Annotated in this window: 50 protein-coding genes, 1 tRNA gene and 1 riboswitch (1 of these 52 only partly in view); of the genes, 19 read left to right on the forward strand and 32 right to left on the reverse strand. The window is 70.2% G+C overall.

The genetic code is table 11. The annotated features are described in order from the left end of the window. Window positions 1-148: 148 nt before the first annotated feature. A complete protein-coding gene (locus tag ADK54_RS48325) occupies window positions 149-274 on the forward strand; it encodes a hypothetical protein (RefSeq protein WP_267887037.1) in 126 nt (41 codons plus the stop codon). A 24-nt stretch (window positions 275-298) separates the two neighbouring features. On the opposite strand, the gene ADK54_RS26000 is transcribed toward ADK54_RS48325, so the two are convergent. The 12 genes from ADK54_RS26000 to thrC all read right to left on the reverse strand — a co-directional run bounded on the left by ADK54_RS26000 (window position 299) and on the right by thrC (window position 14,444). Then, window positions 299-1,231, reverse strand: coding sequence for an alpha/beta hydrolase (locus ADK54_RS26000; RefSeq protein WP_053728145.1), 933 nt, complete (start codon window positions 1,229-1,231; stop codon window positions 299-301). 124 nt (window positions 1,232-1,355) lie between these two features. Beyond that, window positions 1,356-2,102 (reverse strand): DUF4097 family beta strand repeat-containing protein, encoded by a 747-nt coding sequence (locus tag ADK54_RS26005; protein WP_063802054.1) that lies wholly within the window; start codon window positions 2,100-2,102, stop codon window positions 1,356-1,358. 308 nt (window positions 2,103-2,410) lie between these two features. Beyond that, window positions 2,411-3,409, reverse strand: a complete 999-nt coding sequence (locus tag ADK54_RS26010) for a hypothetical protein (protein ID WP_159047902.1) — start codon at window positions 3,407-3,409, stop codon at window positions 2,411-2,413. Then, complete coding sequence (locus ADK54_RS26015; RefSeq protein ID WP_234392205.1) at window positions 3,409-5,712, reverse strand: hypothetical protein; 2,304 nt, start codon at window positions 5,710-5,712, stop codon at window positions 3,409-3,411. The genes ADK54_RS26010 and ADK54_RS26015 overlap by 1 nt, the downstream gene beginning before the upstream one ends. A 33-nt stretch (window positions 5,713-5,745) precedes the next feature. Continuing rightward, window positions 5,746-6,174 (reverse strand): hypothetical protein, encoded by a 429-nt coding sequence (locus ADK54_RS26020; protein ID WP_053728149.1) that lies wholly within the window; start codon window positions 6,172-6,174, stop codon window positions 5,746-5,748. Window position 6,175: 1 nt separating this feature from the next. After that, window positions 6,176-7,351, reverse strand: coding sequence for a type VII secretion-associated serine protease mycosin (gene mycP, locus ADK54_RS26025; protein WP_324610196.1), 1,176 nt, complete (start codon window positions 7,349-7,351; stop codon window positions 6,176-6,178). 164 nt (window positions 7,352-7,515) lie between these two features. After that, the gene (locus ADK54_RS46230) at window positions 7,516-9,054 is read right to left on the reverse strand and encodes a translation initiation factor IF-2 (RefSeq protein ID WP_159047903.1); all 1,539 of its coding nucleotides are present in this window, start codon (window positions 9,052-9,054) and stop codon (window positions 7,516-7,518) included. Beyond that, on the reverse strand, window positions 9,054-9,560 hold the full coding sequence (locus ADK54_RS26030; RefSeq protein WP_053728150.1) for a hypothetical protein: 507 nt from the start codon (window positions 9,558-9,560) through the stop codon (window positions 9,054-9,056). The genes ADK54_RS46230 and ADK54_RS26030 overlap by 1 nt, the downstream gene beginning before the upstream one ends. Before the next feature lie 289 nt (window positions 9,561-9,849). Next, the gene (gene groL, locus ADK54_RS26035; protein ID WP_053728151.1) at window positions 9,850-11,475 is read right to left on the reverse strand and encodes a chaperonin GroEL; all 1,626 of its coding nucleotides are present in this window, start codon (window positions 11,473-11,475) and stop codon (window positions 9,850-9,852) included. Between the two features lie 691 nt (window positions 11,476-12,166). Next, window positions 12,167-12,370, reverse strand: coding sequence for a cold-shock protein (locus tag ADK54_RS26040; protein WP_005315736.1), 204 nt, complete (start codon window positions 12,368-12,370; stop codon window positions 12,167-12,169). Between the two features lie 433 nt (window positions 12,371-12,803). Continuing rightward, entirely contained in the window at window positions 12,804-13,079 is a 276-nt protein-coding gene (locus ADK54_RS26045; protein ID WP_053728152.1) for a MoaD/ThiS family protein, read from the reverse strand. A 66-nt stretch (window positions 13,080-13,145) separates the two neighbouring features. Beyond that, window positions 13,146-14,444: a threonine synthase gene (thrC, locus tag ADK54_RS26050; RefSeq protein ID WP_053728153.1), complete on the reverse strand. Its 1,299-nt coding sequence runs from the start codon at window positions 14,442-14,444 to the stop codon at window positions 13,146-13,148. A gap of 17 nt (window positions 14,445-14,461) precedes the next feature. Next, window positions 14,462-14,617, reverse strand: a riboswitch (SAM riboswitch). Window positions 14,618-14,753: 136 nt separating this feature from the next. Here thrC and ADK54_RS26055 point away from each other — a divergent pair. Both ADK54_RS26055 and ADK54_RS26060 read left to right on the forward strand, forming a co-directional pair. Then, window positions 14,754-15,701 (forward strand): glucosyl-3-phosphoglycerate synthase, encoded by a 948-nt coding sequence (locus ADK54_RS26055; protein ID WP_053728154.1) that lies wholly within the window; start codon window positions 14,754-14,756, stop codon window positions 15,699-15,701. Between the two features lie 74 nt (window positions 15,702-15,775). Continuing rightward, window positions 15,776-17,251 carry an alpha,alpha-trehalose-phosphate synthase (UDP-forming) gene (locus tag ADK54_RS26060; protein ID WP_053728155.1) on the forward strand — a complete coding sequence of 492 codons (1,476 nt, stop codon included), beginning with the start codon at window positions 15,776-15,778 and terminating at the stop codon, window positions 17,249-17,251. Window positions 17,252-17,298: 47 nt separating this feature from the next. On the opposite strand, the gene otsB is transcribed toward ADK54_RS26060, so the two are convergent. From otsB to ADK54_RS26075, 3 genes are all read right to left on the reverse strand, one after another. Continuing rightward, window positions 17,299-18,138, reverse strand: coding sequence for a trehalose-phosphatase (otsB, locus tag ADK54_RS26065; RefSeq protein ID WP_053728156.1), 840 nt, complete (start codon window positions 18,136-18,138; stop codon window positions 17,299-17,301). Window positions 18,139-18,205: 67 nt separating this feature from the next. Beyond that, window positions 18,206-18,445: a DUF3263 domain-containing protein gene (locus tag ADK54_RS26070; RefSeq protein WP_053728188.1), complete on the reverse strand. Its 240-nt coding sequence runs from the start codon at window positions 18,443-18,445 to the stop codon at window positions 18,206-18,208. A gap of 304 nt (window positions 18,446-18,749) precedes the next feature. Continuing rightward, window positions 18,750-19,967 (reverse strand): extracellular solute-binding protein, encoded by a 1,218-nt coding sequence (locus ADK54_RS26075; protein WP_053728189.1) that lies wholly within the window; start codon window positions 19,965-19,967, stop codon window positions 18,750-18,752. A gap of 282 nt (window positions 19,968-20,249) precedes the next feature. On the opposite strand from ADK54_RS26075, the gene ADK54_RS26080 reads away from it, so the two are divergent. The 3 genes from ADK54_RS26080 to ADK54_RS26090 all read left to right on the forward strand — a co-directional run bounded on the left by ADK54_RS26080 (window position 20,250) and on the right by ADK54_RS26090 (window position 23,420). Continuing rightward, window positions 20,250-21,275, forward strand: coding sequence for an ROK family protein (locus ADK54_RS26080; RefSeq protein WP_078966629.1), 1,026 nt, complete (start codon window positions 20,250-20,252; stop codon window positions 21,273-21,275). Further along, a complete protein-coding gene (gene nagA / locus ADK54_RS26085; protein WP_053728157.1) occupies window positions 21,275-22,420 on the forward strand; it encodes an N-acetylglucosamine-6-phosphate deacetylase in 1,146 nt (381 codons plus the stop codon). Before ADK54_RS26080 ends, nagA begins: the two co-directional genes overlap by 1 nt. Before the next feature lie 79 nt (window positions 22,421-22,499). After that, on the forward strand, window positions 22,500-23,420 hold the full coding sequence (locus ADK54_RS26090) for a 1-phosphofructokinase family hexose kinase (RefSeq protein ID WP_053728158.1): 921 nt from the start codon (window positions 22,500-22,502) through the stop codon (window positions 23,418-23,420). Between the two features lie 26 nt (window positions 23,421-23,446). Here ADK54_RS26090 and ADK54_RS26095 read toward each other — a convergent pair whose 3' ends face one another. The 3 genes from ADK54_RS26095 to ADK54_RS26105 all read right to left on the reverse strand — a co-directional run bounded on the left by ADK54_RS26095 (window position 23,447) and on the right by ADK54_RS26105 (window position 28,219). Beyond that, window positions 23,447-24,436, reverse strand: a complete 990-nt coding sequence (locus ADK54_RS26095; RefSeq protein ID WP_053728159.1) for a CBM35 domain-containing protein — start codon at window positions 24,434-24,436, stop codon at window positions 23,447-23,449. Window positions 24,437-24,546: 110 nt separating this feature from the next. Further along, window positions 24,547-26,220 carry a diguanylate cyclase CdgB gene (cdgB, locus tag ADK54_RS26100; protein WP_053728160.1) on the reverse strand — a complete coding sequence of 558 codons (1,674 nt, stop codon included), beginning with the start codon at window positions 26,218-26,220 and terminating at the stop codon, window positions 24,547-24,549. 316 nt (window positions 26,221-26,536) lie between these two features. Continuing rightward, window positions 26,537-28,219: an IS200/IS605 family element transposase accessory protein TnpB gene (locus ADK54_RS26105; RefSeq protein WP_053728161.1), complete on the reverse strand. Its 1,683-nt coding sequence runs from the start codon at window positions 28,217-28,219 to the stop codon at window positions 26,537-26,539. 110 nt (window positions 28,220-28,329) lie between these two features. Between ADK54_RS26105 and ADK54_RS26110 the strand changes: the two genes are divergently transcribed. Then, complete coding sequence (locus tag ADK54_RS26110) at window positions 28,330-28,932, forward strand: flavin reductase family protein (RefSeq protein ID WP_078966630.1); 603 nt, start codon at window positions 28,330-28,332, stop codon at window positions 28,930-28,932. Between the two features lie 188 nt (window positions 28,933-29,120). After that, window positions 29,121-30,782: an FG-GAP repeat domain-containing protein gene (locus ADK54_RS26115; protein WP_053728162.1), complete on the forward strand. Its 1,662-nt coding sequence runs from the start codon at window positions 29,121-29,123 to the stop codon at window positions 30,780-30,782. A gap of 73 nt (window positions 30,783-30,855) precedes the next feature. Here ADK54_RS26115 and arfB read toward each other — a convergent pair whose 3' ends face one another. Beyond that, window positions 30,856-31,290, reverse strand: coding sequence for an alternative ribosome rescue aminoacyl-tRNA hydrolase ArfB (gene arfB / locus ADK54_RS26120; protein WP_053728163.1), 435 nt, complete (start codon window positions 31,288-31,290; stop codon window positions 30,856-30,858). Between the two features lie 212 nt (window positions 31,291-31,502). On the opposite strand from arfB, the gene ADK54_RS26125 reads away from it, so the two are divergent. Continuing rightward, the gene (locus tag ADK54_RS26125) at window positions 31,503-32,078 is read left to right on the forward strand and encodes a TerD family protein (protein WP_053728164.1); all 576 of its coding nucleotides are present in this window, start codon (window positions 31,503-31,505) and stop codon (window positions 32,076-32,078) included. A 298-nt stretch (window positions 32,079-32,376) separates the two neighbouring features. Next, entirely contained in the window at window positions 32,377-33,879 is a 1,503-nt protein-coding gene (locus ADK54_RS26130; protein WP_078966636.1) for a M4 family metallopeptidase, read from the forward strand. A gap of 33 nt (window positions 33,880-33,912) precedes the next feature. Here the strand turns inward: ADK54_RS26130 and ADK54_RS26135 are convergent, their stop codons facing one another. Both ADK54_RS26135 and ADK54_RS26140 read right to left on the reverse strand, forming a co-directional pair. Continuing rightward, complete coding sequence (locus ADK54_RS26135; protein ID WP_078966631.1) at window positions 33,913-35,364, reverse strand: M1 family metallopeptidase; 1,452 nt, start codon at window positions 35,362-35,364, stop codon at window positions 33,913-33,915. A 30-nt stretch (window positions 35,365-35,394) separates the two neighbouring features. Next, window positions 35,395-35,949, reverse strand: coding sequence for a GlcG/HbpS family heme-binding protein (locus ADK54_RS26140; protein ID WP_053728165.1), 555 nt, complete (start codon window positions 35,947-35,949; stop codon window positions 35,395-35,397). 165 nt (window positions 35,950-36,114) lie between these two features. Here ADK54_RS26140 and ADK54_RS26145 point away from each other — a divergent pair, with 165 nt between their 5' ends. From ADK54_RS26145 to ADK54_RS26155, 3 genes are all read left to right on the forward strand, one after another. Beyond that, the gene (locus tag ADK54_RS26145) at window positions 36,115-37,422 is read left to right on the forward strand and encodes a sensor histidine kinase (RefSeq protein WP_078966632.1); all 1,308 of its coding nucleotides are present in this window, start codon (window positions 36,115-36,117) and stop codon (window positions 37,420-37,422) included. Continuing rightward, a complete protein-coding gene (locus ADK54_RS26150) occupies window positions 37,419-38,045 on the forward strand; it encodes a response regulator (protein ID WP_053728166.1) in 627 nt (208 codons plus the stop codon). The genes ADK54_RS26145 and ADK54_RS26150 overlap by 4 nt, the downstream gene beginning before the upstream one ends. 588 nt (window positions 38,046-38,633) lie before the next feature. Next, entirely contained in the window at window positions 38,634-39,134 is a 501-nt protein-coding gene (locus tag ADK54_RS26155; RefSeq protein WP_053728167.1) for a hypothetical protein, read from the forward strand. 77 nt (window positions 39,135-39,211) lie between these two features. Here ADK54_RS26155 and ADK54_RS26160 read toward each other — a convergent pair whose 3' ends face one another. Next, complete coding sequence (locus tag ADK54_RS26160) at window positions 39,212-39,895, reverse strand: pentapeptide repeat-containing protein (protein ID WP_234392206.1); 684 nt, start codon at window positions 39,893-39,895, stop codon at window positions 39,212-39,214. A gap of 152 nt (window positions 39,896-40,047) precedes the next feature. Here ADK54_RS26160 and ADK54_RS26165 point away from each other — a divergent pair, with 152 nt between their 5' ends. After that, window positions 40,048-41,259 carry an NAD(P)-binding protein gene (locus ADK54_RS26165; RefSeq protein ID WP_053728169.1) on the forward strand — a complete coding sequence of 404 codons (1,212 nt, stop codon included), beginning with the start codon at window positions 40,048-40,050 and terminating at the stop codon, window positions 41,257-41,259. Between the two features lie 138 nt (window positions 41,260-41,397). Here ADK54_RS26165 and ADK54_RS26170 read toward each other — a convergent pair whose 3' ends face one another. Both ADK54_RS26170 and ADK54_RS26175 read right to left on the reverse strand, forming a co-directional pair. Further along, window positions 41,398-41,868 carry a GNAT family N-acetyltransferase gene (locus ADK54_RS26170; RefSeq protein ID WP_053728194.1) on the reverse strand — a complete coding sequence of 157 codons (471 nt, stop codon included), beginning with the start codon at window positions 41,866-41,868 and terminating at the stop codon, window positions 41,398-41,400. Window positions 41,869-42,001: 133 nt separating this feature from the next. Continuing rightward, window positions 42,002-43,201, reverse strand: coding sequence for a hypothetical protein (locus ADK54_RS26175; protein ID WP_053728170.1), 1,200 nt, complete (start codon window positions 43,199-43,201; stop codon window positions 42,002-42,004). 143 nt (window positions 43,202-43,344) lie between these two features. Between ADK54_RS26175 and ADK54_RS26180 the strand changes: the two genes are divergently transcribed. Next, entirely contained in the window at window positions 43,345-44,055 is a 711-nt protein-coding gene (locus ADK54_RS26180; RefSeq protein WP_053728171.1) for a rhomboid-like protein, read from the forward strand. Here ADK54_RS26180 and ADK54_RS26185 read toward each other — a convergent pair. Beyond that, entirely contained in the window at window positions 44,052-44,777 is a 726-nt protein-coding gene (locus ADK54_RS26185) for a DsbA family protein (RefSeq protein ID WP_053728172.1), read from the reverse strand. The genes ADK54_RS26180 and ADK54_RS26185 overlap by 4 nt on opposite strands. A gap of 233 nt (window positions 44,778-45,010) precedes the next feature. On the opposite strand from ADK54_RS26185, the gene ADK54_RS26190 reads away from it, so the two are divergent. Then, window positions 45,011-46,531, forward strand: a complete 1,521-nt coding sequence (locus tag ADK54_RS26190) for an NAD(P)/FAD-dependent oxidoreductase (RefSeq protein WP_078966634.1) — start codon at window positions 45,011-45,013, stop codon at window positions 46,529-46,531. Between the two features lie 365 nt (window positions 46,532-46,896). On the opposite strand, the gene ADK54_RS26195 is transcribed toward ADK54_RS26190, so the two are convergent. Both ADK54_RS26195 and ADK54_RS26200 read right to left on the reverse strand, forming a co-directional pair. Further along, complete coding sequence (locus ADK54_RS26195; protein WP_053728173.1) at window positions 46,897-48,996, reverse strand: restriction endonuclease; 2,100 nt, start codon at window positions 48,994-48,996, stop codon at window positions 46,897-46,899. A 90-nt stretch (window positions 48,997-49,086) separates the two neighbouring features. Next, window positions 49,087-49,160 (reverse strand) — tRNA-Thr (locus ADK54_RS26200). A gap of 231 nt (window positions 49,161-49,391) precedes the next feature. Here ADK54_RS26200 and ADK54_RS26205 point away from each other — a divergent pair. From ADK54_RS26205 to ADK54_RS26215, 3 genes are all read left to right on the forward strand, one after another. Continuing rightward, entirely contained in the window at window positions 49,392-50,528 is a 1,137-nt protein-coding gene (locus ADK54_RS26205) for an ABC transporter ATP-binding protein (RefSeq protein ID WP_053728174.1), read from the forward strand. 210 nt (window positions 50,529-50,738) lie between these two features. Further along, entirely contained in the window at window positions 50,739-51,146 is a 408-nt protein-coding gene (locus ADK54_RS26210; RefSeq protein ID WP_053728175.1) for a hypothetical protein, read from the forward strand. Between the two features lie 33 nt (window positions 51,147-51,179). Continuing rightward, a complete protein-coding gene (locus tag ADK54_RS26215) occupies window positions 51,180-51,911 on the forward strand; it encodes a nucleotidyltransferase family protein (RefSeq protein ID WP_053728176.1) in 732 nt (243 codons plus the stop codon). Between the two features lie 80 nt (window positions 51,912-51,991). Here the strand turns inward: ADK54_RS26215 and ADK54_RS26220 are convergent, their stop codons facing one another. The 5 genes from ADK54_RS26220 to ispD form a co-directional block, all read right to left on the reverse strand. Continuing rightward, the gene (locus tag ADK54_RS26220) at window positions 51,992-53,473 is read right to left on the reverse strand and encodes a DoxX family protein (RefSeq protein WP_053728177.1); all 1,482 of its coding nucleotides are present in this window, start codon (window positions 53,471-53,473) and stop codon (window positions 51,992-51,994) included. 75 nt (window positions 53,474-53,548) lie between these two features. Further along, window positions 53,549-54,505, reverse strand: a complete 957-nt coding sequence (gene rlmB, locus ADK54_RS26225) for a 23S rRNA (guanosine(2251)-2'-O)-methyltransferase RlmB (protein ID WP_053728178.1) — start codon at window positions 54,503-54,505, stop codon at window positions 53,549-53,551. 110 nt (window positions 54,506-54,615) lie between these two features. Next, window positions 54,616-56,016 carry a cysteine--tRNA ligase gene (gene cysS / locus ADK54_RS26230; RefSeq protein WP_053728179.1) on the reverse strand — a complete coding sequence of 467 codons (1,401 nt, stop codon included), beginning with the start codon at window positions 56,014-56,016 and terminating at the stop codon, window positions 54,616-54,618. A gap of 119 nt (window positions 56,017-56,135) precedes the next feature. Then, window positions 56,136-56,636, reverse strand: coding sequence for a 2-C-methyl-D-erythritol 2,4-cyclodiphosphate synthase (gene ispF, locus ADK54_RS26235; protein ID WP_053728180.1), 501 nt, complete (start codon window positions 56,634-56,636; stop codon window positions 56,136-56,138). Next, window positions 56,626-56,814: the final stretch of a 2-C-methyl-D-erythritol 4-phosphate cytidylyltransferase gene (ispD, locus tag ADK54_RS26240; protein ID WP_053728181.1), read on the reverse strand. It continues 549 nt past the right edge of the window; only the last 189 of its 738 coding nucleotides appear in the window; its start codon lies off the right edge, out of view — the gene reads right to left on this strand; its stop codon occupies window positions 56,626-56,628. Before ispD ends, ispF begins: the two co-directional genes overlap by 11 nt.

Raw genomic sequence — 56,814 nt, forward strand, 5'->3', positions numbered from 1 at the left:
CCGCCTCCCCCCTCCCCTCCGAAAAGGTCCGCGCCCACGCCACCGAAGCCCGCGCGGCAGCGCTCCGCCGCCCCGAGCGGACTCCCGCATGACCATGCAGCCCATTCGCGCACGTGGCGAAGCACGATGTAGGGGAGGAGGCGACGCCATGACCCCCAGCACCGCCGAGCACCCCCAGATGTCCGTCGAAGACTTCGAGGAGCTCGCTCGCCACGCTCGCGAGACGGTGAACATCACCCTGGAAACCGAAAGACTGAAGGACTACGCGCCCTAGAGGCCCAGACCGCCGACGCCACCGTCACGCCGAGGCCAGGAAGTCCCGCTCACGGCGCAGTTCCCGCTCGGTGATGGTCAGAGGGAACAGGGTGAAGCCGTGCATCGCGCCGGCGACAACACCCAGCTGCACCGGCGCGCCCGCCGCCTCCCACCGTGCGGCAAGGAACAGCGAGTCGTCCAGCAGCGGATCCTCGGTGCCGACGACGATCCGGGCGGGCGGCAGCCCTGCCAAGTCCGCGAACAGGGGCGAGACCTCCGCTCTGCGGCGCTGCTCCTCCCCCATCCCTGGCGTGAACAGCTCATAGCTGCCCCGAAGCGAGTCGGTATTGCTCAACAGCCTCCTCGGACCAAATGATCGCTGGCTCGGTGTCATTGACAGGTCGTAGGGGCCGAAGAGCAGATGCGCCGCCCGGAACGCGCCCGCTATGCCGTGCCGGTCGGGCAGGCGCAGCAGCGTCACGACGCTGAGGTGGGCACCGGCCGATTCACCTCCGATCAGCAGCCGCTCGGTACCGAACTCGGCCGCGGCGTGTTTCACCAGCCACCGGGCAGCGGCTTCGCAATCGTCGGGCCCGGCAGGGAACGGGTGCTCCGGTGCGAGGCGGTAGTCCACGCTCACCACGGCCAGCCGCGCCTCCTCGGCGAGCCGCCAGAGCCGCTCGTCCTGCCCGTCCGCAGACCCGAACGCCCACCCCCCTCCGTGGATGTGCAGATACACCCCATCGACCTGGTCCGGCACGAAGACCCGTACCTTCACTCCGCCCTCAATGACACGGTCTTGGCCGTGCGGCAGCCGTACCGGTGGCGCGTCGCCGCCGAGCCGGTTGCGCCGCAGGAGCGCCAGCGCGGCTGCACTCGGCGCCTGCCCACGAGCCGGGCGGCTCGCGGCCGCAGCCTCGAATTGCTCGTTGAACGCCAAGGTCTCGGGGAGGCAGTCCTCATCTGTGATCGTCATGCCGTCGACAGTCGCAGCCGTCCGCGACAGCCCCCTGTCACCGTTTCCGCGTGAACTGCATCACGCTCACTGGCCTGGGGCTCAAGTCCTGTGCTCCGTCGGCCACTTGGTGCCTACTTGGCGCCTACTTGGAGGACTTCACCGATATGTCGCCGTTGCTCGTGGTCAGGTTCAGGTGGTGGGCAGCGGACGCGGTATCGGGTATGCCGAGCTTCTTGTGGCCGTTCTGGGTCTGGGCCGCGACCTGGTACTGAGCGGACGGGGCGGTCAGCGTGATGCTGCCGTTGGTGGTCTGGGCCGAGACGTTCTGCACCGTGGCAGGGGTCAGCGAGATCGAGCCGTTGGACGCTCGGGCCGTAGTGGCCGTGCCCTTCAGGCCGTTGGCGTCGATCGAGCCATTGGTGGTGCGGATGTCGACCGGACCCGTCGCGTCGTGCACCTTCACTCCGCCGTCGGTCGTGGACACCTTCACCTCGCCGACCGACGACAGGCTCAGCGCGCCCGCTTCGGTCGAGCCCGTGACCGGGATGCCGGCGGGCACATCCACCGTGTAGTCCACCGAGCAGTGGCCGGAGCAACCCCCGAGCACCAGCACGCCGTTCTCGACCCGGTAAGTGGAGTCCTCCGGCTTGGACTTGCCCCGGTAGTTGACCTCCCGGTGCACGGCCACCTCGGCGAGACCCTTCTTGCCGCGTATGCGGAAGCCGTCCGAGTTACCGTCGATCCGTACTGCGGTGATCTTGTCCTTGACGGTCGCGTCGTCCTTGAACGTCTTGTCGTCCAGCGGCCCGCACGCGCCCAGCGCGCCGACCGCAAGGGCGGTGAGGCTCACGGCCGCGATGGTGCGGATCCGCAGTCGTGTGGTGCTCATGGAACTCCCCCGATTGTGCGTCATGTGGCGTCATGTGCGTCTGCGTAATGGGCGTCGTGTACTTGCCGGTTGGGCCGATCACCGCCCCCGTCCGATCACAAATTCTGCCCGCCCCGCAGGCCCCGCACCATGGAGCCAGCACTACCTTTGACCTTCGTATTCTCCGTACCTCCAGGGTTCGGGACAGCGCAGAGCGGGCTCGGAACGGGCTCGGAGAAACGCCGAGGGCGGCACCGCCTGCCTTGGCCGCCGAGCCGGACACCGCGCGCGCAGGCCTAGGCAGCAGGTCGTGAATTGCGCCCCTACTTTCAGGTTGAACGCAACTGATTGGGACTGCTGCAGCCGTGTCGCTTCGCTGACCGCGCGGCGAAGGAAGGGAGTGCCTGGCGCTCGGAGGCACCGACTGAGGCATGGGGGACGAGGGGTTCCAGCGTGAACAGCGCTGTGCCGGTGGGACACAAGGCGGTCGTCCAGGACTTGCCTTCGTTGGTGCCTGACGTGCCGACGTAGTCGTCGGGGCTGCGGTAAGGGTTGCGGCGGGGTGCGTTCGTGTACGGACCGTAGTAGGCGGCCAGGCGGAATGTCGGGACGCCCACGGCGTCGGCCAAGAGACATTGCTCGATCGGCGCCGCGGCGTCGGCCGCTGATTCGTACGAGGGCGCGTTGATGCCCTGGCACGTGCCCGACTCTCCGGCCTTCTTCAGGTCCTTGAACGCGTCGGCCGAGGCGCTCTGCACCTTCGAGGCGTCGGGCTGTGCACACCCCTGATCCTTCGCCGCAGCGTTGAGGGCTCGGGTGACCAGGACGGCCATTCCGTCGCGTCCTTCCTGCACACTGCGGGTCGAGGGGGCCCGGGTGGCGGTCAGACTCAGTACCAAGTCGTCGTCCGCCCCTTTCCCGCAAGGGAGGAAGGCGGTGGCGTAAAGACCCGTGTCGCTGCCGACCGAGACCAGGGCCGGCCAGCCGCGGCCCACCGGGACAAGCATTCCGCTGGGGTCCTGGGCGAGGATCTCGTCGGTATCCAGTCTGACCGACTCGGCGTCCTGGCCACGCTGTACGGAGATCGCCAGGGATGCCTTGGTGGCTCCGGGGTCGTAGGCCCGGCATCCCGCTTCTCCGAGGCGCCTGCCCGTGACACGGTCCGCTCCCAGCACCTTCTGCACCTCGGCGGCATCGACCATTCCCCGGCACCCATCGTCGAGCGCCCTCGCGTCACGCCAGCCGTCGTAGGTGCCGGTGGCGTAGACGATGCCGCCACCCGCTATCAGAACGGTCGCCACCGAAGCCGCAATGACGGACTTCCTCATCAGGACAGCCCCCGGTTCAGATCGGCGAGGGCTTGGTCGCGGGCCGAGCCGTAGTGCAAGTTCATGTAGTCCTGCAAGTAATTCGCCGTGGCGTCCGTCTTGTAGTTCATGCCATGGCTCGTCTCCCAGTGTTGGACCAGTTCGAGCGCACCCTGCGACATGGCTCCCATCTTCTTGGCCACGCCATTGTTGGCGACCTGATCTGCTTCCGCCTTCACGTCTTTGGACCATTCATAGGTGGCGCCGTCCACTGCCCGCTGTGCCACGTCTCCGACGACGGGGATGATCGTCAGGGGTGCGCCGATCGCGTGGTAGGAGTACCTGGCTACGTCGTCGATCCACGCCTTGCGTGCGTCGCGGTCGTCGAGGATGACGTCGGCACCGATGGCATTGAAGACGCCGGCTCCCATGCCCACGTCGGCAACGCGGTTCTCCCAGTCCTTGCTGTTGCTGTACGTCGCTTCGGCCCCGGCCAGCGTTTGGGCGGACTGGGCGCGTTCGGCGTCGTAGAGATGGGCGAAATTCTGCGGGTTGTCGGAGACCCCCCGCAGCACGCGGGTCAGGGAGCCCTGGGCGACGTTGAGGTGGCCGCCATCGGCGTCCTGGAAGACGGAGCCTCCTTTTTCGTAGCTGTAACTGGGGTCGTGCGTCAGGGTGTTGTGGGTGTCCGGGGCGTAGTCCACCAGGGCTCGGGCGATCGGGTCGCGCAGGTTGGCGGGGATGCTGTCGCCCGTTGAGTCCTGGTCGAGGACGTTCACTGTCTGCTGCATGATGCGTGCTTCGGCATCGCTGTGTTTTCCGTCGCTCTGCTGGGATGTGTCGCCGGCGGCGTGGCCGGTGGTTCCGGCCTCGATCGCGGCGCCGAGCCCCACGCGGTTATCGCCGTCGGCGGCATCGGGAGCGTTCATTTCCCGCTCACCCTGCCACTCAGTGGTGTTGACGACGTTCCAGTCTCGCTCGTGGAGCAGGTAGTGGAGACGGTCGTTGGTGCCACCGGCGTGCGGGTCGAGATAGCCGGTGGACGCCTCCGCATCACGGCCCATGACGCCCAGCACACCGTCAACCGGGTCGTTGGCGAACCAGCCGTCGTTCTTGCCGCTGAAGCCGCCGCCGTAGAGGTCCCAGACGTCCGGGTGGTCCTTTTCCGTGGCGATCATGTCATCGGTGACGTCGGAGAGGAACTGCGGGGAGTAGCCGTGCCCCTGCTGCATCAGCGTGGCCAGGCTCTGGTAACCGCGTACCTGCTGACCGTGCCCCTTGGCGATCGTGTTGACTCTGTCTCCGGCTGCCTTGAGGTCGTACCCGTCAGCGCCGTGCTCCCGCAGGTCGTTGCGCCACTTGATATAGAACTGGGCATCGTCGGTCTTCAGCCAGCCGTTGAAAGCGTCGTAGTACCCCTGTGACCCGAAGATCAGGTGCTTGCCGTTCATGTCCTTGAAGTCCGGGACATGGGTGGCGGTCGCCAGCGAGTCGGATATGCCTCCGTTGATCTGCAGGTAGGCGTCCTTGTTCTTCGTGTCGTTGAAGTACGCCAGATCGTCGATCTTGTTGGTGAGCTTGAAGGCCTTGTCCGCGCCGAGGGAGTCGAGGAAGGTCTGGCTGAAGGCCTTGTCGCCGGAGTTGTCGCGCATCAGGCGCTGCCACTCCTCCAGGTCGTCGCCTTCGAGTTTGTCACCGGCCAGGACCCGGTCCGCGTACGTTTTGGCCTCGCGGGCCTCGTACACCTCGATGTCGCCGACCGCGCCCCCGTTGAAGGTGTGGCCAAACCCCAGAGCCCCGTCCGCCATCCGCTGGAAGATGTCTTTGATGCCCGCGGCTTCATGAAGGGCCAGGCTGACGCCCTGGTCGGCGTCGTCGACCGCCCTGACCGCATCCTTGATGCTCTGCGTCCAGGTCTCCGCGGCCGCCTTCCCCTTCTTGACGGTCTCGTCGTAATCCGTCCTGTAGGGGCTCAACTTGCCAGGGTCGTAGACCGCCTCGCCCTGGCTGTTGACGTGCATCCCGTTCTTCTGCGCCTGCTCGACGAGATCCCGCACGTGGCTGATCCGCTGGGCGAACTGCCCATGGGCGTCCCGCAGAATAGAGGCGATCGCGCGCGCTTCCACCTGGGCATCGGCGAACTGCTTCCGCGTCGCGGCAAATTGCGCCGCAGCCGCGTCGGCGCTTTCGCCGACCCAGCCCCCGTCCTTCGCGACGCGTTCCACCTGGGCTTCGTACAGGCCCTCCGGGCTGCTGAACTCGTCAGCCATGTCGTCCCAGCCCTGGGCCAGATCCGTCAGCGCACCTATCCGGGCGGTGACCACATCCTGATATGTGAGCATGCTCGTCCCCGTCTCCTAGACCTCGTGCCGAGGGGCATGCTCGGTGCGTATCTGCGCGACCTGGCTCCTCACTCCGTGGTCGATGTCCTTGAAGTCCTGCTTGGTCTGCTCCAGCGCCGCCTGATCAGATGCCAGGCGGCCCTTCAAGTTCTCGACCTGCAGCCCCCATTCGTGCTGCGCGTCTCCGAGCGCCGAACCGAATGACCAGCCCGAGAACGCCCGGGCCACCGACACCGAGCCCTCTTCGGTATGACGGCCGGCCTTGTCCGTCCCGTGCCGTATGTCCCCCCGTAACGCCTTGACCGCGGCCGCTTTCCCCGAGCCGTTCGTCCTCAGATCGTCCGCGCCGCCACTTGCGCCACCGCCCGCACCGTCCAGCCGCATCTGATTCTGACGCCGCGCCACCGCGTCGGTTTTTAACTGCTCCCACTCATCCCATGCCATCTCAGAAACTCCTCGTACGATCGCCGCCTTCATGTCCCGGCCACTCCAACCCCTGACTCTGTGCGGCTACTTGAGTCCTGGCGGCCGCCGCTCGGCGGTTACGGGCGCGAAGGAACCAGAGGCCGAGGAGCGTGCCGGTGAGCGCCAAGGCGCCAATTCCCAGGGGCAGTACGTATGTTGATGCCTTGCTTTCGCTGGCTTCTGCCGCCGGGGGCGCCTCGTGCCCGGCGGGGTTCTCGGTGGAGCTCCCCTTGGGCTTCGATGCGGGGGGAGCAGCTGGCGGGGTGAGGTCGGGCAGCGGGTACACGTCGGCGGGGCCGGGATCACCGGGGTTTTCCAGGGCGACGCGGGGGCGGACGATCCCGTAGCCGATCGAATCGTTGCGCTTGGCGCCGTCTGTGGGGCCGCCGACTGTGTTGAGCATGACTCGCAGGACCTGGTTGTTGGTCCAGTTCGGGTGCTTGGACCAGATCAGGGCGGCGGAGGCGGAGGCTAGGGCGGTGGCGTCGCTTGTGCCGTGTGATGTGCACAGGCCGGTCTCGCTCATGCAGGCGTGCACCATGTCGTCGCCAGGTGCGGCCAGGTCCACCTGGGGACCGTATTCGGACTCAGCGGTCTTGCGAAGGTCCTTGCCCACCGCCGATACGCCGACCACGCCCGGTGTAGCGGCCGGGTACTCGACCTCATTGCCGACATTGCCGCTGTTACCCACGGCGGCGAAGACCAACGCACCCTTGTCCAAGGCGTACTTCACTGCTGCGGTCAGCTGCGGTGAACCTTCGCTTCTCCCCAGGGAGAGATTGATGACTTTCGCGTTCTGGTCGGCTGCGTAGCGGATCGCCTGGGGAGCAATCGTATGGAACCGCTTGTCGCCTTCGGCCTGATTGGCGGCAGTCCCCGCCTTCGGCATGCGAATCGGGAGAATCTTTGTGCCTGGGGCCAGGCCGAAAGCACCCCTTCCGCCGTGGGACGCCCCCGTTCCCGCAATGAGCCCGGCCATGCTGGTGCCGTGTCCGTCATAGTCGGTGTGTTCGTCACCCGGCTGATCTTGTGCGAAGTCCTTGCCCGGCAGGACCTGCCCGCGCAGATCGGCATTGCTCGGGTCAACGCCGGTGTCGATCACAGCGACAGTGATGCCTTTGCCCGTGCTGGTCCGCCACATCTCCTCGGCCTTCATGGCGTCGAGGAACCACTCGTCCTCGCGCGGTGAATTCGCCAAGGCCGGCGCAGCAGCAGCTCCCACTAGCAACACGCCGCACAACGCCGATACCGCCGCGGATCCGCGCCTGCGTCGAACATTGCTCCTTGGCATGGGTTTCCCTCGCGCCTTTCCTGAACGCACTAGTCGATGACCGGCGGCACGGCGCGCCCGGCGCCCTGCTGCCACGTCGCTTCGTCTTCAATGAGGTAGCCGGCGGCCCCGTCACGCCGGGGGCGCGCCTTTTCGGAGTCCCGGGGTGTCTTGCCACCACGGGCAGCGCCCGGAGTCGCACCAACCGGTCTCCCGCCCGAGATGCCTCCTCGCTCCACTCCGGCACCTGCCGATGCAGAAGAGGGGCCGCGCACTCGCCCCGCCTGCTGCGCGCTGCCGCCGCTCACCCCGCCGCTCGCAGACGGGAAACGGCGGCCGGAAGCCGTTCCCGGCCTACCAGACGCCGTTCCGGGTTGGCCAAATGCCGCTCCCGGCCGACCAGCCACCTGCCCGGCGGGACTGGCTCCCGTGACGGGCCCCGCTGCGCCATGGCCCGCCGCTTCGCCAGCCCCCACGACGGTTCCCTTGGGGATGCCGCCACCCGATCGACCCACGGGTGCGGGCATGGGACGACCGCCGGTGATGCCGGGGCTGCTGTCCGGCATGCGAATGGGGCTGCGCCCAGACGCATTCTGTCCAGGTCGCGGCAGAGGATCTTCCCCGGCCGTAGACCGCCCCGGGCCCGTCGGACCTGGAGGCACGCTCAGCCCTCCGCCGAGAGCCGACGGTGGCATGCGTACTGCCGACAAGTCGCCGCTGTTGGTCGGAGCCGGACTCAGCACGCTTCCGGCAGGGCTCGGTGTCGGTGCTGTATGCGGCAACGTCGGCACCGAGTCGATGTCCAGCTTCGTGGGCTGCGGGGCGTCCCCCAATGCGGGATGCCCTGGCGAGGGGTTGCTCGAATGGGGCGTCGGGCCGGAGCTGCCGTAAGCGGAAGCCTGGGTTTTCGCCGGGCGCCCCGGGGCGGCGCGGCCAGTTGAAGAGGCATCCCCAGCCGCATCGCTGGAGTTCGGCCTGCCTCTACCGGTGCTCTTCGAATCGTAGTTTTCCGGCGCAATCGCCTGCGGCGGCGGAGGAAACTTAGGCCGCTCCAACCCATTCATCTGCGTCGCAGACTGCTGGTACGCCTGCCCCAGCTTCCGCATCTGTGCGACGGCCTCCTGTCGCACCTTCTCCTTGTCCGCCGCCAGTGCCGCCAGCTCGCCCGCCGACTTCCTGCTTATTGCCGCCGCGTCCGGGTCGTTGTGCGCCTTCTGGGCCGCGTCCAGGTTTCCTTGTGCGCCCGCCTGGTCGCGGGGGATGGCCACCTGGGCCGAGGCGATCGCGTCGGAGGCGTGGCCCAGCCATGTCGACGAGCCCTCGCTGAAGTCGCCCAGTCTCAGCGTGGCGTTGGCCAGGTCCGCGCTCCAGGTGCGGAACGCGTCCGCGCCCGCGCCCTTCCACTCCACCCACTGCGGGCGGACCTTCAGGTCGTCCGCGATCTTCCGGATCTCCTTGGCCGCCGCCGCCAGCCGGTCGGCGGCCCCCTGCACGGTGCCGCTGTTCGCCTGGTCCAGCCAGGCCAGCATGGCTTCGTGGCTCATGCCCTCGAACGGCGTGCTGCCACCGGCGTTCCCCTTGCCGCCCATCAGATCGTCCCTCCGGCGTCGCCGCCCGAGGGCGACTGGCCCGACTTGTCCGGCTGGCTCGGCTGGTTCGGCTGGTTCGGCTGGTTCGCGCCGCTTTCCGGATGCGTCTCCGGCTTTGCATGTCCGGGGTCGTAATCGCCGCCGTAGTGCTTCTTCGTCTCCACGGCGATCGCCGCCATGCGCTGGCGGATCTCCGCGTCGATGTTCTGGTAGCCCTTGTGTGAAGCCAGTACCGCGATGCCCATGCCTTCAATGGAGTCCGACAGCAACTTGGACAGGCTCTCCAGCTCGGCGATCACCGTCTCGTACGAGGTGAACAGACCCGAGGCTTCGGCGAACGCGCCGCCCCCGCCCCCGAACTGGTCGCGGGCGAGCCGCTCTTGGCCCACCTCGCCCGGTCCGGCCGGAGAGCCCTTGAGGTTCCGGATCAGCTCATCCACGCGCTGCTGGAACTTCGTGAACGACGTCAGCTCGGTGACCACGTCCCCCGCGGCCGCCTGCGCCACGCCGAGCGCGTTGAACGGCCAAGACGGCGACTCCGACGCCGCCCCACCCCCGTTTGGTGGCAAAACACCCTCCCCGTACAGCACTGTTCTCACCTGCAACGCAACTCTAACTATCGGTAGTTGCGGTTCCCAGGCGTCCCCTCGCAAAGAGCGGCGGAAACAGGCCAATGTGGGGTGTGGATCGACATAACCGCTCGCTCGCGGTCTGGTTCGGAAAACGCCCGAGGGCGGCACCCCCGTGATGGGGATGCCGCCCTCGGCGTACAGCCAGGAGCTACCGAGCCGGGGCTCAGAAGTCCATGTCACCGCCCGGCATGCCGCCCGGAGCGCCGCCGGCGGCGGCCTTCTCCGGCTTGTCGGCGATGACGGCCTCGGTGGTCAGGAACAGCGCGGCGATGGAGGCGGCGTTCTGCAGGGCAGAGCGCGTCACCTTCGCCGGGTCGATGATGCCTTCGGCGATCATGTCGACGTACTCGCCCGTGGCGGCGTTCAGACCGTGGCCGACGGCCAGGTTGCGCACCTTCTCCACGACGACGCCGCCTTCGAGACCACCGTTGACGGCGATCTGCTTCAGCGGGGCCTCAAGGGCGAGCTTCACGGCGTTGGCGCCGGTCGCCTCGTCACCTTCGAGCTCAAGCTTCTCGAACACCGCGGAGGCCTGGAGCAGGGCCACGCCACCACCGGCGACGATGCCCTCCTCGACGGCCGCCTTCGCGTTGCGAACGGCGTCCTCGATGCGGTGCTTGCGCTCCTTGAGCTCGACCTCGGTCGCGGCACCGGCCTTGATGACCGCAACACCGCCGGCGAGCTTCGCCAGGCGCTCCTGCAGCTTCTCGCGGTCGTAGTCGCTGTCCGAGTTCTCGATCTCTGCGCGGATCTGGTTGACGCGGCCCTGAACCTGGTCGCTGTCACCGGAGCCGTCGACGATCGTCGTCTCGTCCTTGGTGATGACGACCTTGCGGGCGCGGCCGAGCAGGTCGAGACCGGCGTTCTCCAGCTTGAGGCCGACCTCCTCGGAGATGACCGTGCCGCCCGTGAGGATGGCGATGTCACCGAGCATGGCCTTGCGGCGGTCACCGAAGCCCGGGGCCTTGACGGCGACGGACTTGAAGGTGCCACGGATCTTGTTGACGACCAGGGTCGACAGGGCCTCGCCCTCGACGTCCTCGGCGATGATCAGCAGCGGCTTGCCGGACTGCATGACCTTCTCAAGGAGCGGCAGCAGGTCCTTGACCGAGCTGATCTTCGAGTTGACGATCAGGATGTACGGGTCGTCGAGCGACGCCTCCATACGCTCCATGTCGGTGGCGAAGTACGCCGAGATGTAGCCCTTGTCGAAGCGCATGCCCTCGGTGAGCTCAAGCTCAAGACCGAAGGTCTGCGACTCCTCGACGGTGATGACGCCTTCCTTGCCGACCTTGTCCATGGCCTCGGCGATGAGCTCGCCGATCTGGGTGTCGGCGGCGGAGATGGAGGCCGTAGAAGCGATCTGCTCCTTGGTCTCGACATCCTTGGCCTGCTCAAGGAGGGCGGCGGAGACGGCCTCGACGGCCTTCTCGATGCCGCGCTTCAGGGCCATCGGGTTGGCGCCGGCGGCCACGTTGCGCAGACCCTCGCGCACCAGGGCCTGGGCCAGGACGGTCGCGGTGGTCGTACCGTCACCGGCGACGTCGTCCGTCTTCTTGGCGACTTCCTTGACCAGCTCGGCGCCGATCTTCTCGTACGGGTCCTCGAGCTCGATCTCCTTGGCGATGGAAACACCATCGTTGGTGATCGTGGGGGCGCCCCACTTCTTCTCGAGGACGACGTTGCGGCCCTTGGGGCCGAGGGTGACCTTGACGGCGTCGGCGAGCTGGTTCATCCCGCGCTCGAGACCGCGCCGTGCCTCCTCGTCGAACGCGATGATCTTGGCCATGTGAAGTGGTCCTCCCGGACAGGGGTGGCGTTCTTCGTGGATCGCGCCGGCGCCCGCGACGGACGGCCTGCAGCCCTTGTGGTTCCTTGCCCCACGCGGTCTGCGGGCCTCACTGACCCGATCCAAGTTCTGTCACTCTCACTGGGAGAGTGCTAAGCCCAATGATTAGCACTCGGCACCTGCGAGTGCAAGCGAGTCTCTTGAACCGGACCCCTCCACTTACCGGCGCTGTCCGGTCCCCCGGCGCCGGCGGGGGCTCCGCCCCCACACCCCGGCTCCTGCGGAGGGCCGTCCGTTTCGCCCGCGGGTCGCGCGTGGCTGGTCGCGCCGTTCCCCGCGCCCCTAAACCCGCTTTCGGCCTCGCGTCGCGCGTGGTTGCTCGCGCAGTTCCTCGCGCCCCTTAACCCCTTCGACGTGCGGGTCGTGCGTGGTTGCTCGCGCCGTTCCCCGCGCCCCTGGCAGCGCCGGGTGCAGGCATCCCCAGCCCGTCATGGGGTCCCCCCTGGCCCTTAAGCCCTTGGGGGAGTTTGAGGACGAGCGCCCTTCAGGCGCGAACGGGGTCTGGGGCGGAGCCCCAGGTCACGACCACCGGGCAGCAACCACGAGGGGGACGCAGGAACGCGTGAAGGGAGCCACCCTTTTGGGCAGCCCCCTTCACGCGTGAGTGCGTCGGTGGCCGATCGCGCCGAGATCAGACGGCGAGCTTGACCATGTCCGCCTGCGGACCCTTCTGGCCCTGCGAGATCTCGAACTCGACTCGCTGACCTTCTTCAAGGGTGCGGTAACCGTCCATCTGGATCGCGCTGTAGTGGACGAAAACATCCGCACCACCGTCGACCGCGATGAAGCCGTACCCCTTCTCCGCGTTGAACCACTTGACGGTGCCCTGAGCCATGCCTAACTCCCCTATTACTGGCCCTTGCACGGGACCACACTTCGCGGACCCGGGTCAGACCTCCACCCTCCGACAGGAGAGGGTGTGCGCCGGAACGCGTCGACCGCGGCTGAATGTATCTGCCCAACTGCCCTCTGCAACAGGTCAATCGGACGAGAATTCCGGGCACACTCGGAGAGCGGAATGCCGTGAATTCAACATTCCGGGGCAAGTCGGGCCGGGCAAAGCGCACTTAAGGCACAAAGGACACACACACTTTGACCTCATGTTGTCGCGTTCTCATATGCACTTGGCATTCGAAGCGAAGGGGCTTCCCCAACTGTACCCCGCTCAACCATGTTGAATTGCCCCCTCCGCTTCTCGTGCGGAGAGGGCAACTCTGGGTTCAACTCTGGGTACGGATGAAGTTAAACGCGCGGTTGAAGACGGCGGATCAGCCGCCCGCGACCGCCGGGATGATCGAGACGCCGGCGCCCTCGGGCGTGGCCGTCTGGAGGCCCTGCTCGAAGCGCACGTCGTCGTCGTTGACGTACACGTTGACGAAGCGGCGCAGCTTGCCCTGGTCGTCCAGGACGCGCGCGGCGATGCCGGCGTGGTTCTTCTCCAGGTCGGCGATGACCTCGGCGAGGGTGGCTCCCTCGGCGGCGACCTCGGCCCGGCCACCGGTGTAGGTGCGGAGAATCGTGGGGATGCGGACGTTCACGCTCATGGTTCGGTGCTCCTAGTCGTTCAGCAGTGGCTCAGTGGGCCGGGGCCCGCCTCGTGGCTCAGCGCCTCAGTGGGCGAGGCCGGCCTCGCGGAAGGCGTCCAGGCTCGGGCGGATGGTCGCGGTCGCCTGGGACGTGGCGGCCACCGCGTCCAGGGTCTTGAGCCCGTCACCGGTGTTGAGCACGACCGTGGTGAGCGACGGGTCGATGAGACCGGCCTCGATGAGCTTCTTGGTGACGCCGACCGTCACGCCGCCCGCGGTCTCCGCGAAGATGCCCTCGGTCCGGGCGAGCAGCTTGATCGCGTCGACGATCTGCTCGTCGTTCACGTCCTCCACCGCGCCGCCGGTACGGCGCGCGATGTCCAGGACGTACGGGCCGTCCGCCGGGTTGCCGATCGCGAGGGACTTGGCGATGGTGTCCGGCTTCTGGGGGCGTACGACGTCGTGCCCGGCCTTGAAGGCGGTCGACACCGGGGAGCAGCCCTCGGCCTGCGCGCCGAAGATCTTGTACGGCTTGTCCTCGACGAGGCCGAGCTTGATCAGCTCCTGGAGGCCCTTGTCGATCTTGGTGAGCTGGGAGCCCGAGGCGATCGGGATGACCAGCTGGTCCGGCAGCCGCCAGCCGAGCTGCTCGCAGATCTCGTACGCCAGCGTCTTGGAACCCTCGCCGTAGTACGGCCGCAGGTTGACGTTGACGAAGCCCCAGCCCTCGCCGAGCGGGTCGCCGATGAGCTCGGAGCAGAAGCGGTTCACGTCGTCGTAGTTGCCCTCGATGCCGACGAGCTCGCCGCCGTACACCGCGGCCATGACGACCTTGCCCTGCTCCAGGTCGTGCGGGATGAACACGCAGGAGCGGAAGCCGGCCCGCGCGGCGGCGGCGCCGACCGCGCCCGCGAGGTTTCCGGTGGAGGAGCAGGAGAGCGTGGTGAAGCCGAAGGCGCGGGCGGCCTCCAGGGCCTGGGCGACGACGCGGTCCTTGAAGGAGTGCGTCGGGTTGCCCGAGTCGTCCTTGACGAACAGCTTGCCGGGCTCGACGCCCAGCTCGCGCGCCAGGTTCTCGGCCTTGACGAGCTTGGTGAAGCCCGGGTTCAGGTTGGGCTTGTCGGCGACGTCGGCGGGGACGGGCAGCAGCGGTGCGTAACGCCAGATGTTCTCGGGGCCCGCCTCGATCTGCTTGCGCAGCGCCTCGGGGTCGCCGAGCGGCAGGTCATAAGCCACTTCGAGCGGTCCGAAACACAGTTCGCAGGCGAAGATCGGGCCAAGTTCGAAACGCTGGCCGCACTCGCGGCAGGAAAGCCCGGACGCCGGACCGAGATCAACCGCATTGTCGGCAGAGGTACGGTTTTCGACAGTCTGTGCAGACATGGAGGGGAGGCCCTTTCTCCTCATCTTCCTCACGGCGAACGTCGCCATGAGACGGATTTGGCACCTTCCCTAGCCGGTGGCCTCGTGTCTTGGATCGTAGAGATCGACGAGAACCGACTGGAGGGTTGCCGGGGCTTCAACGGGCCGTTTCCCTCTGCCCCTCTGGATGAGCGGTATTCGATTGTCAGCGTGACGACGACCCCCGACATGCGACGGTCATCCGCGTTGTTCAAGACTGTAACCGAAGCCCGGGACGGTTGAGATAGTCGTCCGAACCGCGAGATGGATCACACGAGGAGGCCAGGAACCGTGCTGGAAGAGGTGGAACGCTGGCTGAGCAGGCGTTCCTGGTCCGCGGCCGAGCGGCCGATCGAGCGGATCCTGGCCGCGAAACAGCGCACGGGCACGACCGTCAGTGTCGTGCTGCCCGCCCTCGACGAAGAGGCCACCGTCGGTGACATCGTGGCCGCGATCCGGCGCGAGCTGATGACCGCTTCCGTGCCCCTGATCGACGAGCTCGTGGTGATCGACTCCGGCTCCACCGACCGTACGGCCGAGGTCGCGGCGAAGGCCGGCGCCCGGGTCGTCCACCGGGACGCGATCCTGCCCCGCATACCCGCGCTGCCCGGCAAGGGCGAGGTGCTGTGGCGCTCGCTGCTCGTGACCAGCAGCGACGTCGTGTGCTTCATCGACGCGGACCTGAAGGACTTCGACGCGGGGTTCGTCTCCGGGATCGTCGGGCCGCTCCTGACCGACCCGGACGTGGACTTCGTCAAGGCGATGTACGACCGCCCCTTCGGGGAGACGGCGGGCCAGGGCGGCCGGGTCACCGAGCTCGTGGCGCGGCCGCTGCTCAACCTCCACTGGCCCCAACTGGCCGGAATCGTCCAGCCGTTGGGCGGCGAGTACGCGGCCCGGCGCTCGCTCCTGGAGCGGCTGCCGTTCCCCGTCGGGTACGGAGTGGAGCTCGCGCTGCTCGTCGACGCGCTGCACACGGTGGGCCTCGACGCGCTGGCGCAGGTCGACGTGGGCGTACGCAGGCACCGCCACCAGGACGGGCTGGCGCTCGGCCGGATGGCCGCCGCGATCTACCGCACCGCGCAGCTGAGGCTGTCCCGGGGCCATCTCGTACGACCCGAGCTGACCCAGTTCGAGCGCGGTGAGCACGGCTTCGTACCGCATACGTACGCCGTCGACACCGAGGAGCGGCCGCCCATGCGGGACATCGAGGAGTACGCGGTGCACCGGGCGGCGTAGGACGGCCGGATCCCGCTCCCGGGGGCGGGCGTACGGGTGTTTGAGGGGTTGCGGGGTGGGCTAGGTTCCGCAACATGGTCACCGCGCACGCCGCCCCCAGGGCCCAGGTACTCGTCGCGTCGAATCGCGGCCCCGTCTCGTACGCCCTGAAGGAGGACGGGTCCCTCGAATCCAAGCGGGGCGGGGGCGGGCTCGTCTCGGGGCTCAGCGCGATCGGCTCCGACGTGGAGTCGGTGTGGGTGTGCGCGGCGCTCGGCGACGGCGACCGCGAGGCGGTGCGACGCGGCGTGGGTGAGACGGGCGTCCGGATGCTGGACATCGACCCGGTCGTCTTCTCCGACGCGTACAACGGCATCGCGAACTCGGTGCTGTGGTTCGTCCAGCACATGCTGTACCAGACGCCGCTCGAACCGGTCTTCGACGCGGAGTTCCGGCGGCAGTGGGCGTCGTACGAGGCGTACAACCGCGCCTTCGCCGAGGCGCTGGCGGCGGAGGCGGGGGTCGGGGCGCGCGTCCTGGTGCAGGACTACCACCTCGCCCTGGTGCCGGGGATGCTCCGCTCGCTCCGCCCCGACCTGCGGATCGCCCACTTCTCGCACACGCCGTGGGCGCCGGTGGACTACTTCCGGATGCTCCCTGACGACATCGCGCGGCAGTTGTTGCGGGGGATGCTGGGCGCGGACCGGCTGGGCTTCCTCACCTGGCGGTGGGCCTCCGCGTTCGCGGCGTCGGTGTCGGGGGTGCTGGGGGCGGACGAGGGCGAGGTGGTCGGCTCGCCCGGCGCGGAGGGGCGGGTCTTCTTCCGGCACGGGGTGGTGGCCGGGGAGCCTGCCGCTCGCGAGACCGACATCGCCGTGTACCCGCTCGGCGCGGACGGCGACTTCCTGCGGCGGCGCTCCCACGAGGCCGACGTCGAGGAGCGCATGGCCGCCCTGCGCGAGCAGATCGGGCCGGACCGTCGGACGATCGTGCGGGTCGACCGCACCGAGCTGTCCAAGAACATCGTGCGGGGTCTGCTCGCCTACCGGCACCTGCTCGACACGCACCCCGAGTGGCGCGAACGGGTCGTGCACGTCGCCTTCGCGTATCCCTCCCGGCAGGATCTGGCGGTCTACCGGGAGTACACGGAGGAGGTCGGGCGGGTGGCAGATGAAATCAACTCCGCTTACGGGACTGCCGGTTGGACCCCTGTCGTGCTTCACGTTCAGGACGACTTCGCCCGTTCGCTCGCCGCCTACCGGCTCGCGGACGTCGCCCTCGTCAACCCCGTCCGCGATGGCATGAACCTCGTCGCCAAGGAGGTTCCGGTGGTGTCCGACGCGGGGTGCGTGCTGGTGCTTTCGCGGGAGGCGGGGGCGTTCGCGGAGCTGGGGGAGGATGCGATCGTCGTGAACCCGTACGACGTCACGGGGACGGCTGCCGCGTTGCACGCGGGGCTGTCCATGGCGGAGGAGGAGCGGGCGGAACGCACCAAACGGCTGGCTGCGGCGGGTACTGCGTTGCCGCCTCGGCGGTGGTTCTTGGCGCAGTTGGAGGCGCTGGGGGGCTGAGGGGGGCGTTTGCCCACCGGCCCGCCCGGACGCGCCCCCGGCCAGCGCTACATGTGCGAGGCGAGGGTCCTCAGGAACTTCGTCACCGACGCCGGGCCGTTCAGCAACAGGTCGGCCCTTTCGGCCAGTTCGGGGATCACCGTGTCCGCGGCCACCAGCAGCCCCGGCATGCCGTCCGAGCGGAGTTTTTCCACGGCGGCGAACGCGGGGAGGTCGCCCAGGTCGTCGCCCGCGTACAGGACCGACTCGGCTCCCACCTCGCGTACGTACGCGGCGAGCGCCACCCCCTTGTCCATGCCCGGGGGCCTCAACTCCAGTACCAGGCGGCCGGGTTCGAGCACCAGGCCGTGGTGGGTGGCCAGGTCGGCGAGGGGGGTGCGCAGGGCCTCGAAGGCGGCCTCGGGGTCCTGCGCCCGGCGGGTGTGGACCGCGACGGCCTGGCCCTTCTCCTCGATCCACGTGCCGCGCCAGGCGCCGTGCGTGTCGAGAACTCCGGGGAGTTCCGCGCGGGCCGCGGCCACGCCGGGGTGGGCGGCGGGGGTATGGACGGTGCCGGTGACCGCGTCCCAGCGCTCGGCGCCGTAGTGGCCCAGGACCACGAGGTGCTCAAGGCCTGCTACCCCCGCGAAGCCCCCGTAGCGGACCGCGACCCCGGCCGGCCGGCCGGTGACGACGGCGACGGATGCGACGTGCGGGGCCAGCGCGACCAGTGCGGGTACGGCGTCGGGGTGGGCCCGGGCCTGCTCGGGGTCGGCGACGATCTCGGCGAGCGTGCCGTCGAAGTCGATCGCGACGACGGCGCGCTCCGGGCGGGCCACGATCGCGGCGAGGCCGTCGCGGCCGAGCTGGGTGGCGGGGGTCGGCAGGGGTTGCGGTTGGCTTCCCATGCGGCCGACCCTATCGGGGTCCGGGCGGGGGGGGGCGGGTGCACGTATGGCGCAACGGCGCGTGCGGTCAGCGGTGGTCGCGCTGTTCGTGCCTGGCCCGGCGGAGGCGGTTGACGGTCACGGGGGCGTGGGCGAGGGCGCGGGTGTCGTCCAGGAGGGCGTTGAGGAGCTGGTAGTAGCGCGTGGGTGAGACCCCGAGCTCCTCCCTGATGGCCCGCTCCTTGGCACCGGGGGTGGGCCAGGCGCGGGCCTCCATCCGGAGCACGGCCAGCGCGCGGTCGTCCAGCTCTTCTGCCTCTTCTGCCATGCGGTCCACGGTAGCCGTGGGCGGGGGTGGGGTGCGGTCCGGCGGGATGCGCTGGGGCTCCGGGAGGCCCCTTCCCGCCCCTTCCCGCAACCCTCCGGGGGTCTGGGGGCGGAGCCCCGAAGGGGGTAGGGGGCGGAGCCCCAGGGCTCCACCTTCTCAACCCCCGTCACGGGCGGGCGGGTGCGCAAACCCGCGGGGAGTCCGGGGCGGAGCCCCGGGAGCTCAGCCCGTCCAACGCTGAGCAACGGGGGGGGCAGGTGGGCGAACCCCCGGGGTCTGGGGCACAGCCCCGAGGAGCCCAGGGTTATTCCGCGTTCTCCGCGTCCATCGCCACCTTCGCGATGTCCTGGAGGACCGCCTTCGGCGAACCGCCCGGCGCCACAGCCGTACCGATCTTCTTCTTGACCGTCTCGCTCACCTTCGGCCACGACGTCTTGCCGACCGGGGGCAGCTCGGACGTCGGCAGGGCGTCCAGGAACGGCTTGAGGTCCTTGTGCTTGGCGTCCACCGCCATCGCCGAGGACGCCGACACCGTGGACGGCAGCAGGTCGTACTGCTCGGCGAACTGGAGCACGTTCTGGTCGGCGAACGTGAAGTCCAGGAACTTGCCGATCTGCGCCCGGTGCCCGCCCTGCTTGAAGCCCATGATCCAGTCGGCGACGCCCATCGCCGCCTTGGCCTTGCCGTTCGGCCCGGGCAGCGGCACCATGCCGAACTTGATGCCCTTCTTCTTGGCCTGCTCCATCAGCGAGGGATGGCCGTTGAGCATGCCCACCTCGCCCTTCGCGAACGCGTCGAACGCGGCCTGCCGGTTGAGCTTGGCGGGCGCGACCGGGCCGGTCAGCTCGGGCTCGACCAGGTTGCTCTTGAGCCACTCGAAGGTCTGGATGTTCTCGGGCGAGTCGATGTCGTAGCCGTCGACGGTGTTGGTGTAGCCGCCGTTGCCGCTGAGCATCCACATCATGGTCTCGGCCTGCGCCTCCTCGCTGCCGAGCGGCAGCGCGAAGGGGGTCTTCACACCCTTGGCCTTGAGCGCCTTGGCGTCGGTGGCGAGCTCGGCCCAGGTGTTCGGCGGCCTGATGTGGGCGTCGTCGAACAGTGTCTGGTTGTAGAAGAGCAGTCGCGTGGAGGCTACGAACGGCATGCCGTACTGGACGCGCTTGACGTTGCCCGCGTCCGCGAGCGGCGCCAGGAAGTTGGCCTCCGTGGGGATGGAGAGCAGCTGGTCGACGCTGTAGAGCTTGCCGCTCGCCGCGTAGTCGGAGTACGCGCCGATCTGTGCGATGTCGGGGGCGTTGCCCGCCTTGACCATCTCGGCGACCTTGGCGTCGACGACGTCCCAGGAGAAGATCTGGACGTCGATCTTGATGCCGGGGTTCTTCTTCTCGAACGCGTCGACAACGTTGTGCCAGTACGTCTTCGTGCTGCCGCCGCCGGATATGTCGTAGTCGGCGGCCACCAGCTTGAGGGTGACGTCGCCGGAACCGCTCTGCCCGCCGCATCCCGAGAGCACTGCCGTCATGCCGAATGCGGCAACCGCCGCGGTCAAGCCCAAGAAGCGCCTGCGCACGCGCTATCCCACCCTCGTTGTGATCCTGGCGGATCCAGTCGGTCCCCCGTGACGTCCTGTATTTGAGCTGCGATTTTCCCTCATACGGGGGCATGAGGTCTACACCAGTCGCATATCGCTTCCGCAACGCCCGGTGCAAGAGTACATTGGGAAACTTTGCGGGCAGAAAGCGCTTTCTACTTCTTCTGGCGAGTGGACTAGACCTTTCATGGGTGTTGGCGCGAGACTGTCCCCGTGAGACACGTCATCGCCCTGGATGTGGGCGGCACCGGGATGAAGGCCGCCCTCGTAGGGGCGCACGGCACGCTGCTCCACGAGGCGCGCAGGCCCACCGGCAGAGAGCGCGGGCCCGACGCCGTCGTCGAGTCGATCCTCGCGTTCGCGGCGGACCTGCGGTCGTACGGGGAGGAGCACCTCGGCGAAAGCGCGGTCGCGGCCGGCGTCGCCGTGCCCGGGATCGTCGACGCCGAGAACGGGATCGCCGCGTACGCCGCCAACCTGGGCTGGCGCGACGTGCCCATGCGGCGGCTGCTCAGCGAGCGCCTGCGCGGGGTGCCGGTCGCGCTCGGCCACGACGTGCGCACCGGCGGCCTCGCCGAGGGCCGGATCGGCGCGGGCAAGGGCGCCGACCGCTTCCTGTTCGTCCCGCTCGGCACCGGCATCGCGGGTGCGATCGGCATCGACGGCCGGGTCGAACCGGGCGCGCACGGCTTCGCCGGGGAGATCGGCCACATCGTCGTACGCCCCGGCGGCATCCCCTGCCCCTGCGGCCAGCGCGGCTGCCTGGAGCGCCTCGCCTCGGCCTCCGCCGTGACGCTCGCCTGGGCCGAGGCGAGCGGTGACCCGGACGCGGACGCCGCCGACTGCGCCAAGGCCGTCGAATCCGGCGACCCCCGCGCGCTCGCCGTCTGGCAGAACGCGGTCGACGCGCTCGCCGACGGTCTCGTCACGGCGCTCACCCTGCTCGACCCCCGCGTGCTGATCATCGGTGGCGGACTCGCCGAAGCCGGGGAAACCTTGTTCGTACCGCTCCGGGCCGCCGTCGAGGAGCGCGTGACGTTCCAGAAGCTGCCCGAGATCGTCCCGGCGGCCCTCGGGGACACCGCCGGCTGCCTGGGCGCGGGCCTGCTCGCCTGGGACCTCGTCGCCGAGACCGCCGACTCCGACACCGGCTTCCGCTCCGATCCCGACCCGGCCCAAGACCCCGACTCCGACTCCGACTCCGACTCCGACTCCGACTCCAGTGAGGTAACCGCCTGATGGCCGCATCGCTTGTTCTCTCCGGCGCCCGCGTCGTCCTCCCGACCGGGGTCGTCGAGAACGGACGCGTGATCGTCGACGGCACCAGGATCGCCGGGGCCGCCCCCGCCGACGCGCCCTCGCTCGACCTCGCGGGCCACTGGGTCGTGCCCGGCTTCGTCGACATGCACAACCACGGCGGCGGCGGCGCCTCCTTCACCAACGGCACGGTCGAGGACGTCCTCAAGGGCGTCCACACCCACCGGCTGCACGGCAGCACCACCGTGGTCGCCTCCACCGTGACCGGCGAGATGGACGTCCTCGCCCAGCGCGCGGGGCTGCTCTCCGAGCTGGTCGAGCAGGGCGACCTGGCCGGCATCCACTTCGAGGGCCCGTTCATCTCGCCCTGCCGCAAGGGCGCGCACAGCGAGAGCCTGCTGCGCCACCCGGACCCGGCCGAGGTCCGCAAGCTGATGGACGCCGCGCGCGGCGCCGCGAAGATGTTCACGCTGGCCACCGAGCTGCCCGGCGGCCTCGACTCGGTACGCCTGCTGGCCGAGCACGGCGTCATCGCGGCGATCGGCCACACCGACGCCTCGTACGAGCAGACCGTCGAGGCGATCGACGCGGGCGCCACCGTCGCGACCCACCTCTTCAACGCGATGCCCCCGCTCGGCCACCGCGAGCCGGGTCCGATCGCGGCCCTCCTGGAGGACGAGCGGATCACCGTCGAGCTCATCAACGACGGTACGCACCTGCACCCCGCGGCCCTCGAACTCGCCTTCCGCCACAAGGGCGCGGGCCGGGTCGCGTTCATCACCGACGCCATGGACGCGGCCGGGTTCGGCGACGGCCTCTACCACCTGGGCCCGCTGGAGGTCGAGGTCAAGGAGGGCGTGGCCCGGCTCGTCGAGGGCGGCTCGATCGCGGGCTCCACGCTCACCCTGGACCGTGCGTTCCAGCGCTCGGTGACGATCGACGGCATCCCGGTCGAGGAGACCGTACGGGCACTTTCGGCCAACCCGGCGCGGCTGCTCGGCCTCGACGACAAGGTGGGCTCGCTGGAGCCCGGCAAGGACGCCGACCTGGTGGTCCTGGACGCCGACTTCGCCGTCAAGGGCGTGCTGCGCAAGGGCAGTTGGGTGGTCGAGCCGCAGCTCGGCTGAGCGCCGCGAGCGCTGATATCCGGCACGGCGGCCGGTCCGGGGTCTGGGCCTGCCGCCGTCCGTTTGACATGATCACCCCGTGATTCTGACCGTCACGCTGAACACCGCACTCGACATCACCTACCGCGTCCCCGCCCTCGTACCGCACGCGAGCCATCGCGTGGAGGAGGTCGCGGAGCGCCCCGGCGGCAAGGGCCTCAACGTCGCCCGGGTGCTCGCCGCGCTCGGGCACGAGGCGGTGGTGACGGGATTCGCGGGCGGCCCGAGCGGCGAGGTGCTGCGCGCGCTGCTCGCCGATCTCGCGCCCGTCGACGAGCTCGTCCCCATCGCGGGCGCCACCCGCCGCACGATCGCCGTGGTGGACGCGGTGACGGGCGACACGACCCAGCTCAACGAGCCGGGCCCGCTCGTCTCGCCCGCCGAGTGGGATGCGTTTGTGGCCACGTACGGACGGCTGTTGGCCGGCGCCGAAGCGGTGGCGCTGTGCGGGAGTCTGCCGCCCGGGCTGCCGGTCGGGGCGTACGCGCAGCTGGTGCGCCAGGCCCGCACCGCGAAGGTGCCCGTGCTCCTGGACACCAGCGGCGAGGCGCTGCGGCGAGGCATCGCGGCCCGGCCCGACCTGGTCAAGCCCAATGCCGACGAGCTGGCCCAGCTCACCGGCTCGCGCGAGCCGCTGCGGGCGACGCGGGACGCGCGCCGCCGCGGGGCCCGCACGGTGGTCGCCTCGCTCGGCGCGGAGGGCATGCTCGCCGCCTCCCCCGACGGCCTGTGGCAGGCGGCCCCGCCGGCCGCGGTGCGCGGCAACCCGACGGGCGCGGGCGACTCGGCGGTGGCCGGTCTGCTGTCGGGCCTGGTCGAGGGCCTGGACTGGCCGGGCCGCCTGACCCGCGCGGTGGCCCTGTCCGCGGCGACCGTACTGGCGCCCGCGGCGGGCGAGTTCGACCCGGAGGCGTACGAGAAAATGCTCGGCTCGGTACGCGTGACCGAGCACGCGCACTGAGCCGAGCAGCAGCTTCGAAGCCGGTTTTACGAGGCCGGGGTCAGCCAGAACTGGTCGAGGTTGACGTTGCACTGGTTGCCCTGCTCGCAGGACAGCTTGATCTCGTTCACACCCTTGTTGAGCTGCACTATGGCGTACGTGTTCTGCCAGCCCTTGGCCCAGTCCCCTGCCGGGGAGTGCGCGAAGTTCTTCATGTTCATCGGGCGGGACTCGGCCTTGCCGTTGAGCGTTATCGTCGCGTTCGCGTCCACGCCGGGGATGCCGTACTGCAGGTTCAGCTTGTACGAGCCTGCCTTCGGGACGTTGGGCTTCCAGGTGACCGAGGCGCCCACGTTGTTGAAGTTGCCGACGAACGCGCCGCCGGTGCCCTTGGCGCCCGGCACGTTGGTGCCGACCTGCGCGGAGCCGCCGAGGGTCAGCGTCGCCGCGTCGTCCTTGGGCAGCTCCGCCGGGGCGGAGGCCGAGGCCGACGGGTCGGTGCTCGGCTGCTGCGAAGGCTGGCTGGAAGAGGACTTGCCGGGGTTGGCGGTGTCGTCCTTCTTGTTCTTGTCGCCGCTGTTGCTGGCCAGCGCCACGGCGATGCCTATGACGACGGCCGCGACCACGGCGACCGCGCCGATCAGAAGCCCCTTGGTGTTGGGTCCGCGGCCGCCGCCACCGGTCTGCTGCGGGGGCGGTCCCTGCCGGGGCGGAGCACCGCCGGGGTAGGTCTCGGGCGCCGCGTACTGGGCGGTCGGCCGCCCGTACTGCTGCTGAGGGGAGCCCTGCTGCTGCGGGGGCCCCTGGTACTGCTGCTGCGGGATCTGTCCGTACTGGCGCTCACCGACCGTGCGCACCTGGTTGTACGACGTCCTGGGGACTCCGGGCTGTTGCTGCCCCACCGTCGGACCCGGGTAGCCGTAGCCGCCACCGGTGCGGGGCGGGGTGGCGCCTTGGGCCTGCCCGTCCTCGTAGAGGTAGCCGAACGGATCGTCGTCCTCGGGGGTGTTCGCGCCGTTGTTGCCGGGCGTCGTCATCCGGGGTCACTCCTCACTGTCCGCCAGCCGTCGCCGACCGGCCGAGCCTACCCCGAACGGACCACTGCCCGGTCTGGCCTTGACCACACGTGATCGTTGTCCTGGTTTGCTCAGCCGGCGCGGCGGCTGACCTTGGAGCGGGAGCGCTTCTCGATGTACATCCGCTGGTCCGCGGAGCGCAGGACCTCTTCCACGGACATGCCGCAGCTGGCCCAGCCGATGCCGAAACTGGCCCCGACACGGACCGCCCGGCCGTCCACCCGGATGGGCGGGATGATCGCGTTGCGGAGACGGACGGCCAGGTCGGCGGCGTCCGCGGCACCGAGCCCGTCCGCGAGGACGACGAATTCGTCACCCCCGAGCCGGGCCACGGTGTCGCCGTCGCGCACCCCCGTGGTGAGCCGGCGGGCGACCTCGATGAGGACCGCGTCACCGGTGTGGTGGCCGAATCTGTCGTTGATCGACTTGAAGCCGTCGAGGTCGCAGAAGAGCACCGCGAGCCCCTTCGTGCCGTCGTCGATCTCATCGTCGGGGGCCACGGTGTGGACATGGTGGTCGTACGGTCCGCCGCCCGGCAGCGCGTCGAAGTCGAAGCCGTCGGCACGGAACGCGTGCCCGTGCGCCTCGGACTCGCCCGTGGCCGGGAGCTGCCCGTAGGCCGCGTCCAGGGTCTCGACCGCACTCGCCGGGCCGACCGAGTGCGGCCGGGGACAGAGCCGCGCCGACAGCCTCGCGCGCAGTTCGGCGCTGTTGGGCAGGCCGGTGAGGGCGTCGTGGGATGCGCGGTGGGCGAGCTGGAGCTCGTGCCGCTTGCGGTCCTCGATGTCCTCGACGTGGGTGAGCAGGAAGCGCGGCCCGTCCGCGGTGTCGGCGACCACGGAGTTGCGCAGCGACACCCACACGTACGTGCCGTCGCGCCGCCCGAGCCGCAGCTCGGCCCGGCCGCCCTCGGCGGAGGTGCGAAGGAGTGTCCCTATGTCCTCGGGGTGCACGAGGTCGGCGAAGGAATAGCGCCGCATGGCGGAGGCGGGCCGCCCGAGCAGCCGGCACAGCGCGTCGTTCGTCCGCAGGAGGCGGCCGTGCTGGTCGCCGCCCATCTCGGCGATGGCCATGCCGGACGGCGCGTACTCGAAGGCCTGGCGGAAGCTTTCCTCGCTGGCGCGCAGGGCCTGCTGCTCGCGCTCCAGACGGACCAGGGCGCGCTGCATGTTTGCGCGGAGCCGGGCGTTGCTGATCGCAATCGCGGACTGCGATGCATACATCTGGAGCGCTTCCCGCCCCCAGGCGCCGGGCTTGCGGCCGTTGCGGGGTTTGTCGACGGAGATGACGCCCAGCAGCTCCTGCGTGCCGCCGGAGGAGTACATCGGGGCGTAGAGCCGGTCCTGCGGATGCCACTCGTCCTCGAACCGCGGCTCGGGGCCCTCCGTGTACCACTGGGGTACGTCGTCCTCCAGGAGCACCCAGCCCTCGGTGTGCGGGATGAAGCGCAGGCCGTCCCAGTCCTCGCCCATCGCGAGGCGGCGCTCCCAGGAGCCGCGGGATCCGACCCGGCCGGTGATCAGGGCTTCCGCGGCGGCGTTGCCGGCGAAGGCGGCGACGACCAGGTCACCGTCGGGGCGTACGAGATTGACGCAGGCCAGCTCGTAGCCGAGTCCCGCGATGACGCCGTCCGCAACGGTCTGCAGCGTGTCCGCGAGGCTGCGGGCCGTATTGAGCTCCCCGACCACCTGGTGCAGCTGCCGCAGGGTCGCAAGACGGACGTAGGGCTCCGACTCGGTCTCCATTGCTCGCTCTCCCCGAGACCTCGACAGCAACTCCTGGCTTCAGATCGACATTCCTTTTGCACTGTCCCGCCACTGAATCACAGCGAGCTGTCTAGCCGGTACACAGGGTCAACAAATAGTGCCTTCTGTGACTCAAGTCACAGCAGATGATGGGGGGTTGGCCGTTCTTTCCGCCTTTGCCCCCTACCTTTCCTGAACGCAAACTGAGAACGGGCTGGGAACTTGCTGAGCCCCCGGAGGACACGGTTGCGGGTCGGCCGCTGGACCTAGGTCCCGGCTGGTCCCCGGGCCCGATGTGGTCCGCGGTGGCAGGAGACTAGCGTTCCGGTTGTGTTGCAGACACCGTTCCTAACGAATCAGTGTCCAGGAGTGAACATTGAGTCCACGTCCCGGTACTGCGCGCATCCCGAACGGTTTTGGACGTACTGGTCCCCCGCGTTCCCTGTTGCGTCCCCGCTCGGCGACGTGCATCGCGTGCACGTTCCGTGACGGGTGGGCGGGTTTCCTCACGACCACGGTCACCTGGTCCGGCCTGGACGGTCCGATGCCCACGACGATCACTCTGGTCATCGTGGGGCGGTGCCGTCCGTCGCCGGATCGGGTACCCGAGGGCGCGTCGCCCGATCGCGATGCCAGCGGCATCGTGACGGGACATCTTTCGGCGCGGGGCGGTCAGCGGCTTACGCCAGTGCTGGTCGCCCCACATCGAGGTATATGCCGGATCGACCGCGACGATCGCGAGTCCGGTCTCGGCGGCCATGGAGACGAGCCGGGCTTTGAGGTTGCCGGTGGGGATGCCGGAGATGAGCTGCCGGAAGCGTTTCTCACGGCCGTGCTTCTCTCGGGTCTTCTCGGCGGTGAAGTCCAGATCCTCAATCGCGATGGCAGCCACGCCGCACCGTTTGGCCCAGTGGAGGACCTGGGTGATCGCGTGCCGGATCTGCGCGTCCCGGTGCTGGGCAATGCCGGTCAGGTCGTAGAAGAACCGCTTCGGGTCGCCGACCGGGTTGCCGTCCGCATCGAGCTGGTAGGCGGCGAAGTGATCGGCGTTCGTATCGACACCGGCCATGCCGTGGGAGCGGGCCGTCTCCAGCGGGATCGTCTTGGCGACGGGGCGTTGCCAGGAGGCGGTGAGGTACCAGCGCCCACGTCCCGTGTCGTAGTGGATGCGGTAGGCCACGGCCCGGTTGGCTTCCACACGGTCGGCCCACTCCGTGCCCCGGTGAGCGAACGCCACCTTCGAGGCGAGGACGTACCGGCCGTGCTCGGCATTGGCCAGCTCGGCGAGCGGGGCCGGCAGCTTGATACTGACCTCTCCCCCGGGCGTGATGCGGATCGTCTCGTTGCCGTACCGCTTCCCGGACTCGCCATCAGCGGCGAAAAACCAGCGCGCTGCTTCCCAGCGTTCCCGCCACTCGGCCTCGCTGAGCTGCGCGGCATCCAGGTTGTGCCGGGTATGGAGCAGCTTCCGGCCGCCGCGCACGACGTGCACGACACCGGCCTCGCGCTCGGCACGGGCCACGTCGAGACGGTGTTCCAAAATGTGCAGCCGCCGGGTCTTCTGGAACCACTCGCCCTTGCTGCGGTATCCGCCCGGAGCCCGCTTGGCGCCCTTCTCCCCTACCGGCAGGGACAGACGGTGCGTCAGCGTACGCACACCGGCCTCAAGGCCCTGGATGTGCGCAAGCTGGCAGCGGCGGGAGAGCGCCCACTGATCGTGCGTGGCCTTCGTGATCGCCCCCGCCCACCGCGACGACGAGGCGGCAGTCAGGCCCTTCTTACGGGCCGCCCACGTGTCGCTGCTGTGCTCATCGGCGTCCGCGCAACGGGCCTTGAGGTCCATCGATGCCAGCACTCCCAGGTGCTCGCCTACCAGGCGCAACACCTTCTCGTCCTCGGACGCGAGGCGCTTGAGCCGGTCACGCACAGCAACACCGGACGGCCCCAACACCACAAACGGAGGGGCGATCGTGCGCAGCTTCCGCTTCTCCTGCTTCATCGCCCCCCTTTCACACCATTTTTAACCAGCGCCACGAACCTATCGGCGCCCACCGACAACCGGATCCCGGCACTTGCATGCGCTCCAACACCGCCCCCGAAAGAACACTGATGGACATTCACACACAGCCGAGCCCCATTAAGCCGCAGCAGTTCGCCACCCTTACCGCCGCCCTTTCCGCAGTTGCCCCCGAGACCCCTCATCCTGTGGGGGTGAGCAATGACGAGTTCCGCGCCGCGATGTCCCGGCTGGCCGCGGGCGTGGTCCTGGTGACCGCGCACGACATCGACGACGGCCCGCGCGGCGAGGACGTCGGGATGACCGCGACGGCCTTCATGTCGGTCTCCCTCGACCCGCCCCTCGTCCTGGTCTCGCTGCGCAACGGCTCGCGGATGGACGACCTCCTCGCGGAGCAGCCGCTGTGGGCGGTGTCCCTGCTGTCCGAGAGCCAGCGGCACGTCGCGGGCCGGTTCGCGATGAAGGGCCGCATCAGCGACCGCCTCCTGTTCGAGGACATCCCGTACACCCGGGGCGAGGTGAGCGGCGCTCCCTTGGTCGGCGGCGCGCTGGCGACCCTCGAATGCCGTACCGAGCGGCGCGTGGTGGCGGGCGACCACACGCTGGCCATCGGCCGCGTCCTGACGGCGAACCTGCCGAGCGCGGAGGGCGGGCCGCTGACGTACTTCCGAGGGCGATACCGGCAGTTGGGCTGACCCCCTCCGCCTCGCGACAAACCGGACGACACAGGTCCGTTCCCCCCTGTGACACAGCTGTCACACAGGCACCTTTCCTCCCCAACACCCCCTGCATAAGCTCCCTTTACATGCCGGGCACGCCGACTTCGCCGCCCGGACACATTCCGCGTACGGCATCCACGTACGCCCATGTCCTGGGGGGGACCATGCGCAACGCCCTTACGTCCGGCCGCGCTCGCCGCATCGCGGCCTGCACGGCGATCGCCGTCGCGGCGGGGACGCTGCTCAGCACGCCGGCGCTGGCCGAAGACAAGGGTCCGGGGGCGCCGAAGGCGGCCGCCACCGCCAAGGCCAAGCCACGGTTCGACTGGGACGGGGACGGGCTCGGGGAGATCGTCCGCAACGGCTCCATCGGCTGGCCGGACAACTACCTCCTCCAGGCGTCGGCCAAGTCCGAGGACAAGCCCTTCCCGCTCCTCGTGGAAGCAGACCTCGTCGGCGCCCAGCAGCTGATCACGCCCGGGGACCTGAACGGCAACGGCATGTCGGAGCTCATCACCGTGTCGACCGACGGCACGCTCAAGCTCTTCGCCGACGTCAACAAGGATCCGTACTCGGCGGCATGGACCAGCACGGGCTGGAACGCCTACAACAAGATCGTCGCTGCGGGGGACCTCACCGGCGACGGCAAGAACGACCTGCTCGCCCGCACGTACAACGGCGACCTCTACCTGTTCCCGGGCACCGGCGACCTGAAGGCGCCGTTCGGCGAGCGGATCAAGGTGCCCGGCGGCTGGGGCGACTTCGACCAGATCGTCGGGGTCAGCGACTCCAACGGCGACGGCATCGGCGACGTCTACGCCCGCAACAGGACCGACGACCTCGTCTTCTTCGCCGGAACCGGCAAGGCCGAGCAGCCGTTCGCGCCGGGCGTCAAGCTGGGCGCCGGCTGGCACGCGTACAACCAGCTCCTGAGTGCCGACGACCGCGACGGCGACGGGCTCTCCGACCTGCTCGCCCGCACCCTGAACGGCGACCTCTACCTCTACCGGGCCGACGGCCGGGGCGGCTTCGCGGCCCCGGTGAAGTACCGGTCGGGCTGGAACGACGCCGACGTGCTGGCGGGCATCGGCGGCCAGGCCGCGTTCGGCAACAAGTTCCTCACCGGGCGCGACGCCGAAGGACGGATCTCAAGCCGCTACACCACGAACAACGGGCAGTTCTCGTCCCCGTCCGCCCCCGGCGCCCCGGACCGGGACACGATCGGCCGCGCCAACTCGCTCGACGGAAGCGGCATCGCGACCTCGCTGACCCTGACCGGCGGCCACCTCCTCACCTCCGGCTTCAACGGGGTGCACGGCGACCTCGGCGCGGGCTGGGACGCCTACGACTCCATCACCGGTCCCGGCGACCTGAACGGCGACGGTCACGGCGACCTGCTCGCCCGCGACAAGACCGGCGACCTGTGGCTCTACCCGGGCGACGGCTCGGCCGTGAAGTTCGGCGACCGCATCCGGGTCGGTGACGGCTGGAAGGCGTACGACAAGATCCTCGGCTCGGGCGACGTCAACGGGGACGGGCGCGCCGACGTGCTCGCCCGCACCGGCGACGGTCACCTCTACCTCTTCCCGGGCACGGGCGACGGCAGCGCCCCGTTCGGCCCGCGCCAGGACCTCGGCGGCGGCTGGAACGGCTACACCATGCTGGCCACCGTGGCGGACGCGAGCGGCGACGGCACCACCGACCTGATCGCGGTCGACGCGTCCGGCCAGGCCTACCGGTACGACGGACAGGGTGCCTACGGCGGCAAGTTCAAGCCGCGCGCCCCGCTCGGTGGCGGCTGGAACATCTACAAGGAGCTGCTCTGATCCGTCCCGCTCCAGCGTCCCTGAGGCGCTGACGGCGTCGGCGTGAGGCGGCGGCGGTCGGGACGGGACGGGTTCACCAGTCCCGTCCCGACCGCCCCTTCTTCGTCTGGGCGCGCTGCTTCTTCTCGCGCAGGCGGCGCTCGTTGATGCCGCGCGGGATCTTCGTCGCGCGGCGCGGCTTCGGCGGCGGGGCGGTGGCCTCGGCGAGCAGGGAGGCCAGTCGGACCGCGGCGGTCTCACGGTTGCGCCACTGCGAGCGGTGCTCCGAGGCGCGTACGGAGATGACGCCGCCCACCAGACGGCTCGCGAGCCGGTCCAGCGCGCGGGACTTCCAGACCTCCGGCAGCGCCTCGGTCTTCGCCAGGTCGAAGCGGAGCTCCACCTGGGAGTCGCTCGTGTTGACGTGCTGGCCGCCGGGCCCTGACGACCTGGAGAAACGCCAGATCAGCTCGGCCTCCGGAAGGGAGACGGAGCCGCGGATGAGATAGGGCCCGGACATGACATCCATGGTGACGGGTGTGCGGCACGGCGTCACCCGCTTTTCCTCACGCTTCCCTTACGAGCGGCAGCGTCCGCCCCTGTTGCCGGCGCCTCTTGTCGGCCCCTTGGCAAAGAAAGCAAAGCGGGATGGAACCTCACGGTCCCCTGCCGACGTTATGGGGAATGACGGTAGCTTCGGGACGGCTCGAAGCCCGCACATCACGAAGAAGGGGACATCCCATGGCTGTAAGCCTGTCCAAGGGCGGCAACATCTCGCTCACCAAGGAGGCCCCGGGCCTGACCGCCGTCACGGTCGGCCTCGGCTGGGACGTCCGCACCACCACCGGAACCGACTTCGACCTCGACGCGTCCGCCATCGCGGTGAACGGGGCGGGCAAGGTCTACTCCGACGGCCACTTCGTCTTCTTCAACAACAAGTCGACGCCGGACCAGACCATCGTCCACACCGGTGACAACACCACCGGCCAGGGCGAGGGCGACGACGAGTCGATCAATGTCAACCTGGCAGGCCTGCCCGCCGACGTCGACAAGATCGTCTTCCCGGTCTCCATCTACGACGCCGAGGCCCGCTCGCAGAACTTCGGCCAGGTGCGCAACGCCTACATCCGCATCGTCAACCAGGCCGGCGGCGCCGAGATCGCCCGCTACGACCTGAGCGAGGACGCCGCGACCGAGACCGCGATGGTCTTCGGCGAGCTGTACCGCAACGGCGCCGAGTGGAAGTTCCGCGCCGTGGGCCAGGGCTACGCCTCGGGCCTGGTCGGCATCGCGCAGGACTTCGGCGTGAGCGTCTGACGCCCCCGCCGACACACGTGAGGTGCCCCCGGCGTTCGCGCCGGGGGCACCTTCTCGTTCACCCCCGGGGCGCCTCATGTGCATCCGATGTCTCAACTCCCCCTCGTACGGCTTGAATTAGTCGGTCAGCGGACACCATCGACCCAGTTTCGGACACGATCAAGCCAAATATTTGTCGGGTCTCTGTCAAGAAGTAGTCATCTGCTGGCAGTCTCCAACTCGCCCCCACGGAACGAGTGAAGGAGACCACCGAGTGCGAACCACTCTGCGTGCCGCCGCTCTTGCTGCATCCGCCGCCATGGTCGTCGTCGGCGTACAAGCCGGCTCGACCGCCGGCGCCACCGACCGCGCCGCCGGTGCCACCGCCCTGGACCTCAGCACCGCCCAGCGTGCCGACGCCCTGCGCACGGCCCAGGACGCCGCGCCCGCCACCGCCCAGGAACTCGGGCTCGGCGCCAAGGAAAAGCTCGTCGTCCGCGATGTGATCAAGGACGCCGACGGTACGGTCCACACCCGCTACGAGCGCACCCTGGACGGCCTGCCCGTCCTCGGCGGCGACCTCGTCGTGCACACCGCGAAGAACGGCGCCCTCAAGGGCGTCGACAAGGCGACCGACGCGAAGATAGCCGTCGCCACCACCACCGCGCTCAAGGCCGCCCCCACCGGCTCCCGCAAGGTCGTCTGGGCCGCGGACGGCAAGCCCGTCCTCGCCTACGAGCGCACCGTCACCGGCACCCAGCCGGACGGCACCCCGAGCCGCCGCGACATCGTCACGGACGCCACCACCGGCGCCCAGCTCTACTCCCACGAGGAGATCGAGACCGGCATCGGCACCAGCGAGTACTCCGGCACGGTCACGCTCGGCACCACCAAGAGCGGCTCGACCTACAGCCTCACCGACGCCTCGCGCGGCGGTCACAAGACGTACGACCTGAAGGGCGGCAGCTCCGGCACCGGCACGCTCTTCACGAAGTCCACCGACACGTGGGGCAACGGCTCGCCGTCCAACCGTGAGACCGCCGCCGTCGACGCCCACTACGGCGCGGCCGAGACGTGGGACTTCTACAAGACCGAGCTCGGCCGCAACGGCATCGCGGGCAACGGCAAGGCCGCCTACTCGCGGGTCCACTACGGCAACGCGTACGTCAACGCGTTCTGGGACGACAGCTGCTTCTGCATGACGTACGGCGACGGCGCGGGCAACAAGAAGCCGCTCACCGCGCTCGACGTGGCCGGTCACGAGATGAGCCACGGCCTCACCGCCGCCACCGCCAAGCTGAACTACAGCGGGGAGTCCGGCGGTCTCAACGAGGCGACCAGCGACATGTTCGGCACGTCGGTCGAGTTCTTCGCCAACAACGCCTCCGACAAGGGCGACTACCTCATCGGCGAGAAGATCGACATCAACGGCAACGGCACGCCGCTGCGCTACATGGACAAGCCGAGCAAGGACGGCGCGTCGGCCGACTACTGGTCGAGCGGCGTCGGCAACAAGGACGTGCACTACTCGTCCGGCGTCGGCAACCACTTCTTCTACCTGCTGTCCGAGGGCAGCGGCGCGAAGACGATCAACGGCGTGAACTACAACTCGCCGACCTCCGACGGCTCCAAGGTCACCGGGATCGGCCGGGTCAAGGCGTACAAGATCTGGTACAAGGCGCTCTCCACGTACATGACGTCGACCACCAACTACAAGGCCGCGCGCGCCGCGACCCTCAAGGCGGCGGGCGACCTGTACGGCACGACCAGCACCGAGTACAAGACGGTGGCGGCCGCCTGGACCGCCGTCAACGTGAAGTGACCGGCATGAAGTAGCGGGTCAACTCGCCTGGTTCTACGGGGAGTCCGGCTTCCCGTCCCCGTAGAGCCAGGTGTCCCACACCGCCGAGAGCTTCTTGCCCGCCCCCGCGTCCATGAAGCGGGTGAACTCCTTGGTCGAGGCGTTGCCGTGCCGGTGGGTGCGCACCCAGTCCTGTACGAGCGGGTAGAACTTCTCGTCGCCGACGGCCTGCCGGATCTTGTGGACGACCATGGCGCCACGCACGTACACCGGCCGCCCGGACACCTCGGCGGCGGTCGGCGGCTCGGCCGGCGGGAACGCCCAGATCTCGTCGCCGTCGCCCTTGGCGTACTCCTCGTCGAAGTGCTGCTGCGCGGTCGGCCCGTCGTGGTCCTCGCTCCACAGCCACTCCGAGTACTGCGCGAAGCCCTCGTTCAGCCACATGCCGCTCCACGAGTCCGGGGTGACGGAATCGCCGAACCACTGGTGGGCCAGCTCGTGCACGAGGGTGCTCAGGTCGAAGTGGTCCAGCGGTATCACCGGCCGGTTCTGCGTCTCAAGGGCATAGCCCGAGGCCTTCTCCGGCGCCACGATCACGCCGGTGGACGAGAACGGGTAGGGCCCGAAGTTGTGCTCCTCCCAGGCCATGACGTCCGGGATCTGGGCGACGACATCGGCGGTCTGCTCCTTCACACCCGGATCGACGGCGTTGTAGATCGGGATGCCGGACTTGGTCATCCCCTTGTCGTCGATCTCGTACGGCCCGATCGCCACGGTCGCGAGGTAGGTCGCCATGGGCTCCTTGACCCGCCAGCTGAACGTGCTGCGCCCCTTGTTGTGGGTGGTGGACGCCAACTCGCCGTTGGACACGGCCTGCAGACCGTCGGGCACCGTCACCTTGATGTCGTACGTGGCCTTGTCGCTCGGGTGGTTGTTGGACGGGAACCAGGCCATCGAGCCGGTCGGTTCGCCGAGCGCGAGCACGCCACCGCCGGGCGACTTCAGCCAGCCCTCCTCCGAGCCGTCGAGGTCCGTGATGGTCTTCGGGCTGCCCGAGTAGCGCACGTACGCCGTGAACGTCTTGCCCCGGGTGAGGTCTTTGCGGGGGCGCAGGGTCAGCTCGTCGCCGGCCCGGTTGACGGCGGCGGGCTCGGCGTCGACGGTGGCCTTCTCGACGTCCATGCCGGCGAAGTCGAGGTCGAAGGCGCTGAGGTCCTTGGTGGCCCGCGCGACGATGGTGGCCCCCGCCTTGAGTCGCCCGGTCGCCGGGTCGTAGTCGAGGTCCAGGCTGTAGTGCTGGACGTCGTAACCGTCGTTGCCGAGCTTGGGGAAGAGCGCGTCGCGCGAGCCGGAGGAACCCGGGGTGCCGGCCACGCCGCCGGTGCACGAGGTGACGGCGAGGGCGGTGAGCAGGGCGACGGCGGCGAGGCGGGTGCGGCGGGCGTTGCGTGCACGGTTGGCCCCGCGCCCTTTCGACGCCGCCCGCCTCTCCGGTCGTTTGTCCACGCCTGTGATCCTACGGGCGGCGGCCCCGGCTCACTTGTCGAGGGCGGCGACGCCCGCCTGGGCGAACTTCTCGTCGAGGTCGCCGCTCGGGGCACCGGCCACGCCGACGCCCGCGACCGGCGCGCCCTTCGCCTGGACGGGGGCGCCGCCCGCGAGGAACAGGGTGCCCGGGATGTCCTTCAGGTTCGGGGTCTGGGCGAGGCGCTTGGCCAGCTCGGAGGTGGGCGCGTTCCAGGAGACGGCGGTGTACGCCTTGCGCTCGGCCGACTCGGGGGACTGCGGCCCGGCGCCGTCACCGCGCAGGGTGACCAGGGTGTTCCCGTTGCGGTCGACGACGGCGACGGACACCTTCTGGTTCTCCTTCCCGGCGGCGGCGAGCGCGGCCTGGGCGGCCTTGGTGGCGGCGGCGACCGTGAGGTGGGTGGAGGTGGTGAGGTTGTGGCTGCTGGTGCTCGGGGTGGACGCGGCGGGGGCCGCGGCGCTGGCGGAGACGGCGCCGAAGGTTCCGGCGGCGGCGATGGCGAGGGCGGTGACGCCGAGGGCGAGCCGCTTGGTCCTGGTGCTCTGCGTGCTGTTGAGGTTCATGCTTCGATCCTGGGGGCGGTGGGGCCCGGGCGCGGTCGGCGTACCGGCTGCCCGCGCCGCCCTGACCGGCCGACCTTCCCGTCAGCCGATCGGTTGATGCGGGGGTGGCCGGATCGGGTCACGATGAGTGCGGGACGAGTACGTATGCGCAGGTGAGGAGGGTGGATGGGCGGCGATCCGGCTGACATCGGGGGCGGGGCGGGGGACGTTGGCGCCCGAGCCCGCAGCAGCGCCCCCGGGGCGCGGGGCGGCGTCGACCCGGCCGGCACCGAGCGGTGGCTGCCCGTCGTCATGCATGCCGCGTTCTTCCTGCTGCTCGGAGCCTCGCTCGCGCGGTTCCTGATCCGGCATCCCGGGGAGCCGCGTACGCCCTGGATCATCGCGCTGTCGGCCGCGCTGGCCGTGCTGTACGTGCTCGGCCCGGCGCCGGGTTCGCGGCCGACCCCGCGGCGGCTCGCGTGGCTGGGCGGGGTCGTGGCCACCTGGATGGTCCTGGTCGTGCTCGCGCCGAGCTTCGCGTGGTGCGCGGTGCCGTTGTTCTACACCGGCTTGCGAACGCTGCGGCCGCGCGCGGCGCTGGTGCTGGTCGGGGTGCTGACGGCGTTCGTCGTGACGGCCCAGGTCGAGCTGTCCCCCGACGGATTCGATCCGAACCTGGTCCTCGCGCCGCCCGCCGTCGCGGCGATCGCGACGGCCGTGTTCGTCCAGATGCAGCGACAGGCCGACCGCCAGCGCCAACTGACCGACCAGCAGCGGGAGTTGATCGACGACCTGTTGCGCACCCGGCGCGAGCTCGCCGCCACCGAACGCCGCGAGGGCACGCTCGCCGAGCGGCAGCGGCTCTCGATGGAGATCCACGACACCCTCGCGCAGGGCCTGTCCAGTCAGCAGATGCTGCTCCAGGCGGCCGACCGGGTGTGGGCCGCCGACCCCGGCGCGGCGCGGCGTCATGTCCGTACTGCGGAGTCCATCGCGGAGCGCAACCTCGCGGAGGCACGCCGGTTCGTCCACGATCTGGCCCCGGCGGACCTGGCGGAGGGCGGCGGCCTGGACGCGGCGCTGCGCACGCTGGCGGCGCGGGAGTCGGCGGAGTCGGGGTCGGGGTCGGTCGAGGTGCGCTGCCACATCGACGGCGCGCCGACCACCCTGCTGCCCGACCGTGTGGGCTCCGCCCTGCTGCGCATCGCCCAGGGCGCCCTCGCGAACGTACGGGAGCACGCGGGGGCGACGGCTGCGGCGCTGACTCTCACCTATCTGGGCGACCAGGTGGTGCTGGACATCGCTGACGACGGGCAGGGGTTCGACCCGGGGGCTCTTGGTGTGCCGGGGGCATCCGTCCCAGGCGTACGGGGCCACGGCCTGCCCGCCATGTACGCGCGGGTGCGGCAGCTCGGCGGGAGCCTGACCGTCGAATCGGCCCCCGGCGAGGGCACCGTCCTGTCCGCCGCGATCCCCCTGGAGCCCCGGCCATGACCGACCCCGTACGGATTCTGCTCTGCGACGACCACGCGGTGGTGCGCGCGGGGCTGCTCGCGCTCATCGGCAGCGAGCCGGACATCGAGGTGGCCGGGGAGGCCGGCAGCGGCGAGGAGGCGGTGGCCGCGGCGGCCAAGCTGAAGCCGGACGTAGTACTGATGGACCTCCAGCTGGGCCCCGGCATCGACGGCGTGGAGGCCACCCGGCGCATCTCCGCGACCGGGGTGCACGTCCTGGTCCTCACCACCTACGACACGGACGCCGACATCACGCGGGCGATCGCGGCGGGCGCGACCGGCTACCTCCTCAAAGCCGAACGCCCCGAGGAGCTCTTCGCCGCGATCCGGGCGGCCGCCGAGGGCCGCACCACGCTGTCCCCGCCGGTGGCCAGCCGCGTCATGAACCAGCTACGCGGCGCCTCCCGCCCCACCCTCACCCCCCGCGAACTCGACATCCTGGCCCAGCTGGCGAACGGCCTGGGCAACCGGGAAATCGCCCGCGCGCTGTTCATCAGCGAGGCGACGGTGAAGACCCATCTGGGCCGGATCTACGACAAGCTCGGGGTCGAGACGCGGGCGGGGGCGGTTTCCGTGGCCAAGGAGCGGCGGCTTCTGCCCTGACCGGGGCGGAGTGCGGGTAGCCGCGCCAGCACCCGGGGTGGCTCCCCGGGCGGGACGACGTGCGGCTCCGCCGCGTGGCCTCCGGGGGGTATGGCTTGGCTGAGCCGGACTCCTGGGGCTCTGCCCCAGACCCCGGGGAGCCCCCGCCCCGCCCCTTCCCGAGACCCTCCCGGGGATGGCTGCTCGGCTGCGGCCCGCCGGTCGCACCTGGGGCTCCGCCCCAGACCCCGTATCGCGCCTTAAGGGCGCTCGTCCTCAAACTCCACCAAGGCCTTAAGGGCCAGGGGGACCCCCATGACGGGCTGAAGTGCCCCGGTGCGGGCCAGCACCGACCCTGCTAGGGGCGCGGGGAACTGCGCGACCAGCCACGCGCGGCCCGCGGTCGAAGGATCACGCATTCAAGCCCCTCCGGCGTTTGAGGAGCAAGGGTCCGGGGGCGGAGCCCCCTCGGGGTCAGGGCGCAGCCCAGGGCAGACACCCCCGGGGTTCAAGGGCGCAGCCCATGGCGAAGAGCCCCGGGGTTCGGGGCGGAGCCCCGTGAGGGGGTTGCGGAAGGGGTGCCCACCCCGGCCATGACACCATCGACCCGTGCTCGACATCGGCTACTCCCTATCCCGCCGCTTCCCCGACCCCACGCGGATCGACTACAGCCGCGCGGACGTCTACACCCTGCGCCACGACCTGTTCTGCGGAGACGTCTACCTCGCCGACACCAAGGCGGACCGCGAGGTGTCCACAGCCTGGGGATGGGTGCCGGTGCTCGACTTCGCGTGGGCGCTGTGCGACACCGTGGAGCGCCTGGACCAGGACCCGCTCGGCTCGCGCGCCGCGCGGCCCCAGTACGCCGAGATCGACTTCACCGAGTCGACGGACCGGATGCTCTTCGAGCGCCGCTTCGGCTGGGTGGACGTGGAGGCGGACTGGATGCCCGCCGACGAGGATCCCCTCACGTTCGCGCACACCGAACTCCGCCGCGAGACGAGGGACTTCCTGCACGACCTGATCGCCGACCTGACCGACATGCACGAGGGCCTCGGCGACAACCCGATCGTCTGGGACCTCCAGGCACGGTTCCCCAGGATCGACTGACGGCCCGGCGGGGCCGACGACGAACCGGGCCGAGCGGCGAAGGCGCCCCGAATCCCGAATCCCCCCTCAGCGAACCCTCACGCCTCCACCCGCACCCCCACCTGCGCCGCGAACGCCGGTGCCAGGTCGAGGAGTTGGGTCGGGCTGATGACCGCGCCCGCGAGCCGTTCCACCCCGCGTGCGATGTCGAGCAGGGTCGCGCCGCGCAGGTCGACGTCCTTCATCCGGGCGCCCGTGAAGTCGGCGCCGCGCAGTTCGCAGCCGTGGAACTCGACCCGCACCAGCGTGGCCCCGCCGAAGTCCGGCTCGGACAGGACGCAGCCGTCGAAGACGACGTCGCGCAGCTCGGCCTCGCGCAGGTTCAGGTAGTCGATCTTTCCGCCCTTGATCAGCACCCGTTCGAGCACCGAGCCGTGCAGTTGCACCCCGCCCATCCGGACGTCGCGGACCTCCACATCGCGCAGGCTCGCCCGCGCCAGATCCGTACCGACCCCGCGGATCCCCGAAAGGACCGAGTCGATGAAGCGGGCCCCGGTCAGCCGCGTGTCGTCGAGGCCGCAGCCGTAGAGCGCGCAGTCGAGGAAGCGCGCGCTGTGCGCCTGCTGTCCGGCCAGGTCGAGGTCCCTGAACTCAAGCCCGTCGTAATCGCCCTCCGGCTCCAGCTCACCCGCGCCGAACGGCGCCAGTGGCGGCAGCCGCACCTCCGCCCTGCGGGCGCCCGCCGTAGCCGCCGTCTTCTTCGCACTCCGTGCCGCTGCCATGTCCCCATGCTGGACCATGGCACTGACAATCACCCCTGCTCCCGAACGGGGGAACCCCCAGCTCCGTAAATTCGCGTCCCGGACATGTCACATTCCGGCCGTCTGCTCCGTCCTGTTTCCGTACGCCGTGCGCATCGCGAAGGGAGACAGCAATGTCAGCAAGGGCAGCGGGGCCGGGCCGGGGCCGCACCGGCCGGATCACCGTCGTGGGCGGCGGCTTCGCCGGACTGACCGCCGCGATCACCGCCGCGGAGTCCGGCGCGGCCGTCACGCTGTACGAGGCGCACGGCGGCCTGGGCGGCCGGGCCCGTACCGCCGCGGCCCCGTACCGGACCAACGAGGGTCCGCACGCCCTCTACAACGGGGGCCCGCACTGGGCCTGGCTCAAGCAGCGCGGACTGCTCGGCCCGGTCGCGTCCGTGCGCCCGGCGGAGGCGGTACGGTTCCGCTTCCTCCGGCGCGGAACCCTGCACCGCACCCCGCCGCTCGCCCTGCTGCGCCTGGCCCGCAAGCGGCCCGAACTGGCCCCGGTCGACGTCGACTTCACGACCTGGGCCACCCAGCAGGTGGGTCATCAGGGGGCCCGCGCGGCCGCGCTCTACATAGCCGTCGCCCTCTTCCACCACGACCCGGGTTCGCTCTCCGCCCGCTTCGTGCAGGAGCGCCTGCACCGCGCGGCGGCCCTGCCGCCGGAGGCGCACTACCCGGTCGGCGGCTGGGGCGCGCTCATCGAGCGGATGGCGTCGCGCGCCTGGGACCTGGGCGTACGCATCGAAACGGACGCCCGCATCGGCGAACTCCCCCGCACCGCCGAGGGTCCGGTCGTGGTGGCCACCTCCCTGGACGCGGCCCGCCGCCTCCTCGGCGACACCGGCCTCACCTGGCCGAGCGGCCGCGCCGCCCTGCTCGACCTGGCGCTCGCCGCCCACCGGGGCGACCCGTTCGTGGTCTCCGACCTGGACGCCCCCGGCTGGCTGGAACGCTTCACCGGCAACGACCCGGGCCTCGCCCCGGCCGGCGAGCACCTGTACCAGGGCCACTTCCCCATCGCCCCGGGCGAGTCGAAGGCGGCCGGAATCGAACGTGCGGAGTGCCTGTTGGACGCAGGGTTCCCGGGCTGGCGCACCCGCGAGACGTGGCGCCGCGAGGCCGTCGCGACGGGCCGCACCGGCGCCGTCGACCCGCCCGGCACGACCTGGCGCGACCGCCCCGCGATCGCCCGGGGCCACGGCGTGTACCTGGCGGGCGACCAGGTGGCGGCCCCGGGAATCCTCTCGGAGGTGGCGTTCAACAGCGGGATGGAGGCGGCGTCGCTGGCGCTCCAGGATTTGAGGATGGCTCGGCTGGACAACCAACACCCTTGATGGCAAAGGAAGTTGATCCGAGTCGGGTCCAGCGCGCCACGAGTCAGTCGAGAGCTGCCAGCGCATCCATCACCAGGGTGCGCGCGCCGGCGAAAGGGGTTGTCGGCCGGGGCGCCGCGTGTCGCCAAAAGCCTTCGGCTACGCCCCGAGCCTGCCCAGCGCCTCATCCGTAAGCCGGTACACCATCCACTCGTCCTGCGGCCGCGCCCCCAGCGACTCGTAGAACGCGATCGACGGGGTGTTCCAGTTCAGGACCGACCACTCCAGGCGCTCGTACCCCCGCGCCACGCAGATGCGGGCCAGTTCCGTCAGGAGGGCCTTGCCGTGGCCGCCGCCCCTGGCCTCGGGGCGTACGTACAGGTCCTCCAGGTAGATGCCGTGCACCCCGCGCCACGTCGAGAAGTTCAGGAACCAGAGCGAGAAGCCCACCGGGCTGCCCGACTCGTCCTGCGCGATGTGCGCGAACGCGGCCGGGTGCTCGCCGAACAGGGCCTCGCGGAGTTGGTCCTCGGTGGCGCGCGCCTCGTCCAGGCACTTCTCGTATTCGGCCAGCTCCCGGACCATCTGGTGGATCACGGGGACGTCGGAGATCGTGGCGTCGCGAATCACGGGCGGCTTCGGCACGGGCGTGGTCATGGGTGTCGTCATGGGCGCAGGGTAGGCCGCCTCCCCGGCCTCCCGCGCGACCGTTTCGCCTTGCGGACCCGCGCTACCCACCGGCCCCCGGACCACCGGACCAGGCCTACGGCAGGACGAAGCCGATGTTCGGGAGCCCCGGGACGGCCGGGATGCCGGACGCCGCCAGGATCGACGTGTTGAGCGCGGCTCGCGGGCGGGTCAGTTCGAAGGTCGCCGCCGCCCCGGGCCTCACCCTGTTCTCGGTCGGCAGGGTGTTCCCCGCGCCGGGGAGCCGGGCGATGACGGCGTCGGCGGTCACGGAGACCGCGATGCACTCGGCCCGGTGGTTCCGTACGTGGACCCTGACCCTTTTCCGCGGTGGCGGCGGCACGGGCGCCTGAGGGAAGCCCAGGTCCCGTACGGATGGCTGAGGGTTCAGCGGGAAGTGCGTGATTCGCTGAGGGGTGCGTTGGAAGCGCCCAGGTGGCTGGGGGTTTCGCGGGAACAGCGTCGGCGGCTGGGGGTTCCGGGGGAACCTCCCCAGTGGCAGGGGGTCGGGATTCCGCGTGCCGGGGCGGGCCGCCCTCGGGGGGTCGTCGGCTTCGGGCGGGAGTTCCTCCACCCGCATCTCCACCCCCGCGCACACGGCCGGGTCGCCGTACTTCACACGGACGGCGAGGCGTGCCCCGCCGGTGGGCGGCCTTCCCGGCGTCGCCGGCAGGATCGGCTTCCCCGCGTTCGCGGGCTGCTCGCCGTACCTCTTGCAGAGGTACAGCACGTCGGCGTACGACTTGGTCGGCAGCGACGTCCCGTACAGCATCTCCTTCTCCAGGATCCCCCGGGCCGCCCCGATCGTCTTCCTCACGTCGGGCAGCGAGGGCACCCACAGCCAGCAGCCGGCGATGGCCACGTCCGCCACCGCCTGACGCTGCGGGGACTTCATGTGTTCCGCGATCCCGTAGGCGTGCACGAACTCGCGGCGGGCGTCGCGGATCAGTTCGCGGCGGTCCTTCCGGCTCCGCCACGCGTCGGGCAGATCCCGTACGTACCGGCGTCCGGCGGCCATGTACTCCTCGAACTCGCGCCCCGGGATCTTCCGGACCTCCTCGCCGACCAGGTCGACCTTGCGCCCCAACTCAGTGAATTTCTGGCCGAGTTGATGGACGTCCGACTCCTGCCGGGTCGACGTGGTGACCAGGACGTCCACCACCTGGGTCGCCACCCCGGCCCAGTCCGCGTTGTCCATGGGCCGGCCCTGGATCAGCTGGGCGACGACCGCGCGTGCCGCAAGCGCCCCCAGTGCGACCGCCAGCTCAATGGCCATGGCCCACCCCCCGTGGCAGATCGATGACCTCAAGTCTAGGGAGCGGACGCATCGTTGGCCCATCCCCGGGATGCCCCGATCCGGATGGCTAGCCTCGAATGTCGGTCCCGCCGCCCGTCCCGCCGCCGTGCGTGAATCGGGGCATGAGGCCATTTCCGCCCGGCGGGCGACTGCTCCGCCGCGTCCGGCGTTACATCCGCAGCGCCCCCGGCACCTACCTCTGGCTGGCCGCGCTGTTCGTCACGACCATCGCCATGCACCACATGTCACCGGAGTTCGAGGCGGACTTCCTGCGGCAGCGGTCCACCAACATCCACGAGCTGTCGACCAACCCGCGCCGGGTCCTGATCGCGAGCGCCTTCTGGATCGACGGCGGCGGCTGGCTCCCGTACGCCGTGCTCTACTCCGTCTTCCACGCGCAGGCCGAACGCTGGCTCGGCACCCTGCGCTGGCTGATCGTCGCCTTCGGCACGCACGTGGCCGCCACCTTCATCAGCGAGGGCGCCCTGCTGTGGGCCATCCGGCACGACTACGCACCCCACTCGGCCGTCAACACCCTTGATGTGGGCGTGAGTTATGCCCTGGCGGGAGTCGTCGCCGTGCTCACGTACCGGATCGCAAGGCCCTCTCGCTACCTGTACCTCGCCGTGATTCTCGTCATCTACGGCGCTCCGCTCCTCGGCGGGCGCACCTTCACCGACCTCGGACACTTCGCGTCCGTGCTGGTCGGGCTTGCCTGCTACCCGCTCACCCGCGGGCGGGGCGGCGCCCCCTGGAACCCGGCCGACGCGCTGCGTACGGTCGGCCGGGGGATGGGGTTCTCGGGGGCGCGGGCCAAGGACCGCACCCGCTAGGAGATGCCCGCGTCCGCCAGCACCTTCTTGAACGCCTCCTCGTTGAAGATCGCCCGGCCGTCGCCCGCCGGCTTCTTCCCGTCGATCAGGATCACGGGGCTGCTGTTGACGCCCGAGCTCTCGAACGCCCCCTCCGCCGCCTTCACGAAGTCCTTGTACGTGTTCTCCCGTACCGCCTTGTCGAAGGCGGCCCCGCGCAGGCCGGGCACCTTGTCGGCGATCTTCAGGAGGTTGTCGGCGGTGAAGGCGTCGTCCGTCTCCTTCTCCGGCTGGCTCGCGAACACGGCCGCGTGGAACTCGGGGAACTTGCCCTGCTCGACCGAGGCCCGCATCGCGTTCACGGCCCGCTTCGAGCTGTCCCCGCCGAAGTTGGCGTCGAGGAACGAGGCAATCGTGTAGCGGACCTTGACCTTCTTCTCGGCGGCGAGCTTGGCGACCGCCGCCGCTCCGCCGCCCTCGTAGTGCATGCAGAACGGGCAGCGCGGGTCCTCGTACACCGTCACGGTGTGGGGCGCGTTCGGATCACCGACGACGATTTCCGCGCCCTCGACCTTCGCGGGCAGCTTCGCGAGCGTGGCGGCGTCCGGGGAGGTCTTCGCGGTGAGCTCCGCCTGCGAGGACGTGCCCGAGCCCGAGTCCGAGGAGCAGGCCGCCGCCGACAGGCCGAGGGCCGTGGCCGCCGCCACTGCGACGGCGGCACGACGGAAACTGCGTACACCCATGAAGATTCAACCTTTCGGCACAAAACAGAGCAAAATTCCTAACCTTCGACACTAAACACCCCACCGCACCGCCCCGGCCGCCAAAGGTCCCGCCCCACGCCGCCATTGGTCCCACGGATTCCGCAACGGCCCTGCCACCTGCGGATTCCGTAGGTTCTCAAGGACTGCCCGAGAGCTCTCCGAGAGCTGTCCGAGGGTGGACAGCCCGGTGACCCAGGTGTACGAACGTGCCCATGAGCACGATCAACGGCGGAATCTCCTTCTGGTACGCAACCGACGGCATCCCCACACCCCGCGAGCCGCTGCCCGGCGACACGACCGCCGACGTGGTGATCGTCGGCGGCGGATACACCGGCCTGTGGACGGCGTACTACCTGAAGAAGGCGGCGCCCTTCCTCAACATCACCGTCCTGGAGTCCCGCTTCTGCGGTTACGGCGCCTCCGGCCGCAACGGCGGCTGGCTGTACAACGGCATCGCGGGCCGCGACCGCTACGCCAAGCTGCACGGCCAGGAGAGCGCGGTCCGCCTCCAGCAGGCGATGAACGACACCGTGGGTGAGGTGGTGCGGGTCGCCGGGGAGGAAGGGATCGAGGCCGACATCCACCAGGGCGGCGTGCTCGAAGTCGCTTATACACCAGCCCAGTTGGGGCGCCTCAAGGCGTTTCACGCCGCCGAGATCGCTTTCGGCGAGAAGGACCGGGTACTGCTCGGGGCGCGCGAGACGGCGGAACGGATCCGGGTCAGCGGGGCGGTCGGGGCCACCTGGACCCCGCACGGGGCGCGCATCCACCCGGTGAAGCTGCTCAAGGGCCTCGCAACGGCGGTCGAGGCGCTCGGGGTCACGGTGTACGAGTCGACACCGGTCACCGAGATCCGGCCCCGGCACGCCGTCACCCCGTACGGAACGGTGCGCGCGCCCTACGTCCTGCGCTGCACCGAGGGGTTCACGGCCTCGCTGAAGGGGCAGCGGCGGGCCTGGCTGCCGATGAACTCCTCCATGATCACGACGGAGCCGCTCGGGCCGGAGGTGTGGGAGGCGATCGGCTGGGCGGGGCGCGAGACGCTGGGCGACATGGCGCACGCGTACATGTACGCGCAGCGCACGGCGGACGACCGCATCGCCCTGGGCGGCCGCGGCGTCCCGTACCGCTTCGGCTCGCGGACGGACAACGACGGCCGCACCCAGGCGGCGACGGTCGAGGCGCTACGGGAAATCCTGGTGCGCTTCTTCCCCCAACTGGCCGGGGCGCGCGTGAGCCACGCCTGGTCGGGGGTCCTCGGCGTGCCGCGCGACTGGTGCGCCTCGGTCACCCCTGGACCGTACGACGGGGCTCGGCTGGGCGGGCGGCTACGTCGGCTCGGGCGTGGCCACGGCGAACCTCGCGGCGCGTACGTTGCGGGACCTGGTGCGGCAGGACTCGGGGCAGGCGGGGGGTACCTCGCTGACAGCTCTGCCGTGGGTCAACCACGAGGTACGGCAGTGGGAGCCCGAGCCGTTCCGGTGGCTGGGGGTGCAGGGGATGTACGCGGCGTACCGGGCCGCGGACCGGCGAGAGCGGCTGACCCACGCGGCCGCGACCGACCGCATCGCGACCCTGGCCGACCGAATAGCGGGCCGCCACTGACCCACCCCCCCCCTGGGCTGCGCCCAGCCCCCCTCTGCGCCGTGGCTCTGCCGCGACCGGCGCCCGGCTGGTCGCGGGGTTCCCCGCGCTCCCAACCCCGCTTTCGACCGCGGACCGTACGTGGCTGAGCGCGCAGTTCCCCGCGCCCCTAGCGGGGCGTTCTTGGCGGCGTGTTCATGCGGGCATCCCCACCCGCCGGGCAATGTCGACAGCGGACGTCAGCCCATATTCAGCCCGTCATGGGGGTCCCCCCTGGCCCTTGAGGCCTTGGGGGAGTTTGAGGACGAGCGCCTTTGAGGCGCGAACGGGGTCCGGGGCTGAGCCCCAGGAGTCCTTCAACCCCCGGCGGGTTTCGGGAAGGGGTGGGGTGGGGGCTCCCCGGGGTCTGGGGCGGAGCCCCAGGAGTCCGGCTCAGCCAAGCCACACCCCCGGAGGCCACGCGGCGGAGCCGCAGAGTGTCACAGCGGGAAGGGGCGGGGCGGGGGCCAACCCCTCAGGCCACCACAACCCCGTACTCGCCCACCAACTCCCCCAACCCACCCCGATACCCCTTCCCACCCGGGACGAAGTCCCAGTCACCCCCCGCCCGGCGGCGGAAAGACCCGAGCACCAGGGCCGTCTCGCCCGGACGCCCGTCCGAGACGGGGAGCCGGTCCAGCTCACGCCCCGCCGCATCCCGCAGGCATATCGCCGCCGAGGTGAACCCGCCCAGATCCCCGGCCGGATTCACCTCCGGATCCACCGCGGCCACCAGCACGAGCCTGTCCGCGCCGGACGGCAGCGCGTCGAAGACCACCCGCACCGCCGCCCGGTCACCCCCCGCCCCCGGCCGCACCATCCGTACCGAACTCCCGGGATTCTCCGGGTTGTTGAAGAAGACGAAGTGTTCCTCGGCCAGCACCCGAGACCCCCGGCACACCAGCGCGCACACATCGAGCGAGACCGCCCCGGTCCACGTCATACCGAGGATGTTGAAGTCCTCCGGAACGTCGTCCCGCGCGGCCCGCTGGGCGGGGACGGCCGCCTCCCCGGAAGCGGGCGGCTCGGCCGAGCCTGAACCGAGCCGCCCCCGCAAGCCGTGCTGATGCAGCAGATCCACCAGCTCCGCCCCCGACACCAGCGTCAACGGCTTCCCCTCCGCGAAGCCGTACGACCCGGGCCCGAAGCCAGAAGTCGTCACCAGGACGCCCTTGTTGGCGCCGGCCCCCTGCACCGTGCCGTAGAGATCGCGCACCGCCGTCGGCGGGACCGTGTTGCGGTAGCGCTTGACCTGGACGATGATCCGGCCGCCGCTGATCGGGTCCGGGTCGAGGGCCTCGACGTCGACGCCGCCGTCGTTGGAGCGCTGGGTGGTGAGCGCCTGCATGCCACGTGCCCGGAACAGCTCGGCGACCAGGCCCTCGAACTCGATGGGGTCCATCGTGAACAGGTCGGGCTCCTCGCCGCCCCCGTGCGACACGACGCCCGTCCCGACGTCGGCGGGCCGCCGCCCGGGGCGTACGGCGGTGCGCTGGTCGGGCCGCACGGACAGCTGGCCGCGCAGCGCCTCCACCAGGCAGTCGACCGCGCTGACCTGCCCGAGGTTCAGCGACTCGAACGCGGCACGCGGCACGCTCACCGTCGCGAGGAAGATCTCCGCCGGACGCCCGGTGGCAGGATCCACATCGTCGACGAAGCCGTTCAGGGCGACCGACTCAAGACAGCCGAACTCATCGGCCGCGAACACCTCGCGCAGCACGAGCAGCATGCACTGAGCGAGCGCGTCCCGGTACAGCGCCCGCCGCTGGGTGACGGGCCGGGCCGACTCCTTCTCCTGGTCCGAACTGGCCACGTAGCGAACGGACTTGACCTCGGGGACCACCTCGACCCCGGGCAGCTCCCAGTCGAGGACGAGCTGGCGCGCGCCCCGGTCGAAGGCGGCGGACACCTGCCGGGGGAAGCCCTCGGGCCAGGCGCCCGAGGAGTAGAGGGCGGCCGAGAAGTAGTCGACGGCCGCACCCGGCTCGCCGGCCCGCAGCGCGTCCACCAGCTGGGCGAGGCCCGCGTTGTGCCCGCGCACCTCGGCGAGCTGCTCGGCGGCCCACGCGTCGTACTGCGCCCGGTACGCCGCGAGCTGCTGCACGCGGTGTGCCTCGGCGGCCTGCGCGGCCCGCCAGTCGTGCTGGTACCTGGCCTCGGCCTCCTGCTGCGCCTGCGCCCGCCGCCCGGCCGTCCAGCCGCCCTGGGCCTGATAGCGCGCCGGATCGGGCATCACCACCGGCTGCCCGAGCTGACCGGGCTCGAACGGCGCGACCCGCTCCGCCCGGGTCAGCGACGCGACCCGGAACGGCGCCGCGCGGCACCCGTCCGCCAACAGCCCGCCCAGCAGGGCGACTTGCCCCTCCAACTCCTCCGTACGAAGCCGGGCGTCCGCTTCCCGCCCCTGCCGGTACGCCGCCTGCTGCTCGCGCTGCATCCGCGCGAGATCACGCTCGTACGCCCGCTGCTGCCGCTGCTCCTGTACCACCGCCCGCTGCTGCGCCTCCCGCTGGCGCTGCTGCTGACGCTGCGCCTCCGCCCAGACGCCGACAAGCCCGCTGGAACGACGACTCATGCGTTGACTGCCTCTCTCCCCACACCCCGAAAAAGCAAGTGTCCCGAACCTGGCAGGCCCGGGACGCTTTGTTGCACTGTGTTGCGGCAGAGCCCCCTGTCGGGTTCGAACCGACGACCCCCGCTTTACAAGAGCGGTGCTCTGGCCAGCTGAGCTAAGGAGGCAACCCGTGAAGTGTAACCAACGCTCGCGCGGGTGCGGCCGGAAATTTCGTGGGGCCGCACCGGCGACAGGTTCGTGGGGCCGTACTGCTGACAAGTTCGTGGGGGCGGACTGCTGACAGGACGGGCATCCCCAGGTAGCGTCCTGACCCAGTCCACTCAGGTGGACTAAACCACTTCTCCCTCTACTCGGATCGTCCGGCACGTTCCTGCCGGTGAAGGGACACATCAGTCATGGCCACTGTCACGTTCGACAAGGCGACCCGGATCTACCCGGGCTCCACCAAGCCCGCGGTCGACGGTCTGGAGATCGAGATCGAGGACGGCGAGTTCCTCGTGCTCGTCGGCCCCTCCGGCTGCGGAAAGTCCACCTCGCTGCGCATGCTCGCGGGCCTGGAGGACGTCAACGGCGGAGCGATCCGCATCGGCGAGCGTGACGTCACGCACCTGCCGCCCAAGGACCGGGACATCGCGATGGTGTTCCAGAACTACGCGCTGTACCCGCACATGACCGTCGCCGACAACATGGGCTTCGCCCTCAAGATCGCCGGCGTGAACAAGGCGGAGATCCGGAAGAAGGTCGAGGAGGCCGCCAAGATCCTCGACCTGAGCGAGTACCTCGACCGCAAGCCCAAGGCGCTCTCCGGAGGCCAGCGCCAGCGCGTCGCCATGGGCCGCGCCATCGTGCGCGAGCCGCAGGTCTTCCTCATGGACGAGCCGCTGTCCAACCTGGACGCCAAGCTCCGCGTCTCCACCCGTACGCAGATCGCCTCGCTCCAGCGCCGGCTCGGCATCACCACCGTGTACGTCACGCACGACCAGGTCGAGGCCATGACGATGGGCGACCGCGTGGCCGTCCTCAAGGACGGTCTGCTCCAGCAGATCGACTCGCCGCGCAACATGTACGACCGCCCGGCCAACCTCTTCGTCGCCGGCTTCATCGGCTCGCCCGCCATGAACCTGGTCGAGGTGCCGATCACCGACGGCGGCGTGAAGTTCGGCAACAGCGTGGTGCCGGTCAGCCGCGAGGCGCTGTCCGCCGCGGCCGACCGGGGCGACCGCACGGTCACCGTCGGCGTCCGCCCCGAGCACTTCGACATCGTCGAGCAGAACGGCGGCGCCGCGAAGGCCCTCACCAAGGAGTCCGCGGACGCCCCGGCCGGTCTCGCCGTCACCGTCAACGTCGTCGAGGAGCTCGGCGCCGACGGCTATGTGTACGGTTCCGCCGAGGTCGGCGGCGAAGTGAAGGACCTCGTGGTCCGCGTGAACGGCCGAGCCGTCCCGGACAAGGGCACTCAGCTGCACGTCGTCCCGCGTCCGGGTGAGACCCACGTGTTCTCCACTTCGACGGGCGAGCGCCTCACCGACTGAGTACGCTACGAAGGCCCCACCAGGGGGTCTACGATTTTGGCGGCCCCGCATGCGAGTGCGGGGCCGCCGCCCGTTGTCGACAAATACCCCGGCACACCGGCCATTTCGAATCCCGTTCGTCAACACGTGATTCGAAAAGCAGCGTCGAACCATCCCCCGACAGGGTGACTAAATGTCGCCAAATCATCACTCCCCGCTACGCTCGCCTCCGTGACGCACACAGCCCGCCGAATCGGCCGAACTCTCGCCCTCGTCCTGCCCGTCGTCCTCGTTCTCTCCGGGACGCTCGCGGTCACCCGGGTCAACTGGGCCGGCAACGAATCGCAGATCCTGACCGCCTCTTCCGAGAACGTCTCCGTACGCGCCAAGTCCCGTGCCCCGCAGGACGTCCTGCGCGACGCGCTCCTGACCGAGCTCCAGGAGAAGGACCCCGGCACCGCGCTGACCCACCTCCAGCGCGAGGTGGAGCACCGCCCCTCGCTCGCCCAGCACTGCATGTCGATCGCCCGCGCGCTCGGCAGGGCCGCCGTCGAGCACTACGGCCCCGTGAAGGCCCAGTCGTACTCCCGCCCCGTCTGCGACACCTCCTTCGCCTCCGGCGTGGCCCAGGAGCGGTGACGCCCCGCTGCGGGGACGCCTATCGTTCACCGCATGACTGCGAGCACAACTGCGACGTTTCCGACGCAGGCCGTGGTCCTGGCGGGCGGCCAGGGCTCACGACTTCGTCCGTACACCGACGACCGCCCGAAGCCGATGGTCGAGATCCCGGGCACCGGGATCCCGATCATCGGCCATCAGCTCGCCTGGCTGGCCGCCGAGGGCGTCACTGACGCCGTCGTCTCCTGCGGCCACCTCGCCGACGTCCTGAAGGACTGGCTGGCAAAGGCCGATCTTCCGCTGCGTGTCACCACGGTCGTCGAGGACGAGCCGCTGGGCCGGGGCGGCGGCCTCAAGTACGCAGCGGCCTCGCTGCCACACCCCGACCAGCCCTGGTACGCCACCAACGGCGACATCTGGACGCGCTTCTCGCTCCGCGAGATGGCCTCCTTCCACGGCGAGCGCGACGCGACCGCCACGCTGGCCCTGGCCCGCCCCCGCATCCCGTGGGGCGCCGTCGAGACCGACGCCTTCGGTCACATCACCGACTTCATCGAGTCGCCGCCCTCGCCATACCTCATCAACGCGGGCGTGTACGTCTTCTCCGCGGCCTTCACCGCGATGCTGCCGGACGTCGGCGACCACGAGCGCACCACGTTCCCCCGCCTCGCCCGGGAGCGCCGCCTGGCCGGGTTCCCGCTGCCCCACGGGGCGTACTGGCGAGCCATCGACACGGCGAAGGACCTCACGGAGGCGGCCAAGGAGCTTGCTGCTCAGCGGAGTTGAGCCCTGTGAGGGCCTTCGCGTGAACGCCGGAGGGGCCGGACACCTGAAGTGTCCGGCCCCTCCGCTGTGCTGTTCCGCCGCTAGCCCAGCAGCCCCCCGATGGGGTTGCGGTTGCCGCCGCCCCTTGAGCCCGTGCTGCCCGACGACGTCGGGCCCGCGCTCGTCGACGGCGGGGCCAGCGGGGTGCTGCGGTGGCGGGACGGGGGCTGGCCGCCGCCGGTGCCGGCGGAGTGGCTCGGCTGGCCGGTGGTGCCCGCGGAGACGGTCTGGTGGACCTTCGGCTTCTTGGACGGCTTCGCCGACGGGCTCGCCGACGTCTTGGCCTTGGCCGACGGCTTGGCGCTCCTGATGGGTGTACGGGGCGCGAGCGCGGGGCCGGTCTCGCTCGGCAGCGGAGTGCCGGGCAGGTAGTTGGTCGGGTCGTCGTCGGGGCCGGGCACGGTCACCACGGTGGTGGAGCGGACCGCGCCGCCCAGGAGCGCGCCGGTCGTCAGGGTGAGGCCGACCACGACGGTCGTCATGACCAGGCCGCGCCGCAGCACCCGCCGCCGCAGCTCCCACAGTTCGGAGCGCGGCCCGAGCTTGCGCCAGGCCTCGCCGGCGAGCCGGGCGTCCAGCGAGTACACCGGGGCGCCCGCGATGATCAGCGGGGACCAGGCGGCGAGGTAGATGATGTCGGGCGCGTCGTAGGCGCGTACGGTCTGCCAGCTGACCGTCACGAGCAGGGCCGCCGAAAGGAGCGCGCCGAACACGGCCGCCACCCGCTGCCACAGGCCCAGCATCGTCAGTACGCCGACGACGACTTGGAGGAACGCGACGGTCAGGCCGGCGCCCACGGGGTGCTGGAGTGCGAAGTCGCGCAGGGGCTCGGCGAGCGCCCAAGGGTGCAGCGAATTCAGCCACTTGACCATCGAGCCGCGCTCGCCGCCGTCGAAGTACACGGGGTCGCACAGCTTGCCCATGCCTGCGTACACGGAGATGAAACCGAGGAAGACGCGCAGCGGGAGCAGCACGACGCCGAGGTTCATCCGGCGGCCCGGGTAATAGGCGTGCCGGACCGGTTCGGCGCCGCGCCGCTTGGCGGTCGAGCCGTCGCCCCCGTCGCCGTCGAGCTCGTCGAAGTCCTCGAACTCGCCCTGTCCGTACGGCTGTTGGCGGTAGGGAGTGCGCATCTGCGGGAGCAGTGCGGTCTCCGGTGCCGCGCCGGGTCTGGGGATGAGCGGCGTCGGCCTCGCGTCGTCGACGGTGATGCGCGGGATGACCTGCGTCGAGCCGGAGTCGTAGCGCTCGCCCGCGCCGCCGGCGACGGCGACGGAGGTGGCGCGGACCGCCTGCAGGAGTCCGCTCGCCCCCGGCGCCGACTTCCCGCTCCACACCACGGGCGCCCTGCGGCGGACCGCGGTGCTCGAAATGAGGGGCTTCGGCAGCGACTTGGGCGCAAGCTGCACCCGGAAGCTCGCGTGGTTGACGATGACCTGCGCGGGGTCGCAGTCCACCTTGACCATGCTCAGGGCAGGCTGGTCGTCGAACCCGGGCCGGGGCGTTCTGGTGTCCACACTCATCTAACCGAGTGATGGGGGTTTAGGACACTGCTTGACGGGCCCGAATCTGTCCGAGACCCGTCAAGATCACCCAGGTCAGGCGCGGCGGCGGGCCGCCTCGTAGAGCACGATGCCCGCGGCCACACCGGCGTTGAGGGACTCGGCGCCGCCCGGCATCGAGATCCGCACGCGGTAGTCGCAGGTCTCGCCGACGAGCCGGCCAAGTCCCTTGCCCTCGCTGCCGATCACGATGACGACGGGGCCGCCGATCTGCTCCAGGTCCTCGACCGTGTGCTCGCCGTCGGCGGCGAGGCCGACGATCGTGAGGCCTTCCTTCTTGTACGCCTCAAGGGCGCGCGTCAGGTTGGTGACGCGGGAGACGGGCGTACGGGCCGCGGTGCCCGCCGACGACTTCCAGGCGCCCGCCGTCATGCCGGCCGCGCGCCGCTCGGGCACGACCACGCCGTGGCCGCCGAAGGCGGAGGTGGAGCGGACGATGGCGCCGAGGTTGCGCGGGTCGGTCACGCCGTCGAGCGCGACGATCAGCGGGTCCTCGCCGTTGTCGTACGCGAGCGCGGTGAGTTCCTGCGGGTCCGCGTACTCGTACGGCGGGACCTGGAGGACGAGGCCCTGGTGGTTGAGGCCGTTCGTCATCCGGTCGAGCTCGGCGCGCGGGGCCTCCATCAGGTTGATGTTGCCGCGCTCGCCGGCGAGCTGGAGGGCCTCGCGGACGCGCTCGTCGTTGTCGATGTACTGCTGGACGTAGAGCGTGGTCGCCGGGACGCCGTCGCGCAGCGCCTCGAAGACCGGGTTGCGGCCCACGACCATCTCGGACGCGCCCTTGGCGCCGCCGCGCCGGGGTGCGGGGCGGCGCGTCGCGGCCTGCTTGGCCTTGGCGGTCGCGATGCGGTTCTTCTTGTGCTTCTTGCGGTCCTCGGCCTTGGGCGTGGGGCCCTTGCCCTCCAGGCCACGGCGCCGCTGGCCACCGCTGCCGACCGTAGCGCCCTTCTTGTTGGACGTGCGGCGGTTCCTGCGCTGGCTGTTCCCGGCCATGACCTACCTATTTCCTCAGTGAATCCGCGATCCACATGCGGATGCAGATCGTGTACGTACGTATATGAAGTGTGCCGCCCGATCGCCCGGGCGGCACGTCGCGTGTGGGTTCAGCGTGGGCCGAGGGTCCAGCGGGGGCCGGTGGGGCTGTCCTCGATGACGAGGCCGGACTGGGTGAGCTGGTCGCGGATCGCGTCGGCGGCGGCCCAGTCCTTGCGGGAGCGGGCGGCCTCACGCTGTTCCAGGACAAGGCGTACCAGGGTGTCGACGGCGCCGTGGAGGTCCTCGCCCCGGTCGGACTCGCCGGCCCAGTGCGCATCCAGCGGGTCCAGGCCAAGCACGCCGAGCATCGCGCGGACCTCGGCCAGGCGGGCGGTGGCGGCTTCCTTGTCGTCGGCGGCCAGCGCACTGTTGCCCTGACGCACCGTGGTGTGGACGACCGCGAGGGCCTGCGGCACGCCCAGGTCGTCGTCCATGGCCTCGGCGAACGCGGGCGGGACCTGGGCGGCGGGCTCGACCATGCCACCGGCCTTCTCCACCACGCGCTGGATGAAGCCCTCGATCCGCGCGAACGCCGACTCGGCCTCGCGCAGGGCCTCCTCGCTGTACTCGATCATCGACCGGTAGTGCGGGGTGCCCAGGTAGTAGCGCAGCACGATCGGCCGCCACTGCTTGACCATCTCCGAGACCAGCACACTGTTGCCCAGCGACTTCGACATCTTCTCGCCGGACATCGTCACCCACGCGTTGTGCACCCAGTAGGCGGCGAAGTCGTCACCGTAGGCCCTGGCCTGGGCGATCTCGTTCTCGTGGTGCGGGAAGACCAGATCGAGGCCGCCGCCGTGGATGTCGAACGCGGAGCCCAGATACTTGTGGGCCATCGCCGAGCACTCCAGGTGCCAGCCCGGCCGGCCCCGCCCCCACGGCGTCTCCCAGTCGGGCTCGCCCGGCTTGGTCGCCTTCCACATCGCGAAGTCCCGCGGATCCCGCTTGCCGGTGATGCCCTCCTCGGCGGGCTGGCGCAGATCATCGATGTCCTGGTTGGACAGCTGGAGATAGCCCGGGAAGGAACGCACGTCGAAATAGACGCTGCCGTCCGCCTCATAAGCATGCCCGCGCTCGATCAGACCGCGCATCATCTCGACCATCTCGGTGATGTGCCCGGTCGCACGCGGCTCGTACGTGGGCGCCAGGCAGCCCAGCGCGGTGTAGCCGTCGTTGAACGCGCGCTCGTTCTCGTACCCGATCGACCACCACGGACGGCCCTGCTCGCCCGACTTCCTGATGATCTTGTCGTCGATGTCCGTGACATTGCGGATGAACGTGACGTCATAACCCCGGTACTCGAACCAGCGCCGCATGATGTCGAAGTTCAGCCCCGACCGGATGTGCCCGATATGCGGAGCCGCCTGAACCGTGGCACCACACAGGTAGATCGAGACACAACCCCGCGAGAGCGGAACGAAATCACGAATCTGCCGGGCGCTGGTGTCGTACAGGCGAATGGTCACCCCACAAGGGTAGTGGCCCAATACCAGTGCCCCGCGACCCTTCCGGGCCTCGGGGCACACAATTTGGCGACTGTTGGGTGTCGGACCCGCCCGACGATCTTCCGCGGGGTGATCGACTTCTACCGCGCCCGGTACACCAGCGCCGTGGCGATCGCCGCGAGCCCCTCGGCCCGGCCGGTCAGACCGAGCCCGTCCGTGGTGGTGCCGGACACCGAGACGGGCGCCCCGGCCGCGGCCGACAGCGCCTTCCGAGCCTCGTCGCGCCGCTTGCCGATCTTCGGCCGTACGCCGATGACCTGCACCGCGATGTTCCCGATCTCGTACCCCTCGGCGCGCACGATGCGGGCGGCCTCGGCGAGCAGGGTCACGCCCGCGGCGCCGGACCACTCGGGGCGGTCGGTGCCGAAGTGCGCGCCGAGGTCGCCGACGCCGGCCGCCGAGAACAGCGCGTCACACGCGGCATGGGCGGCGACGTCCCCGTCGGAGTGCCCGGCGAGGCCGTACTCCTCACCCTCCCAGAGCAGCCCGGCGCACCACAGCTCGCGCCCGCGCTCGAAGGCGTGGACGTCGGTGCCGATCCCGACGAGCGGGATCACGGGGCCGGCGGTCTCAGAAGCCATCGTTGGCCCTCCGTCGTGCGAGTACGGCCTCGGCGAGCACGAGGTCGAGCGGCCGGGTCACCTTGAACGCCTCTTCGTGGCCGGGCACCACGACGACGGTCAGGCCGAGCTGCTCGATCATGCTGGCGTCGTCCGTGACGTTCTCGGTGACGCTCTCGTGGGCGCGTACGAGCGTGGC

Origin of the sequence: Streptomyces sp. WM6378, assembly GCF_001279695.1 — a bacterium.
In the GTDB taxonomy this organism is placed as follows: Bacteria; Actinomycetota; Actinomycetes; order Streptomycetales; family Streptomycetaceae; genus Streptomyces.

Coding starts and splice junctions, on each gene's coding strand:
- ADK54_RS26045 (WP_053728152.1), bottom strand. CDS start 13,079: ATGAGCGTGAACGTCCGCATCCCCACGATTCTCCGCACCTACACCGGT.
- ADK54_RS26185 (WP_053728172.1), bottom strand. CDS start 44,777: ATGGGTGTACGCAGTTTCCGTCGTGCCGCCGTCGCAGTGGCGGCGGCC.
- ADK54_RS26165 (WP_053728169.1), top strand. CDS start 40,048: ATGTCAGCAAGGGCAGCGGGGCCGGGCCGGGGCCGCACCGGCCGGATC.
- ADK54_RS26180 (WP_053728171.1), top strand. CDS start 43,345: ATGAGGCCATTTCCGCCCGGCGGGCGACTGCTCCGCCGCGTCCGGCGT.
- arfB (WP_053728163.1), bottom strand. CDS start 31,290: ATGGATGTCATGTCCGGGCCCTATCTCATCCGCGGCTCCGTCTCCCTT.
- ADK54_RS26195 (WP_053728173.1), bottom strand. CDS start 48,996: ATGAGTCGTCGTTCCAGCGGGCTTGTCGGCGTCTGGGCGGAGGCGCAG.
- ADK54_RS46230 (WP_159047903.1), bottom strand. CDS start 9,054: ATGGGCGGCAAGGGGAACGCCGGTGGCAGCACGCCGTTCGAGGGCATG.
- ADK54_RS26205 (WP_053728174.1), top strand. CDS start 49,392: ATGGCCACTGTCACGTTCGACAAGGCGACCCGGATCTACCCGGGCTCC.
- ADK54_RS26150 (WP_053728166.1), top strand. CDS start 37,419: ATGACCGACCCCGTACGGATTCTGCTCTGCGACGACCACGCGGTGGTG.
- ADK54_RS26005 (WP_063802054.1), bottom strand. CDS start 2,102: ATGAGCACCACACGACTGCGGATCCGCACCATCGCGGCCGTGAGCCTC.
- ADK54_RS26115 (WP_053728162.1), top strand. CDS start 29,121: ATGCGCAACGCCCTTACGTCCGGCCGCGCTCGCCGCATCGCGGCCTGC.
- mycP (WP_324610196.1), bottom strand. CDS start 7,351: ATGAAGGCCGAGGAGATGTGGCGGACCAGCACGGGCAAAGGCATCACT.
- ADK54_RS26190 (WP_078966634.1), top strand. CDS start 45,011: ATGAGCACGATCAACGGCGGAATCTCCTTCTGGTACGCAACCGACGGC.
- ADK54_RS26000 (WP_053728145.1), bottom strand. CDS start 1,231: ATGACGATCACAGATGAGGACTGCCTCCCCGAGACCTTGGCGTTCAAC.
- ADK54_RS26130 (WP_078966636.1), top strand. CDS start 32,377: ATGGTCGTCGTCGGCGTACAAGCCGGCTCGACCGCCGGCGCCACCGAC.
- ADK54_RS26095 (WP_053728159.1), bottom strand. CDS start 24,436: ATGACGACGCCCGGCAACAACGGCGCGAACACCCCCGAGGACGACGAT.
- ADK54_RS26020 (WP_053728149.1), bottom strand. CDS start 6,174: ATGGCATGGGATGAGTGGGAGCAGTTAAAAACCGACGCGGTGGCGCGG.
- nagA (WP_053728157.1), top strand. CDS start 21,275: ATGGCCGCATCGCTTGTTCTCTCCGGCGCCCGCGTCGTCCTCCCGACC.
- ADK54_RS26125 (WP_053728164.1), top strand. CDS start 31,503: ATGGCTGTAAGCCTGTCCAAGGGCGGCAACATCTCGCTCACCAAGGAG.
- ADK54_RS26140 (WP_053728165.1), bottom strand. CDS start 35,949: ATGAACCTCAACAGCACGCAGAGCACCAGGACCAAGCGGCTCGCCCTC.
- rlmB (WP_053728178.1), bottom strand. CDS start 54,505: ATGGCCGGGAACAGCCAGCGCAGGAACCGCCGCACGTCCAACAAGAAG.
- ADK54_RS26040 (WP_005315736.1), bottom strand. CDS start 12,370: ATGGCTCAGGGCACCGTCAAGTGGTTCAACGCGGAGAAGGGGTACGGC.
- ADK54_RS26060 (WP_053728155.1), top strand. CDS start 15,776: ATGGTCACCGCGCACGCCGCCCCCAGGGCCCAGGTACTCGTCGCGTCG.
- cdgB (WP_053728160.1), bottom strand. CDS start 26,220: ATGGAGACCGAGTCGGAGCCCTACGTCCGTCTTGCGACCCTGCGGCAG.
- ADK54_RS26105 (WP_053728161.1), bottom strand. CDS start 28,219: ATGAAGCAGGAGAAGCGGAAGCTGCGCACGATCGCCCCTCCGTTTGTG.
- otsB (WP_053728156.1), bottom strand. CDS start 18,138: ATGGGAAGCCAACCGCAACCCCTGCCGACCCCCGCCACCCAGCTCGGC.
- groL (WP_053728151.1), bottom strand. CDS start 11,475: ATGGCCAAGATCATCGCGTTCGACGAGGAGGCACGGCGCGGTCTCGAG.
- ADK54_RS26070 (WP_053728188.1), bottom strand. CDS start 18,445: ATGGCAGAAGAGGCAGAAGAGCTGGACGACCGCGCGCTGGCCGTGCTC.
- ispF (WP_053728180.1), bottom strand. CDS start 56,636: ATGGCTTCTGAGACCGCCGGCCCCGTGATCCCGCTCGTCGGGATCGGC.
- ADK54_RS26110 (WP_078966630.1), top strand. CDS start 28,330: ATGGACATTCACACACAGCCGAGCCCCATTAAGCCGCAGCAGTTCGCC.
- ADK54_RS26220 (WP_053728177.1), bottom strand. CDS start 53,473: ATGAGTGTGGACACCAGAACGCCCCGGCCCGGGTTCGACGACCAGCCT.
- ADK54_RS26010 (WP_159047902.1), bottom strand. CDS start 3,409: ATGAGGAAGTCCGTCATTGCGGCTTCGGTGGCGACCGTTCTGATAGCG.
- ADK54_RS26215 (WP_053728176.1), top strand. CDS start 51,180: ATGACTGCGAGCACAACTGCGACGTTTCCGACGCAGGCCGTGGTCCTG.
- ADK54_RS26175 (WP_053728170.1), bottom strand. CDS start 43,201: ATGGCCATTGAGCTGGCGGTCGCACTGGGGGCGCTTGCGGCACGCGCG.
- ADK54_RS26160 (WP_234392206.1), bottom strand. CDS start 39,895: ATGGCAGCGGCACGGAGTGCGAAGAAGACGGCGGCTACGGCGGGCGCC.
- ADK54_RS48325 (WP_267887037.1), top strand. CDS start 149: ATGACCCCCAGCACCGCCGAGCACCCCCAGATGTCCGTCGAAGACTTC.
- ADK54_RS26145 (WP_078966632.1), top strand. CDS start 36,115: ATGGGCGGCGATCCGGCTGACATCGGGGGCGGGGCGGGGGACGTTGGC.
- thrC (WP_053728153.1), bottom strand. CDS start 14,444: ATGTCTGCACAGACTGTCGAAAACCGTACCTCTGCCGACAATGCGGTT.
- ADK54_RS26075 (WP_053728189.1), bottom strand. CDS start 19,967: ATGACGGCAGTGCTCTCGGGATGCGGCGGGCAGAGCGGTTCCGGCGAC.